The organism is Streptomyces sp. NPDC051662, from assembly GCF_040681655.1.
Taxonomy (GTDB): Bacteria; Actinomycetota; Actinomycetes; order Streptomycetales; family Streptomycetaceae; genus Streptomyces.
Genome location: NZ_JBFAZD010000040.1, coordinates 1 through 57,671 on the forward strand (window position 1 = coordinate 1; position 57,671 = coordinate 57,671).

The 57,671-nt window shown below is 69.2% G+C and carries 49 protein-coding genes and 1 pseudogene (1 of these 50 running past the window's edge); 21 read left to right on the forward strand and 29 right to left on the reverse strand.

The annotated features are described in order from the left end of the window. Nucleotides 1-307: 307 nt before the first annotated feature. From AB0M67_RS38040 to thyX, 3 genes are all read right to left on the reverse strand, one after another. Entirely contained in the window at nt 308-1,993 is a 1,686-nt protein-coding gene (locus AB0M67_RS38040; protein WP_365752307.1) for a ribonuclease J, read from the reverse strand. Between the two features lie 161 nt (nt 1,994-2,154). Beyond that, entirely contained in the window at nt 2,155-3,054 is a 900-nt protein-coding gene (gene dapA, locus AB0M67_RS38045; RefSeq protein ID WP_365752309.1) for a 4-hydroxy-tetrahydrodipicolinate synthase, read from the reverse strand. A gap of 215 nt (nt 3,055-3,269) precedes the next feature. Beyond that, nucleotides 3,270-4,007 (reverse strand): FAD-dependent thymidylate synthase, encoded by a 738-nt coding sequence (thyX, locus tag AB0M67_RS38050; RefSeq protein ID WP_365752311.1) that lies wholly within the window; start codon nt 4,005-4,007, stop codon nt 3,270-3,272. Nucleotides 4,008-4,222: 215 nt separating this feature from the next. Here thyX and AB0M67_RS38055 point away from each other — a divergent pair, with 215 nt between their 5' ends. Together AB0M67_RS38055 and AB0M67_RS38060 are read left to right on the forward strand one after the other, a co-directional pair. Then, on the forward strand, nt 4,223-4,462 hold the full coding sequence (locus tag AB0M67_RS38055; RefSeq protein ID WP_365752313.1) for a hypothetical protein: 240 nt from the start codon (nt 4,223-4,225) through the stop codon (nt 4,460-4,462). A gap of 94 nt (nt 4,463-4,556) precedes the next feature. Then, complete coding sequence (locus AB0M67_RS38060; protein ID WP_365752315.1) at nt 4,557-5,102, forward strand: hypothetical protein; 546 nt, start codon at nt 4,557-4,559, stop codon at nt 5,100-5,102. Between the two features lie 105 nt (nt 5,103-5,207). Here AB0M67_RS38060 and AB0M67_RS38065 read toward each other — a convergent pair whose 3' ends face one another. From AB0M67_RS38065 to eccD, 6 genes are all read right to left on the reverse strand, one after another. Beyond that, nucleotides 5,208-5,660: a hypothetical protein gene (locus AB0M67_RS38065; protein ID WP_365752317.1), complete on the reverse strand. Its 453-nt coding sequence runs from the start codon at nt 5,658-5,660 to the stop codon at nt 5,208-5,210. 4 nt (nt 5,661-5,664) lie between these two features. Next, a complete protein-coding gene (gene dapB / locus AB0M67_RS38070; protein ID WP_365752319.1) occupies nt 5,665-6,417 on the reverse strand; it encodes a 4-hydroxy-tetrahydrodipicolinate reductase in 753 nt (250 codons plus the stop codon). 39 nt (nt 6,418-6,456) lie between these two features. After that, nucleotides 6,457-7,833, reverse strand: a complete 1,377-nt coding sequence (locus AB0M67_RS38075) for a pitrilysin family protein (RefSeq protein WP_365752321.1) — start codon at nt 7,831-7,833, stop codon at nt 6,457-6,459. Continuing rightward, complete coding sequence (locus tag AB0M67_RS38080) at nt 7,830-10,055, reverse strand: polyribonucleotide nucleotidyltransferase (protein WP_356511551.1); 2,226 nt, start codon at nt 10,053-10,055, stop codon at nt 7,830-7,832. The genes AB0M67_RS38075 and AB0M67_RS38080 overlap by 4 nt, the downstream gene beginning before the upstream one ends. Nucleotides 10,056-10,399: 344 nt before the next feature. After that, nucleotides 10,400-10,690 (reverse strand): 30S ribosomal protein S15, encoded by a 291-nt coding sequence (gene rpsO, locus AB0M67_RS38085; protein ID WP_030351649.1) that lies wholly within the window; start codon nt 10,688-10,690, stop codon nt 10,400-10,402. 154 nt (nt 10,691-10,844) lie between these two features. After that, entirely contained in the window at nt 10,845-12,353 is a 1,509-nt protein-coding gene (gene eccD, locus AB0M67_RS38090) for a type VII secretion integral membrane protein EccD (RefSeq protein ID WP_365752405.1), read from the reverse strand. A 362-nt stretch (nt 12,354-12,715) separates the two neighbouring features. Between eccD and eccCa the strand changes: the two genes are divergently transcribed. The 7 genes and pseudogenes from eccCa to AB0M67_RS38125 all read left to right on the forward strand — a co-directional run bounded on the left by eccCa (nt 12,716) and on the right by AB0M67_RS38125 (nt 21,669). Next, the gene (eccCa, locus tag AB0M67_RS38095) at nt 12,716-16,696 is read left to right on the forward strand and encodes a type VII secretion protein EccCa (protein WP_365752323.1); all 3,981 of its coding nucleotides are present in this window, start codon (nt 12,716-12,718) and stop codon (nt 16,694-16,696) included. Next, nucleotides 16,693-16,926, forward strand: coding sequence for a hypothetical protein (locus AB0M67_RS38100; protein WP_365752325.1), 234 nt, complete (start codon nt 16,693-16,695; stop codon nt 16,924-16,926). The genes eccCa and AB0M67_RS38100 overlap by 4 nt, the downstream gene beginning before the upstream one ends. A gap of 221 nt (nt 16,927-17,147) precedes the next feature. Beyond that, nucleotides 17,148-17,642: a hypothetical protein gene (locus AB0M67_RS38105; RefSeq protein ID WP_365752327.1), complete on the forward strand. Its 495-nt coding sequence runs from the start codon at nt 17,148-17,150 to the stop codon at nt 17,640-17,642. Nucleotides 17,643-17,706: 64 nt separating this feature from the next. Beyond that, nucleotides 17,707-19,427: pseudogene (locus AB0M67_RS38110) on the forward strand (hypothetical protein). A 13-nt stretch (nt 19,428-19,440) separates the two neighbouring features. Beyond that, nucleotides 19,441-20,064, forward strand: coding sequence for a hypothetical protein (locus tag AB0M67_RS38115; RefSeq protein WP_365752329.1), 624 nt, complete (start codon nt 19,441-19,443; stop codon nt 20,062-20,064). Between the two features lie 240 nt (nt 20,065-20,304). After that, nucleotides 20,305-20,943 (forward strand): hypothetical protein, encoded by a 639-nt coding sequence (locus tag AB0M67_RS38120; RefSeq protein ID WP_365752331.1) that lies wholly within the window; start codon nt 20,305-20,307, stop codon nt 20,941-20,943. Nucleotides 20,944-21,033: 90 nt separating this feature from the next. Continuing rightward, on the forward strand, nt 21,034-21,669 hold the full coding sequence (locus AB0M67_RS38125) for a hypothetical protein (RefSeq protein ID WP_365752333.1): 636 nt from the start codon (nt 21,034-21,036) through the stop codon (nt 21,667-21,669). 113 nt (nt 21,670-21,782) lie between these two features. Here the strand turns inward: AB0M67_RS38125 and AB0M67_RS38130 are convergent, their stop codons facing one another. The 7 genes from AB0M67_RS38130 to eccB form a co-directional block, all read right to left on the reverse strand. Beyond that, nucleotides 21,783-22,082, reverse strand: coding sequence for a WXG100 family type VII secretion target (locus AB0M67_RS38130; RefSeq protein ID WP_365752335.1), 300 nt, complete (start codon nt 22,080-22,082; stop codon nt 21,783-21,785). Between the two features lie 64 nt (nt 22,083-22,146). Next, entirely contained in the window at nt 22,147-22,506 is a 360-nt protein-coding gene (locus AB0M67_RS38135) for a WXG100 family type VII secretion target (protein WP_365752338.1), read from the reverse strand. Between the two features lie 124 nt (nt 22,507-22,630). Further along, nucleotides 22,631-23,941 (reverse strand): S8 family serine peptidase, encoded by a 1,311-nt coding sequence (locus AB0M67_RS38140; protein WP_365752340.1) that lies wholly within the window; start codon nt 23,939-23,941, stop codon nt 22,631-22,633. Between the two features lie 25 nt (nt 23,942-23,966). After that, entirely contained in the window at nt 23,967-25,679 is a 1,713-nt protein-coding gene (locus AB0M67_RS38145; RefSeq protein ID WP_365752341.1) for a hypothetical protein, read from the reverse strand. A gap of 7 nt (nt 25,680-25,686) precedes the next feature. Next, on the reverse strand, nt 25,687-26,178 hold the full coding sequence (locus AB0M67_RS38150; RefSeq protein WP_365752343.1) for a hypothetical protein: 492 nt from the start codon (nt 26,176-26,178) through the stop codon (nt 25,687-25,689). A 216-nt stretch (nt 26,179-26,394) separates the two neighbouring features. Next, nucleotides 26,395-27,657: a type VII secretion-associated serine protease mycosin gene (mycP, locus tag AB0M67_RS38155; RefSeq protein WP_365752344.1), complete on the reverse strand. Its 1,263-nt coding sequence runs from the start codon at nt 27,655-27,657 to the stop codon at nt 26,395-26,397. A gap of 8 nt (nt 27,658-27,665) precedes the next feature. Then, on the reverse strand, nt 27,666-29,198 hold the full coding sequence (eccB, locus tag AB0M67_RS38160; protein WP_365752345.1) for a type VII secretion protein EccB: 1,533 nt from the start codon (nt 29,196-29,198) through the stop codon (nt 27,666-27,668). A gap of 183 nt (nt 29,199-29,381) precedes the next feature. Between eccB and eccE the strand changes: the two genes are divergently transcribed. From eccE to AB0M67_RS38205, 9 genes are all read left to right on the forward strand, one after another. Then, complete coding sequence (gene eccE / locus AB0M67_RS38165; protein WP_365752347.1) at nt 29,382-30,728, forward strand: type VII secretion protein EccE; 1,347 nt, start codon at nt 29,382-29,384, stop codon at nt 30,726-30,728. Continuing rightward, complete coding sequence (locus tag AB0M67_RS38170) at nt 30,725-31,444, forward strand: hypothetical protein (protein WP_365752348.1); 720 nt, start codon at nt 30,725-30,727, stop codon at nt 31,442-31,444. The genes eccE and AB0M67_RS38170 overlap by 4 nt, the downstream gene beginning before the upstream one ends. Nucleotides 31,445-31,593: 149 nt before the next feature. Next, entirely contained in the window at nt 31,594-31,827 is a 234-nt protein-coding gene (locus tag AB0M67_RS38175) for a DUF397 domain-containing protein (RefSeq protein WP_365752349.1), read from the forward strand. Between the two features lie 606 nt (nt 31,828-32,433). Then, a complete protein-coding gene (locus AB0M67_RS38180) occupies nt 32,434-35,640 on the forward strand; it encodes an SCO5717 family growth-regulating ATPase (RefSeq protein ID WP_365752351.1) in 3,207 nt (1,068 codons plus the stop codon). 197 nt (nt 35,641-35,837) lie between these two features. Continuing rightward, on the forward strand, nt 35,838-37,730 hold the full coding sequence (locus AB0M67_RS38185) for an ABC transporter substrate-binding protein (RefSeq protein WP_365752352.1): 1,893 nt from the start codon (nt 35,838-35,840) through the stop codon (nt 37,728-37,730). Nucleotides 37,731-37,733: 3 nt separating this feature from the next. Continuing rightward, nucleotides 37,734-38,807, forward strand: coding sequence for an ABC transporter permease (locus AB0M67_RS38190; protein WP_365752353.1), 1,074 nt, complete (start codon nt 37,734-37,736; stop codon nt 38,805-38,807). Beyond that, the gene (locus AB0M67_RS38195) at nt 38,804-39,739 is read left to right on the forward strand and encodes an ABC transporter permease (RefSeq protein ID WP_365752354.1); all 936 of its coding nucleotides are present in this window, start codon (nt 38,804-38,806) and stop codon (nt 39,737-39,739) included. Before AB0M67_RS38190 ends, AB0M67_RS38195 begins: the two co-directional genes overlap by 4 nt. Further along, a complete protein-coding gene (locus AB0M67_RS38200; protein WP_365752356.1) occupies nt 39,736-40,728 on the forward strand; it encodes an ABC transporter ATP-binding protein in 993 nt (330 codons plus the stop codon). Before AB0M67_RS38195 ends, AB0M67_RS38200 begins: the two co-directional genes overlap by 4 nt. After that, nucleotides 40,725-41,741: an ABC transporter ATP-binding protein gene (locus tag AB0M67_RS38205; RefSeq protein ID WP_365752358.1), complete on the forward strand. Its 1,017-nt coding sequence runs from the start codon at nt 40,725-40,727 to the stop codon at nt 41,739-41,741. The genes AB0M67_RS38200 and AB0M67_RS38205 overlap by 4 nt, the downstream gene beginning before the upstream one ends. Nucleotides 41,742-41,840: 99 nt before the next feature. Here AB0M67_RS38205 and AB0M67_RS38210 read toward each other — a convergent pair whose 3' ends face one another. From AB0M67_RS38210 to rimP, 8 genes are all read right to left on the reverse strand, one after another. Continuing rightward, a complete protein-coding gene (locus tag AB0M67_RS38210; protein ID WP_365752360.1) occupies nt 41,841-42,782 on the reverse strand; it encodes a bifunctional riboflavin kinase/FAD synthetase in 942 nt (313 codons plus the stop codon). Nucleotides 42,783-42,983: 201 nt separating this feature from the next. Continuing rightward, entirely contained in the window at nt 42,984-43,883 is a 900-nt protein-coding gene (gene truB, locus AB0M67_RS38215) for a tRNA pseudouridine(55) synthase TruB (protein ID WP_365752361.1), read from the reverse strand. Continuing rightward, nucleotides 43,880-44,338, reverse strand: coding sequence for a 30S ribosome-binding factor RbfA (gene rbfA, locus AB0M67_RS38220; protein WP_365752363.1), 459 nt, complete (start codon nt 44,336-44,338; stop codon nt 43,880-43,882). Before rbfA ends, truB begins: the two co-directional genes overlap by 4 nt. Before the next feature lie 40 nt (nt 44,339-44,378). Next, nucleotides 44,379-44,672 carry a DUF503 domain-containing protein gene (locus AB0M67_RS38225; protein ID WP_365752366.1) on the reverse strand — a complete coding sequence of 98 codons (294 nt, stop codon included), beginning with the start codon at nt 44,670-44,672 and terminating at the stop codon, nt 44,379-44,381. A gap of 139 nt (nt 44,673-44,811) precedes the next feature. Beyond that, complete coding sequence (gene infB, locus AB0M67_RS38230; protein ID WP_365752368.1) at nt 44,812-47,937, reverse strand: translation initiation factor IF-2; 3,126 nt, start codon at nt 47,935-47,937, stop codon at nt 44,812-44,814. Nucleotides 47,938-48,086: 149 nt separating this feature from the next. Further along, nucleotides 48,087-48,377, reverse strand: a complete 291-nt coding sequence (locus AB0M67_RS38235; RefSeq protein ID WP_365752407.1) for a YlxR family protein — start codon at nt 48,375-48,377, stop codon at nt 48,087-48,089. Between the two features lie 170 nt (nt 48,378-48,547). Continuing rightward, nucleotides 48,548-49,591 carry a transcription termination factor NusA gene (nusA, locus tag AB0M67_RS38240; RefSeq protein WP_351393902.1) on the reverse strand — a complete coding sequence of 348 codons (1,044 nt, stop codon included), beginning with the start codon at nt 49,589-49,591 and terminating at the stop codon, nt 48,548-48,550. Between the two features lie 2 nt (nt 49,592-49,593). Beyond that, nucleotides 49,594-50,091: a ribosome maturation factor RimP gene (gene rimP / locus AB0M67_RS38245; protein ID WP_365752370.1), complete on the reverse strand. Its 498-nt coding sequence runs from the start codon at nt 50,089-50,091 to the stop codon at nt 49,594-49,596. Between the two features lie 121 nt (nt 50,092-50,212). Between rimP and AB0M67_RS38250 the strand changes: the two genes are divergently transcribed. The 3 genes from AB0M67_RS38250 to AB0M67_RS38260 are packed head-to-tail and all read left to right on the forward strand — an operon-like array spanning nt 50,213 to nt 52,226. Continuing rightward, on the forward strand, nt 50,213-50,794 hold the full coding sequence (locus AB0M67_RS38250) for a hypothetical protein (protein ID WP_365752372.1): 582 nt from the start codon (nt 50,213-50,215) through the stop codon (nt 50,792-50,794). Beyond that, nucleotides 50,791-51,267, forward strand: coding sequence for a DUF4439 domain-containing protein (locus tag AB0M67_RS38255; protein WP_365752374.1), 477 nt, complete (start codon nt 50,791-50,793; stop codon nt 51,265-51,267). The genes AB0M67_RS38250 and AB0M67_RS38255 overlap by 4 nt, the downstream gene beginning before the upstream one ends. Before the next feature lie 32 nt (nt 51,268-51,299). After that, nucleotides 51,300-52,226 (forward strand): aminoglycoside phosphotransferase family protein, encoded by a 927-nt coding sequence (locus AB0M67_RS38260; RefSeq protein WP_365752376.1) that lies wholly within the window; start codon nt 51,300-51,302, stop codon nt 52,224-52,226. 71 nt (nt 52,227-52,297) lie between these two features. On the opposite strand, the gene AB0M67_RS38265 is transcribed toward AB0M67_RS38260, so the two are convergent. The 5 genes from AB0M67_RS38265 to AB0M67_RS38285 all read right to left on the reverse strand — a co-directional run. Beyond that, nucleotides 52,298-53,989 carry a proline--tRNA ligase gene (locus AB0M67_RS38265; protein ID WP_365752378.1) on the reverse strand — a complete coding sequence of 564 codons (1,692 nt, stop codon included), beginning with the start codon at nt 53,987-53,989 and terminating at the stop codon, nt 52,298-52,300. Between the two features lie 67 nt (nt 53,990-54,056). Further along, nucleotides 54,057-54,638 (reverse strand): GNAT family N-acetyltransferase, encoded by a 582-nt coding sequence (locus AB0M67_RS38270; protein WP_365752380.1) that lies wholly within the window; start codon nt 54,636-54,638, stop codon nt 54,057-54,059. A 16-nt stretch (nt 54,639-54,654) separates the two neighbouring features. After that, entirely contained in the window at nt 54,655-55,500 is an 846-nt protein-coding gene (locus AB0M67_RS38275; RefSeq protein ID WP_365752382.1) for a GNAT family N-acetyltransferase, read from the reverse strand. 196 nt (nt 55,501-55,696) lie between these two features. Next, a complete protein-coding gene (ispG, locus tag AB0M67_RS38280) occupies nt 55,697-56,851 on the reverse strand; it encodes a flavodoxin-dependent (E)-4-hydroxy-3-methylbut-2-enyl-diphosphate synthase (protein ID WP_365752384.1) in 1,155 nt (384 codons plus the stop codon). Nucleotides 56,852-57,014: 163 nt separating this feature from the next. Beyond that, on the reverse strand, nt 57,015-57,671 hold the 3' portion of the coding sequence (locus AB0M67_RS38285) for a site-2 protease family protein (RefSeq protein WP_365752386.1). 645 nt of this gene lie beyond the right edge of the window; only the last 657 of its 1,302 coding nucleotides appear in the window; its start codon lies beyond the right edge, outside the window — the gene reads right to left on this strand; it ends in the stop codon at nt 57,015-57,017.

Genomic DNA, 57,671 nt, shown 5'->3' on the forward strand with positions numbered 1-57,671 from the left:
TTTCCTCCGGGCTTTTCCCTTCGGTCTTGCGTTTCCGACTCTATCAGACTCTTTCGTGTCCGATTCCCCGTCGGAGCGGGGCCGCCTTCCAGTTCTTCGCTTTCGCGTTTCCCTTTCCAGCGATTCCGACTTTACCAGAGTGATTCGAGTCGGATTCCCACCCGCCTCGGAAGCTCCAGGCATATGATTTACCCGGGTTCCCGTTGAGGTGGAGCCGTAAACGTACTGGAGCGGGGGGCCTCGAAGCAAATCGAGACCCCCCGCTCCAGGTGGCGCATCGGACGGTGCGTCAGATACGCCGGTTACGTCAGACCTCGACCACCACGGGCAGGATCATCGGGCGCCTGCGGTACGTGTCCGAGACCCACTTGCCCACCGTGCGGCGCACGAGCTGCTGGAGTTGGTGCGGTTCGGCGACGCCGTCCGAGGCCGCCTTGCCGATGGCCTCTTCGACCTTGGGCAGTACGGCGGAGAACGCGGTGTCCTCGATACCCGAGCCGCGGGCCTGGAAGTGCGGGCCGCCGACGACCTTGCCCGTGGTGGAGTCGACCACCACGAAGACCGAGATGATGCCCTCGTCGCCGAGGATGCGGCGGTCCTTGAGGGAGGTCTCGGTGACATCGCCGACCGACAGGCCGTCCACGTACACATAGCCGGCCTGGACCTTGCCCACGATCCTGGCCCTGCCGTCGACCAGGTCGACCACCACGCCGTCCTCCGCGATGACGATGTGGTCCTTGGGGACCCCGGTCAGCGCGCCCAGCTCGGCGTTGGCGCGCAGATGGCGCCATTCGCCGTGGACCGGCATCAGGTTCTTGGGCTTGCAGATGTTGTAGAAGTACAGGAGCTCGCCGGCCGAGGCATGGCCCGAGACATGGACCTTGGCATTGCCCTTGTGGATGACGTTCGCGCCCCATCGGGTCAGGCCGTTGATCACGCGGTAGACCGCGTTCTCGTTGCCCGGGATGAGGGACGACGCCAGGATGACCGTGTCGCCCTGGACGATCCGGATCTGGTGATCGCGGTTGGCCATGCGCGAGAGCGCGGCCATCGGCTCGCCCTGGGAGCCCGTGCAGACCAGGACGACCTCGTGGTCGGGAAGGTCGTCAAGTGTCTTGACGTCGACGACCAGACCGGCCGGGACCCTGAGATAGCCCAGGTCGCGGGCGATACCCATGTTGCGGACCATCGAGCGGCCGACGAAGGCGACCCTGCGCCCGTACTCGTCGGCGGCGTCGAGGATTTGCTGGATGCGGTGGACGTGGCTGGCGAAGCTCGCCACGATGATCCGCTTCTGCGCGCTCCCGAAGACCTGTCGCAGGACGTTCGAGATGTCGCGCTCGGGCGGGACGAAGCCCGGGACCTCCGCGTTGGTGGAGTCCGAGAGCAGGAGGTCGATGCCCTCCTCGCCGAGCTTGGCGAAGGTGGGCAGGTCGGTGAGCCTGCGGTCCAGCGGGAGCTGGTCCATCTTGAAGTCGCCGGTGTGCACCGCCATGCCCGCGGGTGTGCGGATGGCGACGGCCAGGGCGTCCGGGATGGAGTGGTTGACCGCGACGAACTCGCAGTCGAACGGGCCGATCCGCTCGCGGTGCCCCTCGGTGACCTCAAGGGTGTACGGGCGGATGCGGTGCTCCTGGAGCTTCGCCTCGATCAGCGCGAGGGTCAGCTTGGAGCCGATCAGCGGGATGTCCGGCTTCAGCCGGAGCAGGAACGGGACACCGCCGATGTGGTCTTCATGGCCGTGCGTGAGCACGACCCCGTCGATGTCGTCGAGACGGTCCCGGATGGTGGTGAAGTCCGGCAGGATCAGGTCGATACCGGGCTGCTCCTCCTCGGGGAAGAGGACGCCGCAGTCGACGATGAGCAGACGGCCGTTGTACTCGAAGACCGTCATGTTGCGGCCGATCTCGCCCAGACCTCCGAGCGGGGTGACACGCAGGCCGTTCTTGGGAAGCTTCGGCGGCGCGCCGAGTTCAGGATGCGGATGACTCAAAAGACTCTCCTCACCACACGCGCCACGTGCCGCGGGGGCACGTGGCGCGCATGACATTCGTGCACTTGCTGTTGTCTGTGTGGACCGATGCCGGTGTGGACCGACATGTCGGTTTGTATCGATCGATCATGTCTTCGCGTATTCAGTTGTGAAGTCTGTGATCAGAGCTGTACCCCGCCGGCGGCCAGATCGATCTTGAGCTGAGCGGTTTCATGGTCCGACAGCTCGACGAGCGGGAGGCGCAGCGGTCCGGCCGGCAGCTTCTGCAGGGTGAGGGCGGCCTTGGTGGTGATGACGCCCTGGGTACGGAACATGCCGGTGAAGACCGGCAGCAGCTTCTGATGGATCTCGGTGGCCTTCTGAACGTCACCGGTGAGGTGGGCGTCGAGGAGTTCGCGCAGCTCCGGCGTGACCACATGGCCGACCACGGAGACGAAGCCGACCGCGCCGACGGAGAGCAGCGGGAGGTTGAGCATGTCGTCGCCCGAGTACCAGGCCAGGCCGGACTGGGCGATGGCCCAGCTGGCGCGGCCGAGGTCACCCTTGGCGTCCTTGTTGGCGACGATGCGCGGGTGCTGGGCGAGCCTGACGATCGTCTCGGTGTCGATGGGGACACCGCTGCGGCCCGGGATGTCGTAGAGCATGACCGGCAGCTCTGTCGCGTCCGCGATGGCGGAGAAGTGCCGGAACAGGCCCTCCTGCGGCGGCTTGTTGTAGTACGGGGTCACCGCGAGCAGTCCGTGCGCTCCGGCTCGTTCGGCCGTGCGGGCCAGCTCCAGGCTGTGCCGGGTGTCGTTCGTGCCGACGCCGGCGACGATGTGGGCCCGATCTCCGACGGCCTCCAGGACGGCCCGTACCAGCTGCTCTTTCTCCGCGTCACTGGTGGTCGGCGACTCACCGGTGGTGCCGTTCAGGACCAGCCCGTCGTTGCCCGCGTCCACGAGATGGAGGGCGAGCCGCTGGGCACCGTCGAGGTCGATTGCGCCGTCCGCCGTGAAGGGCGTGACCATCGCGGTGAGGACCCGCCCGAAGGGGGTCTGCGGAGTGGAGATCGGAGCCATGGGTAACACGCTACTCGCTGCTCAGCTCACCGTGTCCCTTTGGGGGACGGGACAAGAGGAGCCCGGCACTGCCTGCTCGGGGGTTCAAGCAGTGCCGGGTCCGTTTGATCAGCCTAGATGAACTTCTCGAAACGCCGCAATCCGGACACTTCACTCGGCCGACCGTACATCTGTGCTCCGGACACGCCGGACGACGCCACTTCGGACTTACTCGTCTAGGGCGCGACCCGGCCGTTCGCGTTGAAGGCCGCGTGGGTGAGCGGCATGAGCTTCGCCCAGTGCTGCTCCATCCGCTCTCCGACCATCTCGATCTCCCGCTGGGGGAAAGACGGGGTCTTCGCCTGTTCGTGCTGGGTGCGCAGGCCGAGGAAGTGCATCAGCGAGCGTGCGTTGCAGGTGGCGTACATCGACGAGAAGAGCCCGACGGGCAGCACGGCGCGGGCCACCTCGCGGGCCACCCCCGCCGCCAGCATCTCCTGGTACGCCTCGTACGCCCGTACGTAGGAGTCCTCCATGACGCGGCTGGTCAGCTCCCGCTGCTCGTCGGTGCCGTCGACGAACACGTACTTCCCCGGACGGCCCTCCTGGACGAGCTTGCGCGACGCGTCGGGCACGTAGAAGACCGGCTGGAGCTCGCGGTAGCGGCCGGATTCCTCGTTGTACGACCAGCCCACGCGGTGCCGCATGAACTCGCGGAAGACGAAGATCGGGGCGCTGATGAAGAAGGTCATCGAGTTGTGCTCGAAGGGGCTGCCATGGCGGTCCCGCATCAGGAAATTGATGAGTCCCTTCGACCGCTCGGGGTCCTTCGAGAGCTCTTCCAGGGACTGCTCGCCGGCGGTCGAGACGCGCGCGGCCCACAGCACATCGGAGTCTCCGGCGGCGTGCTTGACCAGCTCGACGGTGACATCGCTGCGGAAGCTCGGTTTGGTCTCGGTGGGGGTGTCGCTCACCGGCGGGGGTCCTTCCATTCGCATCGCACGGGCGGCGCCCACTCTACGGCGCGCCACTGACAGCGATGGACGGGCCGACCTTCCACGACGTTCATTGGTCAATTCGGGGAATTCGGGCACCGAATGGCGCGGTTGTTCGTCTCACTGATCAGAGGCTGAGTAGCAGCCGACACACCAGCGTCGTTCCATCACAAGATCGCAAGGAGAGTCCCCCCATGTTCCGCCGGCGAGAGGCCGTCCCGTTCGCATTCGTCGCCGAGGCCGACAGCTTCCGCAGTAACGTCACGCCCCCGCCCAAACAGCGGGCCGCCACCTCCGAGCTCGTCAGCCGTACGCTGATCGGGCTGACCGTCGCCGCCGGATTCACCGGCGCGCTGCTCTTCGGGCTGCCGTCCCTGGAAACGAATCAGTCGTCCGGGCATACGCAGCAGTCCGAGGCGTCACAGGGCCGCTGACTCGTCCGGACCCCCTGGGGTGGTCCGGTCGGGTCGGTGATCGGTAGCCTCACCGGGCATAGCAATCGAGCGTGCTTGTGAGTGAGGATCAGTCGTGCCCCTGCCCTTCTTGACGGCCGACCGGGCTTTTGACGCGACCGATGACGTCGCCCTGCCCTTCGACAATCATGATCATTGGCGGCGTCCATACCGCCCAGGCCCCTGGCGCGTGGTGGCGGCGGCGCTGCTTCTACTGCTCGCCTCGTTCGTCCTTCTCGCGGCGATGATCATCGCGTTCGCGGGCGCGCTGTCCGGCGCGACCGTGTGTTTGGTCGTCGCGGCGGTGGGGATCGCCGTCGCGCTGCGCCTGCTTCGCATGGGCGCGTGGGTCAGTCGGCACGGCGTACGCCGGGTGGGACTGCTGCTGACGAAGACCGTGCCCTGGAACCAGATCACGGCCGTACGCACCGTCCAGCAGCCGGTGCGCTGGCTCGGGCTGCCGCGCACCGTACAGGGGCAGGCGCTCCTCGTCGCACGCCGCCAGGGTGAGCCGATTCAGCTGCTCACCGACCACAACGCGGACTTTCTGTCGCGTGGTGAGGCGTTCGATCGGGCTGCCGACACGGTAGAGGCCTGGGGCGACGAGTACCGCGACGTCTGACGCCGCCGTACGGGCGGAGAGCGGTTCGAGCGGGGTCCGGCCATGACAGGCCGGGCCCCGCTCTGCCGTGTGCGCGCCCGTGGTGGACTGCTGACTCGTCCAGGGTCAGACCCGTACGGGTTTGCCGTCCCGGAGTGCGATGGCCCGCTGCATGGCCTTGCGGGCGCGGGGGGTGTCCCGGGCGTCGTGGTAGGCGATCGCGAGCCGGAACCAGCAGCGCCAGTCGTCGGGCGAGTCCTCGGTCTCGGCGCGGCGCTCGGCGAAGACGGCGTCCGCGGAGTCCCGGTCGATCCGGCCCCCGGCCGTACGGACCAGTGTGTCGACCGGCAGGCCGCCCTCGGCGTCCAGCTCCGCCGCGAGCCGGTTGGCCCGGGCGACGAACTGGGTGTTCTTCCAGAGGAACCAGATACCGATGAGCGGCAGGACCAGCACGGCGACACCGAAGGTGATGGTGAGCGCCGTGCCCTGCTCGATCAGCAGCACTCCCCGGCTGCCGACGAGGACGAAGTAGACGACCAGAACGGCGGCCGTGACGCAGTAGGTGATCTTCGCACGCATGGGATCAGCTCAGGTCGAGGAAGTGTTCGAGGCCGAAGGTGAGGCCGGGGGCGGAGACCACGCGCCGTACACCGAGCAGGATGCCCGGCATGAAGCTGCTGTGGTGCAGGGAGTCGTGCCGGACGGTGAGGGTCTCGCCCTCGCCGCCGAGGATGACCTCCTGGTGGGCGAGGAGGCCGCGGAGCCGTACGGAGTGCACCGGCACCCCGTCGACATCGGCGCCGCGCGCGCCGTCCAGCGCCGTGACCGTGGCGTCGGGCTGGGGGGCGCTGCCCGCCGCCGCGCGGGCCGCGGCGATCAGCTGGGCCGTACGGACGGCGGTGCCGGAGGGCGCGTCGACCTTGTTCGGATGGTGCAGCTCGACGATCTCGACCGACTCGAAGTAGCGGGCCGCCGTCTCGGAGAACTTCATGGTGAGGACCGCGCCGATGGAGAAGTTCGGCGCGATCAGCACGCCGGTCTCCGGGGAGGCGGCCAGCGAGGTGTTCAGCTGCGCGAGCCGCTCGTCGGTCCAGCCCGTGGTGCCGACGACCGCGTGGATTCCATGACGTACACAGAAGTCGAGGTTGCCCATCACCGACGCCGGGGTGGTGAGCTCCACCGCGACCTGGGCGCGGCTCTCCACCAGGGTCTCCAGCTTGTCGCCCCGGCCGAGGGCCCCGACCAGTTCCAGGTCGTCGGCGGCCTCGACGGCCCGTACCGCCTCGGCGCCGATACGGCCCCTGGCTCCGAGAACGGCCACGCGCAGCTTGCTCATTGCTCTGCTTCCTTCAGCGTCGGGGTGCGGCCCGGTCGGTCAGGAGACCACGTCGTCGAGGCGGTCCGCCTGCTTGTCCTTGAGAGGTCCGATGACGGACAGCGAGGGACGGTGTCCCAGTACGTCGCGGGCGACCGCGCGTACGTCGTCGGGGGTGACGGCGGATATCCGCCCCAGCATGTCGTCCACGGACATCTGGGCGCCCCAGCACAGCTCGCTCTTGCCGATCCGGTTCATCAGTGCTCCGGTGTCCTCCAGACCGAGGACGGTGGAGCCGGAGAGCTGGCCGATGGCGCGGCCGATCTCCTCGTCGCTGAGCCCTTCCTCGGCGGCCCGGTCGAGCTCGTCGCGGCAGATCTTCAGGACGTCGTGGACCTGGCTGGGCCGGCAGCCCGCGTAGACCCCGAAGAGCCCGCAGTCGGCGAAGCCCGAGGTGTACGAGTAGACGCTGTAGGCGAGCCCGCGCTTCTCCCGTACCTCCTGGAAGAGCCGTGAGCTCATTCCGCCGCCGAGGGCGGTGTTCAGGACGCCGAGCGCCCAGCGGCGCTCGTCGGTGCGTGCCAGGCCCGGCATGCCGAGGACCACATGGGCCTGCTCGGTCTTGCGGTTCAGCAGGTCGACCCGGCCCGCGGTGCGCACGGAGCGGCTGCCGTCGCGGGGCGCCAGGGGCTCGGCGTCCGTACGGGACAGGGCGCCGGCCTTCTCGAACGCCTTGCGGACCTGTCGTACCACCGTGGCGTGGTCGATGTTGCCCGCGGCGGCAACGATGAGACGTGTCGGGTCGTAGTGCTTCTTGTAGAAGCGCGCGATCCGGTCACGGTCGAGGTCGTTGATGGTGTCGACGGTGCCGAGCACCGGCCGGCCGAGGGGGGAGTCGCCGAACATGGTCTTCGCGAACAGGTCGTGTACGCAGTCGCCCGGGTCGTCCTCGGTCATGGCGATCTCTTCGAGGATCACCCCGCGCTCGGCGTCGACGTCGGTGGCCTCGATGAGCGAGCCGGTGAGCATGTCGCAGACGACATCGATGGCCAGCGGCAGATCGGTGTCGAGGACCCGCGCGTAGTAGCAGGTGTACTCCTTCGCCGTGAAGGCGTTCATCTCGCCGCCGACCGCGTCGATGGCGGAGGAGATGTCGAGGGCGCTGCGCCGGCTCGTGCCCTTGAAGAGGAGGTGCTCCAGATAGTGCGTGGCGCCGTTGAGCGCCGGGGTCTCGTCGCGGGAGCCGACCTGCACCCAGATCCCGAAGGTCGCGGAGCGTACCGACGGGAGGGTTTCGGTGACGACGCGCAAGCCGCCGGGGAGGGTCGTACGGCGGACCGTACCGATCCCGTTCTCGCCCTTGAGCAGAGTTTGGGTACGGGCGACGGCCCGCGCCTCCGAGGAGGTGCGGGCCGTCGTCCTGGTGCTGGCTGTCACTTCGCGGCTTCGTCCTTCGCCTCTTCGGACTCTCCGGCCTCTTCACCCTCGATGACGGGGATCAGGGAGAGCTTGCCGCGCTGGTCGATCTCGGCGATCTCGACCTGGACCTTCTGGCCCACGCCGAGGACGTCCTCGACGTTCTCCACGCGCTTGCCGCCGGCGAGCTTGCGGATCTGCGAGATGTGCAGCAGACCGTCCTTGCCCGGGAGCAGCGACACGAACGCGCCGAAGGTGGTCGTCTTGACGACCGTGCCCAGGTAGCGCTCGCCGACCTCCGGCATGGTCGGGTTGGCGATGCCGTTGATCGTGGCGCGGGCGGCCTCGGCGGCCGGTCCGTCGGCGGCACCGATGTAGATCGTGCCGTCGTCCTCGATCGTGATGTCGGCGCCGGTGTCCTCCTGGATCTGGTTGATCATCTTGCCCTTGGGGCCGATGACCTCGCCGATCTTGTCCACGGGGATCTTGACGGTGATGATCCGCGGGGCGTTCGGGGACATCTCGTCCGGGACGTCGATGGCCTCGTTCATCACATCGAGGATGTGGAGGCGGGCGTCGCGGGCCTGCTTCAGCGCGGCGGCCAGGACCGAGGCGGGGATGCCGTCGAGCTTGGTGTCGAGCTGGAGCGCGGTGACGAACGTCTTCGTACCGGCGACCTTGAAGTCCATGTCGCCGTAGGCGTCCTCCGCACCGAGGATGTCGGTGAGGGCGACGTAGTGCGTCTTGCCGTCGATCTCCTGCGAGATCAGGCCCATGGCGATACCGGCGACGGGAGCCTTGAGCGGCACACCGGCGTTCAGCAGCGACATGGTGGAGGCGCAGACCGAGCCCATGGACGTCGAGCCGTTGGAGCCCAGCGCCTCGGAGACCTGGCGGATCGCGTACGGGAACTCCTCGCGCGTCGGCAGCACCGGCACGATGGCGCGCTCGGCGAGCGCGCCATGGCCGATCTCGCGGCGCTTCGGGGAGCCGACGCGGCCGGTCTCACCGACGGAGTAGGGCGGGAAGTTGTAGTTGTGCATGTAGCGCTTGCGGGTCACCGGCGAGAGGGTGTCCAGCTGCTGCTCCATGCGGAGCATGTTGAGGGTGGTGACGCCCAGGATCTGGGTCTCGCCACGCTCGAAGAGCGCCGAGCCGTGTACGCGCGGGATGGCCTCGACCTCGGCGGCGAGCGTACGGATGTCCGTGACACCGCGGCCGTCGATACGGACCTTGTCCTTGATGACGCGCTCGCGCACCAGGGACTTGGTCAGCGCGCGGTAGGCGCCGGAGATCTCCTTCTCGCGGCCCTCGAACTGCGGAAGCAGCTTCTCGGCGGCGAGCTCCTTGACGCGGTCGAGCTCGGCCTCGCGGTCCTGCTTGCCGGCGATGGTGAGCGCCTGGGACAGCTCGCTCTTGACGGCGGCGGTCAGCGCCTCCAGGACATCGTCCTGGTAGTCGAGGAAGACCGGGAACTCACCGGTGGGCTTGGCGGCCTTGGCGGCGAGGTCGGACTGGGCCTTGCACAGCGCCTTGATGAAGGGCTTCGCGGCTTCCAGACCGGCGGCGACGATCTCCTCGGTGGGAGCCTCGGCGCCGTCCTTGACGAGCTGGATGGTCTTCTCGGTGGCCTCCGCCTCGACCATCATGATCGCGACATCGCCGTCGTCCAGCACACGGCCGGCGACGACCATGTCGAAGACGGCGTCCTCCAGCTCGGTGTGGGTCGGGAAGGCGACCCACTGGCCCTTGATCAGGGCGACACGGGTGCCGCCGATCGGGCCGGAGAAGGGCAGGCCGGCCAGCTGCGTGGAGCAGGAGGCGGCGTTGATGGCGACCACGTCGTACAGGTGGTCGGGGTTGAGCGCCATGATCGTCTCGACGATCTGGATCTCGTTGCGCAGGCCCTTCCTGAAGGAGGGGCGCAGCGGGCGGTCGATCAGGCGGCAGGTGAGGATCGCGTCCTCGGACGGCCGGCCTTCCCGGCGGAAGAAGGAGCCGGGGATCTTGCCGGCCGCGTACATCCGCTCCTCGACGTCCACCGTCAGGGGGAAGAAGTCGAGCTGGTCCTTGGGCTTCTTGGAAGCGGTGGTGGCCGACAGCACCATGGTGTCGTCGTCCAGGTACGCCACGGCGGAGCCGGCGGCCTGCTTGGCCAGCCGTCCCGTCTCGAAGCGGATGGTGCGGGTGCCGAAGGTTCCGTTGTCGATAACGGCCTCGGCGTAGTGGGTCTCGTTCTCCACTAGTGCTTTCTCCTCGTGTTCGTCCGGTGCCCGTGTGGCAGGGGACGTGGCGGAGAAGCGCTCCTTGGTGCGGGCCGGTCTTCGATCGAAGCACCCGGGGCCGCGGCATGGGCCGCGATCCGTCCGGGAGCCACTACCGAGGACCGGCGGCGGCGGAGTTCGCTCCTCCTCTTCAGTTGTGCTCGTGCGACCAGATTACTGAGCTTCGCCGCAGGATGACATTCCGGTTGTCCCGGGCGGGGCGCTCGTGGGCCCGGTACGGGGGCGGTCGCCCCATCCGTACGTACGCACATACGCGAAAGGAGCGGCCCCCTGGAAGTGGGAACCGCTCCCTTCACGGTGTCTTACTTGGCACCGCCGGCCGCACCGCGGCGGATGCCGAGGCGGTCGACCAGCGTACGGAAGCGCTGGATGTCCTTCTTGGCCAGGTACTGCAGCAGCCGACGGCGCTGACCGACCAGGATGAGCAGACCACGACGGGAGTGGTGGTCGTGCTTGTGGGTCTTGAGGTGCTCGGTCAGGTCCGAGATCCGGCGCGACAGCATGGCGACCTGGACCTCGGGGGAGCCGGTGTCACCTTCCTTGGTGCCGAACTCGGTCATGATCTGCTTCTTCGTAGCGGCGTCGAGCGACACGCGTACTCCTCGTGGGTCTTCATGGCCACCGAGTGCCCCAGGTCGAATTCTCTGGGGAGCTTCCGTTACTCGGGAGGCGGGGATCCGTTGGGCGCTGTTCCGGACGGTCCCGGAACGCGTACACAAACGGCCGCTACGTAGCGTACCAGCCCGTTCAGGAGGTCAGCGCCCGGATGGAGTGGTAGACGTCGAAGACCGCCAGACAGAGCGGTACGAGCGTCAGCAGGACGAAGGCCTCCGCGATCTCCAGGAAGCGCCCCCAGAAGGGGGTCACCCCCTTGCTCGGCACGATCAGACCGATGGCGGTGATCAGGGCGGCGACGGCCGCGACCGCGGTGGTGAGCCAGACCGTACGGATGTCGAGCGCCGTGCCGTCACCGCGCAGGGCCTCGTACATCAGATTCGACGGCGGGTTGAGGCAGAGCCCCAGCACCAGCAGCGCCAGGGCGCCGAGGCCCGCGGCCAGGGCGCAGCCGACCTGGGCGGTGTAGCGGAAGAGATGGGCGCGCATCAGCATGGCGATGCCGGTGGCGAGTGCGAGCAGCTGTCCCCACACATTGTCGGAGAAGCCGAGCACCGCGGTGGCGCCCACGGCCACCAGAGCGCAGCCGCCGACCAGTCCGACCAGCAGTTCATGACCACGGCGGGCCTGGGCCGCGATGCGTTCGGCGTCGACCGGGCCCTGGGGTACGGGGTCGGCGCCGTAGTCGCCGACGGACGAACGGGGCGGCTCGAAGCCGATGGGGAGCCGGGCGAAGCGGGTGGAGAGGCCGGGCAGGAACGCCAGGGCCCCCACGGCGAGCGGGGCGCAGACCGCGGCGGTCTCGACGGGGGTCATGTCGGTCATGATCGCGACGAAGGTCACCAGCAGGCCGACGGCGGCGGCGAACACGAACGCGACGAAGGCACCGTCCCCGCTCGGGGTGACGATCATCAGGATCACCGCGGCGACGAGCACGGCCGCGCAGGCGAGCAGGAACTGCAGCCTGCCGGTGCCCTGGCCCTGAGCGAGGGAGAGCAGCCCGGAGCCGGCGACGCCCGCGTTCGCCAGTGATCCGATGCCCAGGGCGATGGACGAGCCCCGGTCGTCGTAGACCCGCGCCCGTACGCCGGCGAGCGCGAGCAGCAGGACGGCCGTGACGGCGGCGAGGATGCCGGGCAGGCCGTGCATGTCGTGCCGGGGGTCGGCGGTCCACAGCACGAAGGAGAGCAGGACCAGCAGGACCGAGCCGCCGAAGAGCCCGGCGCCGCGCATCAGACCGTCGGTCCAGAGCGTGCGGTCGCGGGCCACGGCGGTGGCGACGGCGTCGGAGACATCGTCGAAGACCGCCGGCGGCAGGGATTCGGCGAAGGGCCGCATCGAGAGCAGTTCGCCGTCGAGGATGCGCTGGGCCGCCAGGGAGCGCGCGCTGTCGAGTACGGTGCCGTCCCGGCGCACCAGGTGGTACCCGACCGGGGCGCCCTCCGCGGGGCTCTGTCCCGACAGCCTGAGGATCTCCGGATAGAGATCGGCGACGGGGATGTCCTCGGGCAGTGCCACATCGACGCGTCCGTCCGGCGCGACGACCGTGATCCGGCAGAAGCCGGTCCCGCCGCCGGCCGGGGCCGCGGGACCGGGGTGACCGGTTCCTGCGGCCGCCGCTTGGGCCGTCTGGGCCGTCATACTCACCTGCTGCTCCCCCTTGTGGTTCTGATGGATCGTGTACCCGTGATGGCTCGCGTACCTGGATCACGTCCATGGATCGTGCTCCATGGTCCGCACGCGTGGATCCGGTACGTGAATCCGATGCGCGGATCCTGTGAGTGGATCGTGTGGAACGTGGGCCGCGTGCTGGTACCGGGCCTCGCACTACGACCCGAATCACCCTGTTTTTTGCAGTAGTTCACGGGTGCGCAAACACGTCGCGCCACCCTACCGCCAAGCCTCCGTCCGCCACGCAAGTAGGATCCCTGACCGCGGATGGAACCCGTCGCCACGGGGGCGCCGATAGGAAACATTCCGTCCGGCAAGGGAATTGGTGAGCTGTGAGCCAGATCGTCGTCAAGCGCCCACCACGGGTCCTGCCTGCCGAAGTACCCGGCGAGCAGGTGCAAGTGCAACCTCCGCCCGAGCTGCCGCGAGGACAGCAGGAGGGCGCGCTGATGCAGCTGCTGCCGATGCTGGGCATGGGCGGTTCGGTCGTCTTCTTCTTCATGACCCCGAACCCGATCATGCGGATCATGGGCATGGTGATGATCGCGTCGACGGTCGCCATGGCCATCGCGATGCTGGTCCGTTACCGGCGGGGCACCCAGGGCCAGCTCGCCGACATGCGGCGCGACTATCTCAAGTACCTGACACAGACCCGGCGTGCGGTACTGCGCACCGCGCGCCTCCAGCGTGACGCGCAGTACTACCTCCATCCGTCGCCGGAGCAGCTGTGGGCGCTGGTCGCCGAGGGCAGCCGGGTGTGGGAACGGCGGGTGGGTGACGTCGACTTCGGGCAGGTACGTATCGGCCTGGGCAACCAGCAGCTCGCGACCCCGCTCATCGCGCCCGAGACGGCGCCGGTGGACGATCTGGAGCCGCTCACCGCGGGGGCGATGCAGCAGTTCCTGACGGCGCACAGCACGCTGGGCGGGCTGCCGATGGCCGTCTCGCTGCGTGCCTTCTACCATCTGACGGTCAGCGGTGAGCCGGAGTGCGTACGCTCCACGGCCCGCGCCGTCGTCTGCTCGCTCGCCTCCCTGCACTCCCCCGACGACCTGGTCATCGCCGTCGCCGCCGGGCGTGAGGCGGCACCGCGGTGGGAGTGGGCGAAGTGGCTTCCGCATGTGCAGCTTCCGGGCAGCACGGACGGCGCGGGCAGCAGGCGTCTGATCACCACCGACGCACGGGAGTTGGAAGAGCTGCTCGCGGGCCGTCTGGAGGGCCGTCCGCGCTTCCAGCCCGGCGGTCAGCCGCTGCTCGACCAGCCGCACGTCGTCGTCGTACTCGACGGCCAGTCGGTGCCCGCCATGTCGGCGCTCGCCGCGGCGGAGGGCCTCCAGGGTGTGACGGTCATCGAGGTCGTGCCCGGCGAGGTCACCGGCGCGCGCGGCGGGCTGTCCGTGGTCGTACACCCCGACTCGCTGCAACTGGAGTCCGGGCACGGCCTGGTGTACGACGGGGCACCCGACCAGCTGAGCGCCGAGGCGGCCGAGGCGCTCGCCCGTCAGCTGGCGCCGCTCACGGTGGCCTCGGGCGGGGACGACGACGAACCGCTGCTCGCCAACCTCGACTTCACCGATCTGCTGAATCTGGGCGACGCGGCGTCCGTCGATGTCACCCGCACCTGGCGGCCTCGGTCACAGGCCGAGCGGCTGCGGGTCCCGATCGGTGTCGGCGAGGACGGCACACCCGTGATGCTGGACCTGAAGGAGGCCGCGCAGGAGGGCATGGGTCCGCACGGCCTGTGCGTGGGCGCGACCGGCTCCGGCAAGTCCGAGCTGCTGCGTACGCTCGTACTGGGCCTGGCCGTCACGCACTCCTCCGAGACCCTCAACTTCGTCCTCGCGGACTTCAAGGGCGGCGCGACCTTCGCCGGGATGTCGCAGATGCCGCATGTCGCCGCGGTGATCACCAACCTCGCGGACGACCTGACGCTGGTCGACCGGATGGGCGACTCCATCCGCGGTGAGCTCAACCGCCGCCAGGAGATGCTGCGCGACGCGGGCAACTACGCCAACATCCACGACTACGAGAAGGCACGGGCCGCGGGCGCGCCGCTCCAGCCCATCCCCTCCCTCGTGCTGGTCATCGACGAGTTCAGCGAACTCCTCACCGCCATGCCGGACTTCATCGAGATGTTCGTGCAGATCGGACGCATCGGGCGGTCGCTGGGCGTTCATCTGCTGCTGGCCTCGCAGCGGTTGGAGGAGGGGCGGCTGCGCGGTCTGGAGACGTATCTGTCGTACCGGATCGGTCTGCGGACGTTCTCCGCGGCCGAGTCCCGTGCGGCGCTGGGTGTGCCCGACGCCTACCAGCTGCCCAATGTGCCCGGCTCCGGTTATCTGAAGTTCGGTACGGACGAGATGGTGCGGTTCAAGGCCGCCTATGTCTCCGGGGTGTACCGCACGAACCAGCAGCGGGCGGTGGCCCCCGGTGGGCCGCTCCCGGTGGACCGCAGGCCCGTGGCGTTCACGGCGGCTCCGGTGCCCGTACGGTACGTCGAGCCGAGCACCGCCCGGCCCGATGTGCCCGAGGCGCGTTCGGGTGAGGACGACGCGCTGGCCGACTCCGTACTCGATGTGATCGTGCGGCGGCTGGAAGGCCGGGGCGCGGAGGCCCACCAGGTGTGGCTGCCGCCGCTGGACAACCCGCCGGCGCTGGACGAACTGCTGCCGGGACTCGCCGGGGTGGAGGGACGCGGGCTGACACAGCCCGGGTTCGAGGGCGCGGGCCGTCTCGTCGTACCGCTCGGTGTGGTCGACAAGCCGTACGAGCAGCGCCGCGACACGCTCTACCGGGACTTCTCCGGGGCCGCGGGCCATATGCAGATCGTCGGTGGTCCCCAGTCGGGCAAGTCGACGCTGCTGCGGACGATCATCTCGGCGTTCGCGCTGACCCATACGCCGCAGGAGGTCCAGTTCTACGGACTCGACTTCGGTGGTGGCGGTATGTCCTCGATCGCGGGCCTGCCGCATGTCGGCGGGGTCGCGTCGCGCCTCGACCCGGAGCGGGTACGGCGTGCGGTCGCCGAGGTGTACGGGATCCTGTCGCGGCGCGAGGAGTACTTCCGCGGCGCGGGCATCGACTCCATCGCCACGTACCGCAGGCTACGGGCGCGTGGCGACATCTCGCCGACGGACCAGCCGTGGGGTGATGTGTTCCTGGTCATCGACGGCTGGGGCAACTTCCGTTCGGACTACGAGGGCCTGGAGCAGGCCGTCCTCGACATCGCGGCGCGCGGGCTCGGCTATGGCATCCATGTGATCCTCACGGCCTCGCGCTCGATGGAGGTCCGGGCGAATCTCAAGGACCATCTGATGAACCGCCTGGAGCTGCGGCTCGGTGACACGATGGACTCCGAGCTGGACCGCAAGTCCGCGGTCAATGTCCCCACCGGGGTGCCGGGGCGTGGTCTGACACCGGAGAAGCTGCACTTCATGGCGGCGGTCCCGAGGATCGACGGGATCAACTCCGACAGCGATCTGTCCGAGGCCACGGCCGCGATGACCCAGGAGGTCTCCCGGCACTGGACCGCACCGGGCGCCCCGGCCGTACGCCTGCTGCCGCGCGAACTGCCGATGGCGGACCTTCCGGCGGGCTTCGCCCACCCGGAGCGCGGGGTGGCCTTCGCCATCGACGAGAACAACCTGGAACCGGTCTTCGTCAACTTCGAACAGGACCCGTTCTTCCTGGTGTTCGGCGAGAGCGAGGCCGGCAAGACGAACATCCTGCGGCTGCTCATCAAGCAGCTGACCGAGCGGTACGACGGCGACTCGTGCAAGCTCTTCGTGATCGACAACCGCCGTGCGCTGCTGGACGCCACCCCGGCCACACACCTGGCGGAGTACGTCCCCATGTCCAACAACATGGAGCACCATGTGGACGCGCTGGTCGATCTGATGCGGCGCCGTACACCGTCGGCTGATGTCACCGCACAGCAGCTGCGGGACCGCAGCTGGTGGCGCGGCCCGGACGTGTACGTGGTCGTCGACGACTACGACCTGGTCTCCACGTCGAGCGGCAACCCCCTGGCGAAACTGACGGAACTGCTCCCCTTCGCGCGCGACGTGGGCGTCCGCTTCATCATCGCCCGCAACGCGGCGGGCGCGAGCAGGGCCGCGTACGAGCCGTTCATGCAGCGGATGACGGAACTGGGCGCGCAGGGCGTGCTGCTCTCCGGCGACCCGCAGGAAGGTGACGTGCTCGGCAACGTCAGGATGCGCCCGATGCCGGTTGGCCGGGGAATCTTCGTCTCGCGGCGCCGCGGAAACCCGCTGGTGCAGACCGGGCTGATGCCCTCGCAGGAGGAGCGGTGATCGGGGCGGGGGTCTTCGCGGCCTTCTTCGCGGTGCTGTTCCTGGGTCTGGCGTTCATGGACCAGCGCAAGGTGTGGTGGCGGTTCCAGGCGAGACGCTTCGAGAACCCGGAGGCGCACGAGCCGTCGGACGGGCTGATCCGGGGGCGGAAGCTGGCGCTGATCGGGGTGGCGCTGTTCCTCGGGTGGCAGGCGGTGGAGATGTTCCGGCTGGCGGGGATGGCGTCGTGAGCTCTCGTGGCGCGTGCGTGGGGCGGGCGTGAGGCGTGCGTGAGGCGTGCGCGGAGCTTTCGTGCGGACATCCGTGCGGCCGGTACTCACGGGTGAACGCGGGCGCGTTGATGGGTTGAGTGGCTTGATGGCTTGAAAGCTTGATCGACCGGCGGGGTGATCCGGGCATGGCGCGAACCGAGCATGCGGCGATTCAGCAGTGAACACGGGGAGATGTACGGATGGCATGGGACGAGTGGGAACAGCTCAAGTCCTCGGCGGCAGCCAACCAGCCGACGAAGATGCGGCTCAACGGGATCCCGGAGGAGGACCGGCCCAACGCCGGCAAGGCGACCGGCGATCTTGAGGTGACGCAGAAGGACTTGGCGGCGATCGGTGACGAGTCGTTCAAGCTGTACAACCGGCTGTGGGAGGAAGCGCGGGTCACCAGCACCGATACCGCCGCGGCTGATCTGAAAGGCCAGGGGTTCGAGCTCGGCGGTGCTCTGAGTCATATATCGGTGCGCTGGGACCGGCAGCTCAACTCGCTCATGGACGCTTGCGCGCTCATTTCGAACCACATGGACTTCACGGACAAGGCGCATCAGGGCGACGAGATCTTTATCGAGCGCCATGTGAGCAGCATCGCCACCCTCGACGCCGGCTTCGACGAGCCGTGGGCGGATCCGGGCAAGAAGAACGAGGTCTACGGCGAGAACAAGAAGAAGGACGAGTAGGGCTGGGCGGACTCAGCGGGACTGGAAAGACCAGAGGGACTAGAGGGACAACGGGGAGAAACACATGGATTTCGAAGCCCTTCATTCTGCCAACTTCAAACTGCTCGACGACGTGGTCGACGACTGGACGAAGATGCTCGGCAAGCTGGCCGACCTCAAGAAGGACGCGAAGGACGGTCTGCACGGCAAAGCCAACAAGGCCAACTGGGCCGGCTACAACGCCACGGTCTCCCGCGAATTCATCGGCAAGACCGCCGGAGAGTTCGGCGACGCCCACCCCAGGCCGAGTCCATCCGCAACATCCTCCGCGACACCCAGGGTGAGTTGAAGACCCAGCAGCGGCTGCTCAAGGAAGCCATCGAGCGCGGTCGGGGCAACCACATGTCCGTCAAGCCGACGGGCAGCGGCTTCACCGTCACCCCGAATCCCGACCCGGCACCCGCGAACGGCCAGAAGGACGTCGACGCCCTGCGGGACGAGCTTGAGGGAATCCTCAGAACAGCGACGGAGATAGACAGCACGGCGTCCACGTCGCTCAAGGCGCTCGTCGATCTCACCGACTACGGATTCTCGGGTCAGAAGTACGCCGATCGCGATGCGGCCGCCAACGCGATCAAGGAAGCGGAGAACCTGGCCCGTATCGCGAAGAAGAATCCGGAAGACCTGACGGTCAAGGAGTTCGACGCGCTCAACGCGGGCCTGAAGAAGTACTCGGGCGACGAACTCTTCGCCGAGCGTTTCGCCGAGCAGCTCGGCCCCAAGGGGACACTTGAGTTCTGGGCGGGCATCGCTGATCCCCACAAGAACAGGGACGTGTACTTCGCTCGGCGTGAAGAGCTCGACGATCTACAGAAGAACCTCAGTCTGACGCTCGCCACCGCGACTCAGGCGGACACGCCTGAAATGCAGCGGTGGAAGTGGGAGATGACGGATCTCGGAAGCCAGCCCATTAACAAGAACAGCACCGTCCAGGGCTTCCAGGTCATGAGCAACCTGATGCGCTGGGCAACTTCGACGACCAGTTCCTCAAGAGCTACGGCACCGAACTCATGGAGACCGAGAAGGCGGCCACGAGCAACGGCCGCCACGGGGCTTCGATCTGGAACCCAGAACTAGTGGGTCCGATCCTGAACCGCACCGGCGAGGACTCCGGCTCGGACCCCATGGTCGGCTTTCTGAAGGCGCTGTCGAACAGCCCCGACGCCGCGACGGACTTCTTCAATGACCCGTTCCTGTCGAAGGAGGAGGACCACGACTTCGAGCAGGACAAAGACGACGACGGAAAAATGGCCAAGCGGAGTCTCAGTAACTTCGACTACCTCTTCGAGGAGCGGGACTGGCCGCCGGACCGGGACAAGGACGGCGAGGACAGCATCTCGGGCCGGAACAACCTGGCGCTGGCCCTGGAAGCGGCCACGACGGGGCACCCGGCGGGCGAGCTGCCGACTCTGGACACTCCCGCTCACTGGCGGCATCGTGGCAGGCGGACTGGCAGGCACCGCGACGGATGAAATTCTTGGCGCCCTCACCGAGGGATCGATGAAGGACAGTTCCGACGAAGTCATCTACCGTAACGGCCAGGAACTGAGCGCCACACGGGATTCCACCTACACACTTATCGAATCGGCTGCCGAGAAGGCAGGAGAGAACGCAAAGAATCCGTCACCGGCCATTGTTTCCGCTGCCGCTGCTGCCGCAGAGGAAGGTTTCAACAACGCCAAGACAAACATCGGCGATGCGTTCGAAGGTGAAGGAAAACCCCGGGAACTGGAGAAAGAGAAATAATCGCATGTTTGTCATGTCGAAGAAGTTCCTCATCCCGGTCGCGGCGCTGGTCGTAATCGGCTTGGCAACCGGCATGTTCTACCTGCTCGGGCTGCCTCCGTTCGAGAAACGCGGCGAAATAAAAGCAAGCGACATCTGCGAGTCCCTCGGCAACCCGGCGAAAGCGGTGTCAGCGCTCGAAGCGACATTGCCGAGCGAATCAGAGTATTCCTTCGAGGACACTGTGACCGGCAAGAACGTGGCACAGGAAGGCTCCAGTTTCACAGCCGCCTGCTTCGCCTACGGAGATGAGAAAACGCTCCTGAGCGCAAAAACAGAAATGTTGCTCACCGAGCCTGCCGAAAGTTGGGCGGACTACGCTCTGGACGAGAAGAGCGGATCGGATCGCGAGAGCTTCGAAGCAGGTTCCGCGGGCTTCATCACGGCGAACAACAAGGCTGCGGTTCAGGTGCCTTGCGCCAAAGCGGGAACCATTCCGGGCGGCGAGTACAGCCTCAGCGTCGTCGTTGATCTGAAGCAGAAAGAGGCTTCCAGCGAGGCGGAAGTACGTCAAGGCCTCAAGGGCCTCACTATCGAGGCAGCGCGCTACTCCCATGAGAAGGCGAAGTGCAACCTCCCTTCCGGGCTCCCTGAATAGCGGTCCAGCCGCAGGTCACGGGCTTTCGCTCTGGGCTGACCTGCGGCTTTGCCGTGACGTCAAATAGAAGAATAATCGCGTGGCTGTCATGTCGAAGAAGTCTACGCGACGGTACGGGTCGACGGCGCCCCTCACTCGGCGTCCGTCTACCTGTGCGGCTCGACTGATTGCCGACCAGGCTGTCCCACGCGGCTCGACCCCCTCGATCCAAGCCATTCACATCAACCGGAAGGCACCCCTATGTCAAAACTGACCGACAGTCGAGGCAGCCGTGCCGCCACCGCTTGTGTTGCCCTGGTCCTCCTCGCGGGCTGCGGCGGGAACTCGGATTCGGAGGCGGGAGGGAGCGACGGCAAACCCCTCAACGCGCAGGAGACTCAGGCGATACTGCCGGACGCGGAGGCTATGCCCGGATGGCGAGTTTCGCTTGCTCCCGCGGCGTATCCCCTTAAGGAAGCCCTGTCAAAGGGTGTGACGCGATGTGTCGGAGAGGAAGGGAAGTCCTGCGACAACGTCCAATTCTCCGGTGCTTCGGCCTTCCTGGCCGACAGGAAACCCGTTGTGTCGTTCCTCGCCTACGCGTACAAGGACACCGCGTCCGCTGAATCGGCGTACGAATCGGTATGGGAGGCATGGAAGGAGAGGGCTCCCGAGGCGAGGAAGCTGAACCTCGGTGCGATCGGCGAACGCCGCGACGCGGTGCAGGGACTGAACGCGGCGATGGACGAAGGGTCGAAGGGGATCATCGCTCAAGTGCGCGTCGGCACCGTCATCTTGCTGGTCACGGGACAAGCCGCTCCCAAGATGGAGATGGCTGACACCTTGATCACGGAGTTCGCCACCACCTTCTCGGAACGCGCTCAGGAGACACAGAAGTAGGGCGGCGGCGCCGAATTCCACGGAGCAATCTCTGTCAGATCAACACGAACGAGGGTCACTTTGAAGCGTGTCGGAGAACGAGGCCGATTCATGTCCTGGCCGTTCGCCGTGGCGGGCACCAGCGCGGTGCTGGCGCTGATAGCGGGGTGCGGCGGGGGCGGCGGAGGCGGAGGGGATGCCTCGGCACTCAGCGAGCAGCAGATAGAGCTGGCCGTCCCCGACGCGAAGGCGGTACCGGGCTGGGAGACCGTCAGTCCGCGGGCCTCGGGGTCCATGAAGGAGCAGACTCTGCGAGGGTCCCTGTGCCCCAAGAAGGGGCAGGAGGCCTGTAAAGGCGCCCGTTTCATGGGCACCGCCCGGTTCAAGGGGGCGGAGGAGATGCAGGTCGGCTTCTGGGCCATTGCCTATCAGGACGAGAAGTCCGCCGAATCCGCTTACGACCTCCACTGGGACTGGTCGAAGAAGGGCCTGGGCGAGGCCAAGATTCTCGACCTCGGCAGCCTCGGCGAACAGCGCGACGCCGAGCAGGGGATCAGCGGCTACCAAGGGGACAGACGCGCGATCGCGCAGGTGAGAGTCGGCACCGTAGTGCTGTGGGCGAGTCTCGACGCCTCCCGGGAGACGGGAATCGACGCCGGGCTCGTCAAGGACCTCGCGTCCGTGTTCGCCGTACGCGCGCAGGAAGCGCAGGACGGCAAGACGCCGGCGGCCAAGCTCGGCGCCTGAGCTTCGGCATGGGACGGCTGTACGCGTACAGGCCAGGGTGGGCACCTCCCGTGCGTGCCCACCCTGGCCTGTGATGACCGCTGGTAACCGGCTACCGCCTACCGGCTGCCTGGCTACTGGAAGTTCGCGGCGGACCTCTTGTCACCGCTCTGGTAGGCGGGGGCCGCCTCGCGGACCGCCGACGAGATCTTCAGAAGGCTGGTGTGGATCTCGGTGGCCCTACGGTCCCAGTCGGCCTGGGCGACGTTGTACGCCTCCCGGGCCTCGCCTTCCCACAGCTCGGACACCGACTTGATCTTCGCCTGGATGGCCTTGAGGCTCTGGTCGAGCTTGTCCGCCTGCTTCTTGATGTCGCCGGCGGCGGCCTCAAGTGAAGCGTAAGTGACGATCATCGTGCCGTCGTCATGTGCCATGGTGTCCTCCAACTACTGCCTGGGTGTGGTGCGATGGCCGAATTCGCGGAACGGCCATCAGGAATCAGAACTTGCTGAGGTTCGAGGTCCGCGCCTCGGCGCCGGCGTCGCCCGAGTAACCATCGGCCACGTCGATGCCCTTCAGGGCCGCCTCGACCTCGTCTTCGGTGTTGCCGGCGATCGTACGAGCCGCCTCGATCGCTTCCTGGAACTTGAGCAGCAGCTTGCCGATGCCGACCATGTTGTTGTTGATCTGCGTCTGCTTGGCGTTGAACGCGCCGGCGCCGATACCGCGCCAGGCGCCTTCGAGGCTGTCGATCGTCGCCTGCAGCGCGTGCAGCTGCCCCTTGACGTCGTCAAAGCTGTTGGTGAGCTCGCCTTGAAGCGACTTGAGGGCAACGCCATTGACCTTCTGGACTGCCATTGGTCTTCCTTTCTCGAAGATCCCGGTGGGTGTGTGTCTCCCCGGGCCGTGCGTGGGCCTCGACGGCGGGTGGTGCCGGGGCGGTGGAGGTATGTGCGGGTCGTACGGTGTACGGCTTGTACGGTCAGACGGTGCGGCGCTTGCGGAGGAAGAAGAAGGCTCCGCCCGCGAGGACCACGACGACCGCGGCCCCGCCGAGGATCAGGCCCAACTGGCTGTCGTCCTCTGTGCTCTTGCTTGCGCCCGCGGCGACGGCCTTGTCACCTTCGGGGGCCTCCGAAGCCCCTGCGGCCGGCTCCGAGGCCGACTCGGAAGGCGCGGAGGAGCCAGCGGAGGCGGAGGACTCGGACGAGCCGGGCGCGCCGGGAGAGCCGGGCGTCCGCTCATTGGTCAGAGGGCTGAGGTTCGGGTCGCCGGGCTTGCCCACGCCACGGTTGATGTGCGCGCCGGGACGCACGATGCCGTGACCGACGTAGTTGCTGACCGTGCCCGGCTTCGAGTCCTCGCTCCGGCCGGCGGACTCGAACATGACGCGGAGGACCTGGTTCGCGGTCCAATCAGGATTGGCGGACCAGATCAGGGCGGCGGAGGCGGAGGCGATCGCGGTGGCAGCACTGGTTCCATTGCTACCAAAACAGTAGCTCTTGAAGTTTGCGTCGCACCAACGGGGGAGGTTACTACCCGGGGCAGCTATGTCGACAAATTCTCCGTGCTGGGAGTAGTCGGCAACTTTCCCATCAGTGTCTGTCGCGGCAACACCCACGACCTGCGAATAGCTGGCCGGATACTGCTTCTTGTTGCCCTCCTTCGCACTGTTCCCCACTCCAGCAAAGAACAGCTTGCCTTTGCTTTGCGCGTACTTCACCGCGTCACTCTCGCCCATATTGGCGTATTCACTACCGAACGACATATTAATGATTTGCGCATCACTGTCTGCTGCGGCCCGGATAGCGTCTTCGGAGTCTTGGGCATTCACCTTCTTCTTGTTCTGAAGATCGGTGTTCGTGATCCGCATGGGAATGATCTTCGCGTCAGGTGCCAGGCCGCGCAAGCCGCCGCCTTCTCCCGTACCGGCGATCAGTTCGGCCATGGTTGTCCCATGACCGTTGTAGTCGTCTGTGGCTTCACCCTCGGTTTCTGAGGCATCGAACCCCTCAAGAACCTGTCCTCTCAGCGAGGGCGTGGACGGGTTGACACCCGTGTCGATAACAGCGACTTTGATGCCCTTCCCAGTGGCGGACTTCCAGATATCCTCAGCGTTCATCGCGTCCAAGTACCACTGCTTCGACCGCACATCATCTGCGGCAATGGCGGCCGGAGCCATACCGACGATGCCCAAGGTGCACGCGCCGACCACAGCCAGCGCGCGGAACAGCCCGCGCCGCACCACATTCGGGGCTCCGCGCTTCCGGGCCTGGCTCATTCCTGCCGTCATCCTGACTTCCGCACCTTCCCTGTGCTTATTCGATGACCGGCGGGACGGCACCACGCCGCCGAGCCGCCCACGTCTCTTCGTCTTCCGTCAGATAGTCAGGACGCTCTGATCCAGTGCGCTCCTGCTCCTCGTCCCTGGGCTGGTTCCGGCCCGGACCACGTACGAGTCCGGAGCCGCCCTGGGTGAAACCGCGCGCGCCGGGCCGTGCACCGGAAGAACCTCCGCGCGGGGTACCCACCACACCGTTCGAACTGGCCGTGCCTCGGCCTCCCGGCCGGGACGCTCCGTTCGGATTCGCACCGATGGCTCCCGGCTGACCGACTCGCCCGGCGGGAGGGCGTCCCGCCGACGTCCCACCGTTACCGATGACGGTTCCACGCGGAACGCGTGAGCCCGAGGAACCTGAGGTGGGGCGCTGCTGAGGCGTACCGCCCACGATGCCGCTCGTACGGCCTGCTCGTGGGCCCGTCCCCCCGCCCGTACCCGCTCGGCCCGCGGCGGGCTGGCCGGGCGTGCCCGGTCTACCGGCAGTGGTCTGGCCAGGGCCGCCGGAGCGCCCGGCCGGGGGACCACCGCCCGTCACTCCGGGACGCCCGGTCGTCGGTGCGGGGCGTCCGGCAGACGCAGAGCGATCTCCAGTGGCGCCTGGCTGTCCCGCCCTCCCCACAGGCGGTCCGCCTGCTCTGGACGTTCCGGTCGGACCCGGCACTCGTGACGTACCGCTCCGGGAGGTGTTGACCAATCCGGGAGCCATGGGAGGGAGGGGACCACCGCTGGGGCTTGGCGTCCCGGTGGGAGGGGTAACAGGCGTGGCGCTGGGGCTCGTGGTGGGGGGCGGAGGCGCCATGACGCTGTCGATCTGCATCGACGTCTCCGGAACCGGAACAGGGGCGACGGCACCGATGGTTTCGGCCCGAGGAACGCTGCTCTTACTCTCCAGATCCGCGCGACTCGACAACTGCTGTTGCACCGTATTTCCCTGCGGCTCGGCACTCCTCCCAGTGGTGGCTGAGTCCGAATCCTCAAACGGGTTACTGGGCCGCGGCACATTCGCCTTCAGCATCCCGGGGAACCTCGGCGGCTCGTGCCCAGCCAAAGACTCCTCGGAGACCGCGTAGAACGAGGCCAGGCGGTTCATCTGGTTGATGGCCTCCTGGCGGTCCTTCTCCACCTGCACGGCCTTGGCGTACTGCGGGTTGTCATCCGTGCGCTCCGGCAGGGAGAAGTCCTCGGCCTTCTTCGGGAACGGCCGTTCGTCACGCGGGGGCGTGGAGTTGCGCACCGAGGCCAGGCCGGTGCTCGCGACCTTCATCTGCGTACCGGCCGCGTTGGCGAACGTAGCCAGGGCCGAGGCGTGGTTCGCGAGCTCTCCCCCGAATCGTCGGAACTCGTTGCCGGACTCGCCTTTCCATTCGACCGACTCAACGTACCCACGCAGTTCTTCCGCGGCCTTGTTGAGGGCGGCCTTGGCCTCCACCAGAGCGTCGCCCGCGTCTTCCAGAGCGTCCGGGTTCGAAGACTCGACCAGGTCGATCATCGCGTTGAGCTGGGCGCCCTCGAAGCTCGTCTTCCCGAAGAACCCGCCGGGGCCGCTGCCCCCGAAGCCGAAGCCGATGCCCTCCATCGCCGCCGCGACGCGCTCGAAGGTGTCGGTCGCGGTGAACTGGCCCTGGATCAGGGCGGAGTCCTGCGCCTGCTGCTGCTCAGGGGTCAGCTCTGGCTGCTTCTCGCCACTCATCAGTTCATCACCCCAGGTCCTTCGTGCCGGTCTTGACGTCGTTACGCGGCTGCCCGGGCTCAGCGTTCTCGTCCCCGTGCGTCCTCGCCCGCTTCTCCTGAGCCTCTTGTTCCTCGAAGAGACGGCTCTGGATCGTGTGGAAGCGCTGCCGCAGCTCGTCCTCCACGTTGTTGAAGCCGACCTCCGCCGCGTGCACCCCGATGCTCAGCATCTCGATCTGATCGCCGAGAGACTTGGAGAGCTTGACGATCTCCGCATGGACACGGTTGTACTGAGTGAAGAACCCGTCCGCCTCCGCGAACGGCAGATTGCCACCGCTGAAGGAACTCCTCGAAATCCGGTGTGCGGCAACCTTCTTGTTGCCGGCGGCCCCGCTCTCAAGCTCCGTCAGCAGATCGTTCACCCTCGTCTGGAAACGCTTCAGGGCGCCGACGCCCTTCTCCAGGTCGCTCCTCGCGCCCGTTCCGCCCGAGCCACCGCTACCTGCATCATTTGACACGATGCCGTACCTCCCCGTTTGCTCACCCCCCGCACATCGTGATCGCGGTGATGTGAACAGCACTGATCACATGAAAGCCACTCTATCGACTGGGTCTGACAGCCCCAAGTGTCTTATCCATGACGTGACTTCCTCCTACGACGATCCTCACAACCCACACGGTCGCGATCCGCGCTTCGGCCCTTTCAGCGATACGCGCACCGAGTTGACGACCCGCTAGCCGCCCGCCCCGCCCAGCCGGCGCGTTCGCCGCCGCGCGTCGCGCAGTGCCACCGCGCCGCCCGCGATCGCCGCGACCAGGACACCGCCGCCCACGACCACATAGGTCGCCAGGCGGGCGTTGCGCTCCTCGGCCGTTTCTCCCAGGTGGAGTTGGGCCGGAGTAGGTGCTTCCGCCTTGTCGAGGCCCTCGTGGGCGACCGGCTTCTCGATGGGCTTGTCGTCCTCCGTCAGGGCTCGCACCGGGTCGACGACTCCCCAGCCCACCAGTCTGTCGGGGCCGGCGATCGACCGTTCGGCGGTCTGCTGGATCTGCGCGACGATCTGCTCCCCCGTCCAGCCCTCGTGCTTGCTCTTGATGAGAGCGGCGACGCCCGCGACGTACGGGGCGGAGAAGCTGGTGCCGTTGTCGGCGCAGTGGCCGCCGCCCGGGACCGTGGAGACCATGTCGACGCCGGGCGCCGCTATGCCGACGAACTCCCCGGACTGGGAGAAGGCGGCGCGTTCGTTGTTACGGTCGGAGGAGGCCACGGCCAGCACGCCGGCGTACGACGCCGGGTAGGTCTCTTTGACGTTGCCGCCCAGGCCGTCGTTGCCCGCCGAGGCGACGACCACCACCTCCTTGTCGAGCGCGTTCTTCACCGCCTGCTCCAGCAGGGGTGTGGGCTTCACCGCGTCCGCCGTGTCCTGGGAGATGTTGATGACGTCGGCTTCCGCCTGGTTGACGGCGTAGTCGATGGCCGCGGCGAGGGTCTTGGTGGTGCCGTTTCCCTCGGCGTCGTTCTGCTGGATGGGGATGATCGTCGCCTCGGGCGCGAGACCGACGAAACCCGTGCCCGCCGCGGGCCGGGCCGCGATGATGCCCGCGATCTTGGTGCCGTGTCCCACCGTGTCCGTGGTGCCGTCCTCTTTGCCGCGTTCGAGCTTGTCGCCGTTGTCGTCCTTGAGGTCGGGGTCCATCAAGTTCTTGCCGCTCTTGGTGTCCACCGCGTCCTTCAGCTGCGGGTTCTTGACGTCGACACCGGTGTCGATGACCGCGACGCGTACCCCCTTGCCGGTGGACTGCGACCAAAGCTCGTCCAGCAGGAGGCGCTGCAGCGACCAGGGGCGCCCCGCGTACTTCTTCGACGGGAACGTGCACTGAGTGGTCGAGTCCGCGGCGGCGGGCGACACCGGCAGGCCGATCAGCGCGACCGCCGTGGCAGCCGAGATCGCGAAGAGGCGCCGACAAGCCCGAGTGTGCGTGTGAGTGTGTGGCATGGTCACCCTCACGAGCCCTGCGGCTGACGGGCGGCCCCCGTCGACAGACGCGGTCCGGTCGGCAGGAACGCCGACCACGCGGCGGGAATCGGCGCCGGATCCACATCCTTGTACCCGAGCCGGTTCTGCGCCTGCTGGGCTTCCTGCTGCGCCGCCTGCTTCTGCTCCGCCGAACCGGACGAGCCGATACCGGAGTCGTCCGTCGCGCTGTCTCCGTTCGACTGCATCGCGTAGCGCAGTCCGGTGTCGGTGACCAGGAAGACGAAGCCCGATTCCGTTGTCGAGCCCTTGAACTGGCGGAAGAGCTGGCCGGATCCCGGGGTGACGTAGCCACTGCTCGACCCGGTCGGCAGCGTCGCGGGGAAGTCGGTGCCCGCCCAAGTGCTGAGTGTGGTGGTGCCGTTGTCCTCGTCCACCTCGTGCAGCACGTTGCACACCGTGTTACGGCTGTCGTCGCCGGTGCTCGCCGAGTTGATGGACTCCGGAGCGTTCTCGGGCCAGTCCCGGTCCTGCCCGAACGCCTCTCCCGGCTGGATCGCGGCCCGGCTGACCGGCCTCGCCTTTCCCGCCTGGCCGACGTCGATCAGGTCCTTGCTGTTGAGCAGCAGCTTCGCGGTGAAGTCCGAGACGGGGGCGACCCGGCCCTCCAGGACCAGGTAGTGCTGGTTCCTGGTGCCGTCGGTGGCGGTGAGGACCGTGCCCACCGTGTTGGCCTCGGCATCCAGTTCACCGGGGGCGTCGGCGTCGTCTCCAGGGGTTCCGTCGATCTCCGGGAAGGTGATCCGGTCCCCCTTGTGCAGGGTGTCCAGCCAGCCGGTGGACACCCGCTGCGGCTTGGTGCCCGTGCCCACCAGTTGGCTGACCAGCAGGTTGTTGTCCTTCTCCACCTCGTACGCCTTGCCCTCGGCGTCCACGACGTAACGGGTCTTCGTCGCCGAATCCTCCACGTACAGCAGCTGACCGCCTCGCAGCTGGTTCGCGCCCTCGGTCTTCTTCCGCTCCCGTTCGGCGAAGACGAAGGACGCCTTCTGGATGGCCCTGCCGCCTTCGCCGGGCCGCTCGCAGACCGCCCAGCGCTTCGTGGCCCCGGCCTCCTTGGCGTCGGGCAGCCGGTCGGGGGCGTAGGGGATGCCGAGCGTGGCGCCGTGCGGGATCTTGCCGTTGTCGAGCACCGACTCGTCGACGTTGATGACCTTGCCCTTGTCCGGGGCGAGGAGGAGCTTGGCGGAGGACATGTTCAGAACGGGGTGGAGCTGGGTCCTGTCGCCGGTCTTCAGCACCACGTAGCGAGTGGTGGACTTGCTGGCGATGATGACGTTCTCCTCGGGTTTCGCCCAGTCCTTGGGCGCCACCGGCTTGAACATCCCCCAGGCGCCGAACACCGCGAGCACCACCACACCGACGATGGCACCGGGCACCACCGCGCGCAGCGGGCGGGGCGCGCCCTCCTCGGAGCCGGTCGGGCTCGGCTGTACGAACTGCGCGATCAGCCTTCGCTTCGCGAAGGTGTAGGCGTTGAGTTCGTCCCGTCGTGATGCCATCTGTCCGCTGTCCCTCTCCCCCACCGGGCGACCAGGCTCCCACACTCGCCGAGCGGGCCTGCTGTCGTACCAGCCCCCTACTATGCATGCTGGCGCTTCCGTCGCACTGCTCAGGTAGGGTGATCGGCCGGTCAACGCCCGTAGGAAATTTGGTAATTACGGACACGAGGGGGCAACGCGGCGATGGGTACGGCGACGCGCGAGCGCAATGGGCGGACCACCGGACAGCCCCCTGACCAGTCGCGGAGTAATTCCCGACGGCAACGCAGCAATGTGCGGCCGGTGACGCCTCCGTCGGCGGCCCCCGCGGCCACCACACCGCGGGCCCTGTCGCGCACCAGCCGCGTCGGCCCCCTCCAGCTGCGTCAACTGGTGCTGATCGAGGCGGCGGTGGCGCTGGCCCTGATCGGCGGTGCGCTCGGCGGGCTCTGGCTGGTGCCCACCCTCGTCGTCGCCGCCGCGCTGGTGCTGTTCGCGGTGATCCGGCGCCGCGGTCACGCCGTGCAGGACTGGGTGTCCACGGCCCTCGCCCTCCGCTCCCGCAGGCGGGCCGCGGAGCCCTGCGCCTGGGAGGTCGACCCGTCGCTGGTCCCGGTCGCGGAGAGCGTGCCGGGATTCCGTCCGTTCACCTATGTCGACCGGGACCGCCGTACGGTCGGCATGCTCGGTGACGGCACGTTCCTGACGGCGGTGGTACGGGTCGAGGCGAGCAGCGACGCGCTGCGCCCGGTCTTCGGCGCGCGCTCGCTCCCGCTCTCCCTCCTGGGCGATGCCCTTGAGGTCGACGACATCGTGCTGGAGTCCGTGCAGTTGGTGCAGCAGGTACGGGCCGCGCCGGCGCCGCATCTTCCCGAGCAGTCGGTGGCCCGGCTCTCGTACGCCCCGCTCCAGGACCGGACCGGAGCGCCCGCGCTGCGGCTCAGCTGGGTGGCGGTGAAGCTGGATCCGGAGTTGTGCCGGGAGGCCGTGGAGGCGCGTGGCGGCGGGGTCGAGGGCGCCCAGCGCTGCCTGGTGCGGGTGGCGGATCATGTGGCGAGCCGGATCACGGGAGCGGGTTTCCGCGCGGTGGTACTGGACCAGGACGAGCTGAACTCCACCATGGCGACCTCGGCGTGCGCGAGTCCCGCGCTGTCCGCCCGCGCGGGCCGGCCGGAGGCCGCGCCCCGTCGGCGTACGGCCGAGACGCCGCGCGTGTGGCGGTGCGACAACCGCTGGCACACCACGTATGCGGTGGCCCGCTGGCCCGAGTTGGGGCGGGCCGCGACCCCGCTCCCCAAGCTGGCGGCGCTGCTGACCGCGGCGCCTGCGTACGCGACGACCTTCAGCCTCACCCTGCGGCCCGGTTCGCACCGCGGCTCGATGACCATGTCCGGTCATGTGCGGATCACCGGCGGCACGGACACCGGACTGGTGCGGGTACGGCGCTCGTTGGAGCAGGCGGCGCGGGCGGCGAAGGTCGGTCTCGTACGGCTGGACCGCGAACAGCTGCCCGGCGTGCTCGCGACACTGCCCCTGGGAGGTGCGCGATGAGTGCCGGAAGTGGAACGGCGCGTGGACTGCGGGGGCTGCACGGCCCCCGCCACGCGGGACACACACTGCCCATCGAGGATCTGGGCGCGCTGTCGCTGCCCGTCGGGGACGACGGTGTGGTGATGGGTGACGACGCCGAGGGCCGCCCTCAGTTGGTGGGGTTCCACCGTTCGACGCCGTACGACGTGCTGCTGATCGGCGGGCTGTGGACGGCGCAGGTGCTGGCGCTGCGCGCGGCGGGCACCGGCGCGCGGGTGGCGGTCGAGACCGGGCGCGCCCAGGCGTGGACCCGGCTGGCACAGGCCGCGGGCGCGGGACTGGACTGCATCACACTCCATGAGGTCGGTCGGGTCCCGCCGATGGGAGCGACGGTGGGCAGCCCGGTCGTGGTGATCCGGGACTGCGGGATGCGTCCGCCGCGAGGGCGTGTGGTGTCATCGCCGTGGCAGTCGGTGCTGACGCTCCTGCCGTATCTGAGCCCGGTCGCGCCCCGGTTGATGCGGGCGGCCACGTTGGTGGGTGTCCAGCGGGTGTCGCCGCAGGAGGCGGAGCAGATCGGCAGGATCCTGGGGCTGTCCCGTGTCGAGTGCGATGCCCTGCCCACACTGGCGGACGGTGTGACGCTCTGGTGTGCCGGGCGTGAGCGCCACTGGGTGATGACGGGCGCCACGGACGCCGAGACCGGACTGCTCGGTGTCGCACGCCGGATGGACTGATTCCGGGACCGGATCCGACACCGGATCTTCACGTGGTGTGCGCACTGCGCGAACAGGCGTCGAACTTACCGGAGCGCCCCGTCGGGTTGAGCGCGCTGTCCTAAGATGTCCGAAGTGACGTCGGCCGTTACCGAAGGGAAGCTTGACTGATGGGGAGCGCACAGGAGAAGGAAGAGCTGTACGCCCTCGACATCTCGGGTGTCGAGTGGATCGGCGCCCCCGGCACGAGCGCGGACGAGGAACGGGTCGAGATCGCTTATCTGCCCGAGGGAGCCGTCGCGATGCGGTCGTCCATCGACCCGGAGACCGTGCTGCGCTACACCGAGGCGGAGTGGCGGGCGTTCGTACTCGGCGCGCGTGACGGCGAGTTCGATCTGCGCTGAGGCCGGTGAGACCACTGAGGCGGCCACGGCTGGGGCAGCTACGGCTGAGGCCGCGGTAGCCACAGGGGCCGCGGGGGCACAAGACGTATCCCTAGGGGGCGCGCTTCGGATGGAGCGCGCCCCCTGCATATACCGGACGCGCGTTCCACGTTCTTCTCCCGGATTCCTGTTCCGGATTCCTGTTCCCGCTTCGTGTGTCGCCGGGCGCGGGGCATCGACACCGAGACCGGATTGTTGGGCAGCGCACACCGGGACGGCCGGGACCGGGCCGTGGGCAGCAGCTGGGCCCGGCGGGTGCGGATTTCGCCGGATTCTCGTACGGAGATATACGGATTTGACCGTGCGTCCCGTTCACTCTCCGCCCTGGGCTGTTCACTTGTGGGCAACTGAGGGGCGGTACGTGTTGTACGGGAAGGCCGTTGGCCGACCGGTCCGGCCTGACGTGTCGGCGCCGTTGACGATTAGGGTGGGTGTGGGCGCGGCAGCGTTGGACTTGTGGACAGGCCGACCGCGTCGTAAGGGGAAGAGCCGGGTGGACCGGACGTACAGATTCGGTCGCCCCAACCCACCACGGCACAAGGGTGCTCGACCACACCAGGAGGCAAAGTGAAGGGCGATCGGGACGAGATCCGCGGAGGCTGGAACCGGCCTGCCGCGGACGATCAGTCCGACGTGGAGCCCGAGATGACGGGTGAGTTCACCATCGACTACACCCCGCCGGCCTGGTATACGCAGAACGCGCCGGGGGACACGTCCGGTGGTGGCGCGGCGAGTACACCGCCACCCGCGTCGTTCACGACCCCTCCTCCGCCGCCCGACGGCGCGCCCGTCGCCGTACCGGGGCTGCCCTCGGGCAGTGGCTTCGAGCCCAACTGGGCTCCGGCGCAACCGCCGGTGCCCCCGACGCAGACGCCCGTACAGCTGCCGCCGCCGGAGCCCGCGCCAGGGCCTGGTCCGGCCCAGGGCGCGGCTGCCTTCCCGGCACCGGCCCCGGCACCGGCCCCGGCACCGGCCGCTGCCCCGCCTTCGGCTTCGACTTCGGCTTCAGCTTCGACTTCGGGTTCGGAGCCCGCTCCCGCCGCGCCGGAGCCGTTCGGCGGCGGTGATATCGAGAGCGGGTCGACCATGCGGTTCTCCCCGGCGTCCCTCAAGCGGGAGATCGCCGAGCGGGAAGCGGCGAAGGACAGGGCAGAGCAGAGCCCCGAATCCGGTGCCTCCGAGGGACCGGACAGCGCCGAGGCCGAGGGCGCGACCGAACCCGAGGCCAAACCCGACGCCGAGCCCGCGCCCGCGCCCGCGGTGATTGCCGACGGTACGGAGGGAGCCGAAGCGCCGGACGTACCGACGTCCTCGGCCGACCCGGTCGCGGAACCTCGTACTTCGGCGGAGCCCGAGGCTCCGGAAGAGGTCGAGGACCCCCGTCGGCGCCCGGACGACGAGCGCGACGGCGGCGAGACCGCTGACGCCGACGCCGACGCACCGGCCGCTTCCGCGCCCGTGGACGAGATCGCGGACGCCGCTCCCCAGGCAGCCGCACCAACCGACGAGCCCCAGGACGCTCCCCCGGCCCCCGCGCCGGCCCAGCCCTGGGCCCCGCAGCCGGCCGCCGCGCCGAGCCACGGACTGCCTCCGCTGCCGCCCGCGTACCAGCCGGCCGCGCCGACGGCCGCGCCGCAGTGGCCCGTACAGGCCCCGGCGCAGGCACAGCCGCAAGCACAACCGCAGCCCGAGCCCCTGCAGCCCCTGCCACAGCCCGAGCCGCAGCCGCAGCCGCAGAACCCCGCGCAGGCTCCGAACGCCTGGCCAGGACCGCCGCCGCAGAGCGGATACGGCTTCCCCCACCAGGCACACCCCGGCCAGCAGCCGCAGCCCACACAGCAGGGACACCCCGGTCAGCAGGCACACCCCGGTCAGCCGGTCCACCCCGGCCAGCCCGGACACCCCGCCGGATCGCCGCCCGCCGTGCCCGGTCCCGACGCCCCTGTCCCACCGGCCGGTTACGGCTTCCCGCACCAGCAGGGGCAGCCAGGCCCGTACCAGCCCGCCCCGCAAGGCGGGTACGGCTTCCCGCACCAGGGCCAGCAGGGAGCGCCGGGCGGTTACGGCTTCCCCCAACAAGGCCGGCCGGGACAGCCAGGACAGCCGGGCCAACCCGGATTCCCCGGTCAGCAGGCACATCCCGGTCAGCCGGGCGCCGGCGCCGCCGCGCCGCTCCCTCCGCAGGCGTCCCAGCTGCCCGTACCGGCCAACCCGAACCTCCCTGCCCAGCAGGCACAGCAGCCACAGCAGGCCCCGCACACCCCTCAGCCCCATCAGGCCCAGCCGCAACCACACCAGCAGCCCGCGCCCGGGACCCCGCCGGTGGATCCCCGTACCGGCGCCGCCTGGCCCTCCGCCGTCTCGCACGACCACCGCGAGCGGTCCGTGCCCGGCGCTCCGCTCGGCTACACGGCCGCCGTGGAGCTCTCCTCCGACCGGCTGCTGCGCAACACCAAGCCGAAGGCGAAGAGCAGCCGCAACCCGTCCGGTGGTTCGCGGTTCAAGATCGGCGGGAAAGCCGCGGAGGCGGAGCGGCTGCGCAAGCTCGAACTGATCCGTACGCCGGTGCTCTCCTGCTACCGGATCGCGGTCATCAGCCTCAAGGGCGGTGTCGGCAAGACCACGACGACCACCGCGCTGGGCTCCACCCTGGCCACCGAGCGGCAGGACAAGATCCTGGCGATCGACGCCAACCCGGACGCCGGTACGCTCGGCCGCCGTGTACGGCGGGAGACGGGCGCGACCATCCGTGACCTGGTCCAGGCGATCCCGCATCTGCACAGCTATATGGACATCCGCAGGTTCACCTCGCAGGCGTCCTCCGGTCTGGAGATCATCGCCAACGACGTCGACCCGGCCGTCTCCACGGCGTTCAACGACGAGGACTACCGGCGCGCGATCGAGGTCCTGGGCAAGCAGTACCCGATCATCCTCACGGACTCGGGCACCGGTCTGCTCTACAGCGCGATGCGCGGGGTGCTGGATCTGGCCGACCAGCTGATCATCATCTCGACCCCGTCCGTCGACGGCGCGAGCAGCGCGTCGACCACGCTCGACTGGCTGTCCGCGCACGGCTACGCGGAACTGGTGCAGCGCTCCCTCACGGTGATCTCCGGGGTCCGCGAGACCGGCAAGATGATCAAGGTCGATGACATCGTGCAGCACTTCGAGACCCGCTGCCGCGGGGTGATCGTGGTGCCCTTCGACGAACATCTGGCGGCCGGTGCCGAGGTGGACCTCGACATGATGCGCCCCAAGACGCGTGAGGCGTACTTCAATCTCTCCGCGATGGTCGCGGAGGACTTCGTACGGGCCCAGCAGGCGCAGGGGCTGTGGACCGCGGACGGGCAGCCGCCGCCGCACCTCGCCCCGCCGATGCCGGGTCCCGGACAGCAGCCGACGCAGGGTCAACCCCCGTACGGCCAGCCGATGCAGGGCCAGCCGTACGCGCCCCAGCAGCACCCACAGCAGCCGCAGCACCCACAGCACTACCCGTATCAGCAGCCGCAGCCGCAGCATCCGCATCAGCAGCCGCCGTACCCGTACCCGCCCCAGCAGCACCCGGGACCCGGCGTTCAGCAGGGCTGGCAACAGCAGCAGCCCTCCCCCGCCGCGCCGCCGCAGGGGCACCCCGACCAGCCCGCCCTGCCCGGCCAGCCCCATCAGCCCGGTCACCCCGACCAGCCCGGCCGGCCGGACTTGCAGGGGCCCGTCCCGCCCGGTGGCCGGCCGCAGCAGCAGCCCCCACCAGCACCGCCAGCGCCTCAGCAGTAAGGCAACAGAGGTAGAGACCAATGAGGGGCCGCACCGTCTTCACGGTGCGGCCCCTCGCCGTATTCCCGCAGACCACACGGGGTGTGAGCGGCCGTTGACTCAGCCGGACAGCCGCTGATAAACCTTCGCTTCACCAGCTGGCGAATCAGCGTCAACCCGGCTTCTCCGTGCGAGTGATAACACGAGGTCACCGTCCCATGGTCGAAAGAGTCTTCCCGCGCACGCCACGGCGGCCCGCCCGGCGGACTGCCCGGCAGCCCGTCCGGCAACGCCCCCGTCTCCGTCTGCTCCTGGCCTCCGGTGCCGCCTCCGCCGCGCTCGTGGCCGGGACCGTGATCCCCCTCAACCCGCTGCTCCCGGCGCCCCAGCAGGCCCAGGCCGCCGACGGCAAGAAGGTCCTCACGGTCGCGGTCAGCCAGAGTATCGACTCCCTCAGCCCGTTCCTGGCGCAGTCACTGGTCAGTACCAGCGTCCACCGGCTGGCCTATGAGTATCTGACCAACTACGACCCCAAGGACGCGCACACGGTCCCCGGCTTCGCCACCGCCTGGAAAACCTCCGCGGACAAGCTGACGTGGACGTTCACCATCCGCAAGGACTCGAAGTGGTCCGACGGCGCCCGGGCGACCGCCGAGGACGCCGCCTGGACGTTCAACAAGATGATGACGGACGAGAACGCGGCCACCGCCAATGGCAGCTTCACCTCCAACTTCAAGAAGGTCACCGCTCCCGACCCGGAGACGCTCGTCGTCGAGCTGAACAAGCCTCAGGCCACCATGACGGCGCTCGATGTGCCGATCGTGCCCAAGCACATCTGGGAGAAGGTCGGCGACTTCTCCACGTTCAACAACGACAAGCGGTTCCCCATCGTCGGCAACGGGCCTTTCGTCATCACGGACTTCAAGGTCGACCAGTACATCAAGCTCAAGCCGAACAAGGACTTCTGGCGTGGTGCGCCCAAGTTCGACGAGCTGGTCCTCAAGTACTACAAGGACGGGGACGCTGCCGTCGCGGCGCTCCAGAAGGGAGAGGTGTCCTTCACCGCCGGTCTCACCCCCGCGCAGGCCGCGGCGCTGAAGAGCGCCGACAACATCAAGGTCAATGACGCGCCGGGGCGCCGTTTCTACGCGCTCGCCACCAACCCCGGTGCGCGCTCGAAGGACGGCGCGAAGTTCGGCAACGGGCATGCCGCGCTGCTCGACCCGGCGGTCCGCAAGGCGCTGTTCCAGGCGGTCGACCGCAAGACCGTCATCGACAAGGTCTTCCAGGGGCACGCCATAGAGGGCAAGGGCTATATCCCGCCGCGCTTCAGCGCGTACTTCTGGGAGCCCTCGGCCGACCAGACGATCGCGTACGACCCCGCCGCCGCGGCCAGGACCCTCGACGCGGCCGGCTACCGGAAGAACGGCGCGGGCAAGCGCGTGGGCAAGGACGGCAAGCCCCTCGACTTCCGGATCCTCTGCCATGCCACGGACCCGAACGACAAGGCCATCGGCAAGTATCTCCAGGAGTGGTGGGGACAGCTCGGTATCGGGCTGAAGGTCGACTGTCTCGACAATGTCTCCGACCCCTGGCTCGCGGGCGACTACGACCTGGCGTTCGACGGCTGGTCGGTCAACCCCGATCCCGACTTCGTCCTCTCCATTCACACGTGCGGGGCGCTCCCCGCCACGCCCAAGGACAGCGGCGCGACGGACAACTTCATCTGCGACAAGCGGTACGACGACCTGTACGCGCGGCAGTCGGCGGAGTACGACCCCGCCAAGCGGGCGGAACTCGTCAAGCAGATGGAATCGTGGCTGTACGACACCGGGTATATGAATGTCATGGCCTATCCGAACGCGGTCGAGGCGTACCGTACCGACCAGATCAAGTCGATCACGACGATGCCGGAGGCCGCCGGCAATATCTGGGGCCAGGACGGCTACTGGAGTTGGTGGTCCGCGGTGCCGGCCGATGACGGCGGCGGTTCCGGCGGCTCTTCCTCGACCGGTGTGGTGATCGGGATCGGGGCGGCCGTGGTGGTCGTCGTCGCTCTCGGTCTCGTCGTCGCGATGCGACGCCGTTCCACCGCGGAAGACCGTGAATGACCGATGAGCACCGCAAGCACCCCGGGTGTGGTGCGGGACGCCGTCGACGGCCCGGTGAAGACCGGGCCGTCCGGCTCCGCCCCCACCGCCTCAGGCACCAGGACCGCGTATCCGCTCTATGTGGCGGGCAAGCTGGGCGGCGCCGTCGTCTCGTTGCTCGCCGTCCTCGTCACCAGCTTCTTCCTCTTCCGGATCATCCCCGGTGACCCGGTCAAGGCCATGACCCATGGCGTACCGACCTCCGCCGAGCAACTGGCCACCCTGCGCAAGCAGTTCGGGCTCGATCTGCCGCTGTGGCAGCAGTTCACCGACTACTGCGGCCGGGCGCTGACCGGCGATCTCGGCACCTCGTACCAGTTCCACGCACCGGTCGGTGAGCTGATCGCCGAGAAGCTGCCCGCGACACTGCTGCTCACGGGTGTCGCCGTGGTGATCTACTCGGCGCTCGGGCTCTGGCTCGGCACCCGCTCCGCCTGGCGCAACGGCAGTCTGAGCGACCGCCTCAACACCGGTGTGGCGCTGACGCTCTGGTCCGTTCCGTCCTTCTGGCTCGGGCTGCTGCTGATCATCGTCTTCTCGGTGGGCATCGGCCCGCTCCCCGGCATGTTCCCGACCGGCGGCATGCAGTCGGGTGACTCGTCCGGCTTCGGTTACGTCCTCGACGTGGCCCACCACATGGTGCTGCCGGTGGCCACCCTGGTCGCGGTCGGCTACGCGCAGACGCTGCTCGTCATGCGGTCCTCCCTGCTGGACGAGATGGGCGGCGACTATCTGACGACGGCGCGGGCGAAGGGGCTGCGGGACGATCTCGTACGACGCCGGCACGCGGTGCCGAACGCCCTGCTGCCCACCGTCACCATGGTCTTCATCAATCTGGGCCATGTGGCGGCGGGTTCGATCCTGGTCGAGACGGTCTTCTCCTGGCCCGGTCTCGGCGGACTCTTCTACCAGGCGCTGCGCGTGCCCGATCTGCCCCTCGTCCAGGGGCTGTTCGTCGTCTTCGCCGGGGCGATGATCCTGATGAACCTCCTCGCCGATCTGCTCTATCCGCTCCTCGATCCCCGGGTGGGCCGATGACCCTGGAGAAGACCCCGCCGGCCGCCGCGGGACCCTCGTCGCCGTCGGCCTCCTCGCTCGCCCGGGCCCGCCGACGCGGCTCGGTGACCCGCTTCTGGAAGGAGTACCGGACACACCGCGCCGGACTTCTCGGGCTCGCCGGGCTCGCGTTCATCGCGTTGATCGCCCTCTTCGCACCGCTGCTCGTCGGCGGCGATGTGCGGAGTGTGACCAACGCGCCCGGTACGGCCCTGGAGAAGCCGAGCGGTGAATTCCCGCTCGGCACGGACCAGTTCGGGCGCTCGCTGCTCGGTCTGCTCATCTGGGGCACCCGGATCTCGCTGACCGTGGGGCTGCTGGCCGCCGCGCTGTCGGTGGCCATCGGCACACTCGTCGGGGTCATCGCCGGGCACTACGGCGGCTGGTTCGCGACGGTGGTCATGCGGATCACCGACTGGTTCCTGGTGATGCCGGCGCTCGTGCTGGCGATCGTCCTCGCGACGGTCATGTCACGGTCCATCTGGACGGTGATCCTCGCGATCGGTGTCACCAGCTGGCCGACGACGGCACGGCTGGTACGGGCCCAGACCATCGCCGTCGAGTCCCGTCCGTACATCGAGCGCGCCCGTGCGCTCGGCGGCGGGCACGGCCACATCATGACGCGCCATGTGCTGCCCAACGTCATGCCCCTGGTACTCGCCCAGACCACCCTCGGCATCTCCAGCGCCATCCTGACCGAGGCGACGCTCGCCTTCCTGGGCCTCGGCGATCCCCTCATCATCTCCTGGGGCGGCATGCTCCAGGACGCGCGCGAGGCGGGCGCGGTCTCCTCGGGGCACTGGTGGTATCTGGCGCCGCCAGGTATCGCCATCGCGTTCGTCGCGCTCGCCTTCACACTCTGCGGCCGGGCGATCGAGACCGTACTCAACCCGAAGCTGGGGGTGTCCCGTTGACCGGCACGACGCTGCTTGAGATCAAGGACCTCCAGGTGACCTACGGCTCCGGTCCCACCGCTGTGCCCGCGGTACGGGGTGTCGACCTCACCGTCGAGTCCGGCCGCAAGCTGGGCATCGCCGGGGAGTCGGGGTGCGGCAAGTCCACCCTCGCACTCGCGCTGCTCCGGCTGCTGCCCGCCACCGCGCGGCTGTCCGGGGAGATCCTGCTCGACGGCGAGGACGTCCTCACCATGAGGTGGGGGCGGCTGCGCGCGGTTCGGTGGGCGGGGGCGTCGATCGTCTTCCAGGGCGCGATGCACTCGCTCAACGCGGTGCACCGGATCGGGGACCAGATCGCGGAGCCGGTACTGCTGCACCGGCGCACGACCCCCGCCGCGGCCCGCTCGCGCACCGGCGAACTGCTGGAACAGGTCGGGCTGCCGGCCGCCCGCGCGGACGCCTACCCGCATGAACTCTCCGGCGGCCAGCGCCAGCGCGTGATGATCGCGATGGCGCTCGCCTGCGATCCGCGGCTCATCGTCGCGGACGAGCCGACCACCGCGCTCGATGTGATGATCCAGGCGCAGATCCTGCGGCTGATCGAACAACTCGTCGCGGACCAGGGCATCAGCCTGCTGATGATCAGCCATGACCTGGCGGTCCTCTCGGACACCTGCGACCGGCTCGCCGTGATGTACGCGGGCAGGATCGTCGAGGAGGGCCCGGCGCGTACGGTGTACGACGCGGCCGAGCACCCGTACGGCCGCGCGCTCTCCGCCGCCTTCCCCCGCATCGGCGACCTCGCGTCCCGGCGCGCCCCGCGCGGGCTGCCCGGCGACCCGCCGGACCCGTCGGCGCTGCCGGCCGGCTGTACGTTCCATCCGCGCTGCCCGGTCGCGCTGGACTCCTGCGCGAGCGACGACCAAGAGCTACGGGACGCCGGTCCCGGTCGGCGCGCGGCCTGCGTACGGGTGGGCTCGACAGCACCCGCGGAGGTACGTCCATGACGGCGCCCGCGACCACCCCTCAGGAGCCACCCTTGACCAGCGCGCCCCTGCTCTCGGCCACCGGACTGAACGTCACCTTCCCGGGCCGGCGCGGCGCACCGCCCGCCCGCGCCGTCGACGGTGTCGACCTTGACATCGGCCCCGGGGAGATCGTCGCCCTGGTCGGCGAGTCCGGCTGCGGCAAGACCACGCTGGCCCGCGCACTCCTCGATCTGGTACCGCCCACCGGCGGCGGGGTCAGCTTCGCCGGGGAACCGCTGGGGTACGGCGCCCGCACCCTCAAGGCGTACCGCAAGCGGGTCCAACTGGTACTCCAGGATCCGAGCGGCTCCCTCAATCCGCGCCATACGGTGTACGACGCGGTGGCGGAGGGGCTCCGGATCCACGGCTACCGCGGCGATGAACGCGAAGCCGTCGCCGAGGCGCTGTCCCGCGCCGGTCTGCGCCCGCCCGAGCGCTTCTTCCTGCGCTACCCGCACGAGCTGTCCGGGGGCCAGCGCCAGCGCGTCGTCATCGCGGGCGCGCTGGTTCTGAAGCCCGAACTGATCGTCGCGGACGAGCCGGTGGCGTCCTTGGACGCGTCCGTACGGGGCGAGATCCTGGCGCTCCTGCTGTCCCTGCGCGACGAACTCGGCCTCTCCGCACTGGTCGTGACGCATGACCTGGGTCTCGCGTGGAACATCGCGGACCGGGTGGCGGTGATGTACCTGGGCCGGATCGTGGAGACGGGACCGGTCGAGGACGTACTGACGGACCCTCAGCACCCTTACACGCGGGCGCTGTTGTCGGTCCTCCCGGAGTCGGACGGCCCCCCGGTCATCCTCACGGGCGAGCCCCCGGACCCGTCCCGTATCCCGGCGGGCTGCCGCTTCCACGCGCGGTGCCAGGTGCTGGCGTCGGGGGAGGCGGAGAGAGCGGGGGTGGCGGAGAGATGCCGGACGGCGGAGCTGCCGGTGCTGAGAGGCGGGGCGGCTACGCAGGTGGCGTGCCACTGGGTGGGAGCGGGTCGGTAGGGCCGCGGGTTCTCGGTCGCTGTCTCGTACGGCCGGCCCGGGGCCCGGGGGCCCCGGCACCCGCGCCCGACCACCGGGCCCGGCCGAGACGCACCCCGGCTACATGTCCAGCAGCGCGCGCGACTTCTTCACGTCATCCCTGATCGCTTCCAGCAGCGCCTCGATCGACTCGAACTTCCGCTGCCCCCGCACATACGAGAAGAAGTCCACGGTCACATGCAGCCCATACAGATCCAGCCCCACACGGTCGATCGCATACGCCTCGACCGTCCGCTCCGTGCCCTCGAACTGCGGGTTCGTGCCCACCGAGATCGCCGCCGGCATCCGTTCCCCGTCCGCCGTCAGCCAGCCCGCGTAGACCCCGTCCGCCGGGATCGCGGTATGCGGCAGGGTCTCCACGTTCGCCGTCGGGAAGCCGAGTTCGCGTCCGCGCTGCGCACCGCGTACGACCACGCCCTCCACCCGGTGCGGACGGCCCAGGATCTCCGCCGCGCCCGCGACGTCGCCCTCGGCGACCAGCTTGCGGGTGAGGGTCGACGAGAAGGGCTCGCCGCCGCCCGCCTCGCCGGTGACGTAGAGATCGACGACCTCGACCTCGTAGTCGTAGGTCACCCCCAGATCGGCGAGGACGGCGACATTTCCGGCGGCCTTGTGACCGAAGCGGAAGTTCGGGCCTTCGATGACCGCCCGGGCGTGCAACTTGTCGACCAGGACCTTCACGATGAAGTCGGCGGGCGACAGCTTGGAGAACTCGACGGTGAAGGGGAGGATCAGCAGCGCGTCCACCCCCAGGTCGCCCATCAGCTCGGCGCGCCGGTGGTGGGGCGCGAGCAGGGGCGGGTGGCTGCCGGGGCGTACGACCTCGCTGGGGTGCGGGTCGAAGGTCACGACGACCGACGGCACCCCCAGCTCGCGCGCCCGTTCCACGGCCCGTCCGATGATCAGCTGGTGACCGCGGTGCACCCCGTCGTAGGAGCCGATGGTGACGACGCTGCGCCCCCAGTCCTGGGGAATGTCCTCCAAGCCACGCCAGCGCTGCACTGTGACCGCTCCTCGCCCGAAACTGTGTACGTCATTACCGATTACGCAGCTCTAAGACTGCCATGCCGAACACGCCCCTCGTACACCGGTGGTGCACTCCGAGCGCCCTGCCGGTGGGGTGAGTGGCGGGCGTGGGGTGGACAGACACCGGTGGGAGGGGGACCGTGGGGCGGGCGTGCCTGTCCGCCCCACGGTGGGGGGTCAGCCGAAGACCGCGAGGCTCTTGGCCTTGCCGTTCTGCTCCTCGACCAGCGCCACGAAGCGCCCCTGGGGGTCGAACACGGCCACCGGGCCCGTCGCGTACGAGGGCATGTCCAGCCGTACGCCGTTGAGCAACAGCTTGGCCCGCTTCTCGTCCACGTCCCAGCGCGCGAACGCCGCGGCGGCGGCCTCCGCGACCGGCATGACGGTCAGCTCCTCCTGGAGCTGGTCGAGCGTCTTCGCCGCGTCCAGTGCGTAGGGACCCACCCGGGTCCTGCGCAGCGCGGTGAGATGGCCGCCGACCCCGAGGCCGGCGCCGAGGTCGCGGGCGAGTGCCCGGATATACGTACCGGAGGAGCAGACGACGGAGACGACCAGGTCGAGGACCGGAGTGCCGTCCTCCGCGACCGCCTCGCGGACGTCGTAGAGACGGAACGAGGAGACGGTCACCGGGCGGGCCGGGATCTCGAACTCCTCGCCGCCGCGTACGCGCGCGTACGACCGCTTGCCGTCGATCTTGATGGCGCTGACCTTGGACGGCACCTGCATGAGGGCGCCGGTCAGCGCCGCGATCCCGGCGTCGATGGCGTCGCGCTTCACCGCGGAGGCGTCGGTGGAGGAGGTGATCTCCCCTTCCGCGTCGTCGGTGACGGTGTTCTGCCCCAGCCGGATCGTGCCGAGGTACTCCTTCTCGGTCAGCGCGAGATGTCCGAGGAGCTTCGTGGCCCGCTCCACGCCGAGGACGAGGACGCCCGTCGCCATGGGGTCGAGGGTGCCGGCGTGGCCGACGCGGCGGGTTCTGGCGATCCCGCGCATCTTGGCGACGACGTCATGCGAAGTGAAGCCCGACGGCTTGTCCACGATGACAAGCCCGTCGGGCGTCGTGTTCTGCTGAGTCATTCCGCGGCGGCGCCGTCCGTGTCGTCGGTGTCGTCCTCGTCGTCCTTGCGGTACGGGTCGGCCCCGGCGGCATAGGTCTTGCCGGTCGACACCTCCCGTACCTCCGCGTCCTTGGCGCGCGCCTTGTCGAGCAGGTCCTCGATGGTGCGGGCGTTGTCCGGCAGGGCGTCGGGCACGAACGCCAGCGTCGGCGTGAAGCGCACACCCGTCTGACGGCCCACCTCGGAGCGGAGGACGCCCTTGGCGCTCTCCAGGGCCGCCGCGGAGGCCGCGCGCTCCTCGTCGTCGCCGTAGACCGTGTAGAAGACCGTGGCCTCCCGCAGGTCGCCGGTGACACGGGCGTCCGTGATGGTCACGAAGCCCAGTCGCGGGTCCTTGATACGGCGGTCCAGGGTCTCCGCGACCACGACCTGGATGCGATCGGCCAGCTTGCGGGCCCGCGCGTTGTCGGTCACCGGTCCGTCACTCTTCCTTCTGGGTTTTCTGGTGTACTGGTCAGTCTTCATCGCCGTGCAGCCGCCGTCGTACCGACAGCAGCTCCACCTCGGGGTGGCCGGCGACCATGCGCTCGCACCGGTCCAGCACGTCCGTGAGGTGCGCCCAGTCCCCGGACACCACCGCGAGACCGATCTCGGCCCTGCGATGGAGGTCCTGGTCGCCGGTCTCCGCCACGCTCACCGCGAATTTCCGCTGGAGCTCGGCGACGATGGGCCGGACGACGGAGCGTTTCTCCTTCAACGACCGTACGTCGCCGAGGAGCAGATCGAAGGACAGTGTCCCCACATACATGCGTTTCCGGATCCCCGCCGGTACGGGTTCAGATGCCCTGCCAGCGCTTGGCAGGGGCACAAGAACCGTACACGGAACGGCCGGGGCCGATCGACGGAATATGCGTCCCGTCGACCGGCCCCGGACCGGTTGTCGCGCGTCAGCCGCGCGGCTTCTCGCGCATCTCGTACGTCGCGATGACGTCGTCGATCTTGATGTCGTTGAAGTTTCCGAGGTTGATACCGCCCTCGAAGCCTTCGCGGATCTCGGTGACGTCGTCCTTGAAGCGGCGCAGACCCTGGATGTTGAGGTCCTCCGCGATGACCTTGCCATCGCGGACGAGCCGGGCCTTGGTGTTCCGCTTGACCTCGCCGGAGCGGATGAGAACACCCGCGATGTTGCCCAGCTTGGACGAGCGGAAGACCTCGCGGATCTCCGCCGTACCGAGCTCGACCTCTTCGTACTCCGGCTTGAGCATGCCCTTGAGGGCGGACTCGATCTCCTCGATCGCCTGGTAGATGACCGAGTAGTACCGGACGTCCACGCCTTCGCGCTCGGCCATCTGCGCGGCACGCCCGGCGGCGCGCACGTTGAAGCCGATCACGATGGCGTCGGAGCCCATGGCCAGGTCGATGTCCGACTCGGTGACCGCACCCACACCGCGGTGCAGAACCCGGATGTCGACCTCGTCGCCGACGTCGAGCTGGAGCAGCGAGGACTCCAGGGCCTCGACCGAACCGGACGCGTCGCCCTTGATGATGAGGTTGAGTTCCTGCACCAGACCGGCCTTGAGGGCCTCGTCCAGGTTCTCCAGGGAGAACCGGACGCCCCTGCGGGCGAAGGCCGCGTTCCGCTCACGAGCGGCGCGCTTCTCGGCGATCTGCCGGGCGGTGCGGTCCTCGTCGACCACGAGGAAGTTGTCGCCGGCGCCGGGGACGTTGGTGAGACCCAGGACCAGGACCGGCGTCGACGGCGCCGCTTCCTCGACGTTGTTGCCGTTGTCGTCGAGCATCGCCCGGACTCGGCCGTACGCGTCACCGGCGACCATCGTGTCACCGACGCGCAGCGTGCCGCGCTGGACGAGCACGGTGGCGACGGCGCCGCGACCGCGGTCGAGGTGGGCCTCGATGGCGATACCCTGCGCGTCCTGTTCCGGGTTGGCCCGGAGGTCGAGCGAGGCATCCGCGGTGAGGACCACGGCCTCCAGCAGGCTGTCGATGTGCAGGCCCTGCTTGGCGGAGATGTCGACGAACATCGTGTCGCCGCCGTACTCCTCGGCCACCAGACCGAACTCGGTGAGCTGACCGCGCACCTTGGTCGGGTCGGCGCCCTCGACGTCGATCTTGTTGACCGCGACCACGATCGGCACATCGGCCGCCTTGGCGTGGTTCAGCGCCTCGATCGTCTGGGGCATCACACCGTCGTTGGCCGCGACCACCAGGATCGCGATGTCGGTGGACTTGGCACCACGGGCACGCATGGCGGTGAACGCCTCGTGACCCGGGGTGTCGATGAAGGTGATCTTGCGCTCTTCACCGTTGACGTCCGTGGCGACCTGGTACGCGCCGATGTGCTGCGTGATACCGCCGGCCTCGCCCGCGACGACGTTCGTCTTGCGGATCGCGTCCAGCAGCCTGGTCTTACCGTGGTCGACGTGACCCATGACGGTCACGACCGGCGGACGGGACACGAGGGCTTCCTCGCCGCCCTCGTCCTCGCCGAACTCGATGTCGAAGGACTCAAGCAGCTCGCGGTCCTCCTCCTCGGGGCTGACGATCTCGACGACGTAGTTCATCTCGCCGGCGAGGACCTGAAGGGTCTCGTCGGAGACGGACTGCGTGGCGGTGACCATCTCGCCGAGGTTCATCATCACGGCGACGAGCGACGCCGGGTTGGCGTTGATCTTCTCCGCGAAGTCGGTGAGCGACGCACCGCGCGACAGCCGGACCGTCTGGCCCTGGCCGCGCGGCAGCATCACGCCGCCTACCGACGGGGCCTGCATGGCCTCGTACTCCTGGCGCCTCTGCCGCTTCGACTTACGGCCACGACGGGCGGGCCCGCCGGGACGGCCGAACGCGCCCTGTGTGCCACCACGGCCGCCGGGACCACCCGGACGTCCGCCGAAGCCGGGACGGCCACCGCCGCCACCACCGAAGCCGCCGCCACCACCGGGACGACCCGGAGCGCCGCCACCGCCGCCGCCACCCGGGCGACCGGCGAAACCGCCACCGCCGCCACCACCGGGACGACCGGCGAAGCCGCCGCCGCCACCGGGACGACCGCCGCCGCCACCGGCACCGCCGGGACGACCGCCGCCACCGGGACCACGGCCGCCGCCGGGGCCACCACCGGGACGCGGACCGGCAGCGGGACGCTGCGGCATCATGCCCGGGTTGGGACGGTTACCACCGGGGCCACCGCCGGGACCCGCGGCGCGGGGCGCCTGCGGACGCGGCATACCGCCGGGGGTGGGACGTCCACTGCCGCCACCGGGACCGGCCTGCGGACGGGGACCGCCCTGACCGGAGCCCTGCGGGCGCGGAGCGCCACCGGGGGCACCGGGGCCGCCGGGACGCGGGGCGCCGCCGGGACGGGGCGCCTGCGGGCGCGCCATTCCGGTGGAGCCACCCGAGGTGAAGGGGTTGTTGCCCGGACGCGGGCCCGCGGGGCGGGCACCGGGACGCGGGGCCTGGCCGGGGCGCGCGCCGCCGGAGCGACCGCCCTGACGCTGGTCACCCTGACGCTGATCGCTCTGCCGCTCTCCCTGGCGCTGGTCGCCCTGGCCGCCCGTCGGGCGGTTGGACGGACGCGGGCCGGGGGTGGCACCGGGCCGGGGACCGGCGGCCGGGGCCGACGGGGGCGCGGTGAACTCCGGGGCCGCCGGTGCGGCGGGCGCCGGCTTCGGCGCGGCAGCCGCGGGGCGCGGGGCCGGACGCGGGCCGGGCGTCGGCGCGGGAGAAGAAGGGGTGCTCCTGGGGGCCTCGGCGACGGCCGGCTTGGGGGCCGGGACACCGGGCTTGGGGGCAGCGGGACGTGCCGCCTGCGCCGGAGAGGGCGCTGCGGGCCTTGCGGGGGTCGCCTTGCGGGGCGCCCCGGGCTTGGCAGCGGTCTTGCCGGCGTTGCCGCCGGGACCCTGCAAAGCGTCAGTAAGTTTGCGTACGACCGGCGCCTCGATCGTCGACGACGCCGAACGGACGAATTCACCGAGTTCTTGGAGCTTGGCCATGACGACCTTGCTCTCCACGCCGAACTCCTTGGCGAGTTCGTATACCCGGACCTTAGCCACTTCGCTCCTTTTAGGTCCGGGTTACCGCCGGACCGTCGCTACTTCATGGGCGTACTCATCGCGTACTCATCGAGTGCTCATCGCAATCTCGACCTACTTCCAACTCGCGAGGTACCTGAACCGCACGGGGTCCCGTGCCGTACTTCTTCCTACAGTGCTGCCTGCACTGTGATCGCCTCGACAACCCGGCGCAGCTCCGCGCTGTCGAGCGGTCCCTGGACCCGGAAGGCCCGGGGGAACGCCCGGCGGCGGACCGCCAGATCGAGACAGATCAAGGCGGGGTGCAGATACGCACCCCGGCCGGGCAGCGTACCGCGTTGATCGGGAACACATTGTTCTCCGGCCACCACGATGCGCAACAGATCGTTCTTGGCCGCTCGCTCCCGGCAGCCCACGCAGGTTCGCTCAGGGCATGCCCGGTCGATCGTCCGGCCAGACACGTTCAAGTCTACCTCCCCGCGCCGACCCCACCCCTTTGGGGCAAGGTTCGAACGCCTGCCGCCCGAAAGATCGCGTCGGTGTCCGGCGTGGCCACGTCGCGGCATACCGCGACGGGCCCGCACCGCCGGTCATTCCTTGATCATTCGAGCCGGATGATCAGCCGCGGTCGCTACCGCGGTCCCCGGTCGTCGCGACCGCGGTCCCGGTCGTCGCCGCGGTCCCGGTCGTCGTCCGTGGGCTCCGTGTCCGGCCGGATATCGATGCGCCAGCCGGTCAGCCGGGCGGCGAGCCGGGCGTTCTGCCCTTCCTTGCCGATCGCCAGCGACAGCTGGTAGTCGGGCACGGTCACCCGCGCGGAGCGGGCGCCCAGATCGACGACCTCGACCTTGCTGACCCGGGCCGGCGACAACGCGTTGGCCACCATCTCGGCCGGGTCGTCCGACCAGTCGACGATGTCGATCTTCTCGCCCAGCAGCTCGGCCATGACATTGCGCACACGCGCGCCCATCGGGCCGATGCAAGCGCCCTTGGCATTGAGACCGGAACGTGTCGACCGTACGGCGATCTTGGTGCGGTGGCCGGCCTCGCGGGCGATCGCGGTGATCTCGACGGAGCCGTCCGCGATCTCCGGGACCTCCAGCGCGAAGAGCTTCTTCACCAGATTGGGGTGGGTACGGGACAGCGTCACCGAAGGCCCGCGCACCCCTCTGGCCACCCTGACCACATACGTACGCAGCCGAAGACCGTGGGTGTACTCCTCGCCCGGCACCTGTTCCTGCACCGGAAGGATGGCCTCAAGCTTGTCGTCCAGCTTGACCAGGACGTTCTTCGGGTCCTTGCCCTGCTGGACCAGACCGGCGACGATATCGCCCTCCCGGCGCGCGTACTCGCCGAAGGTCACATCGTTCTCGGCGTCCCGCAGCCGCTGCTGGATGACCTGGCGGGCGGTGGTCGCGGCGATCCGGCCGAAGTCCGACGGGGTGTCGTCGAACTCCTTGGGCTCCTGCCCCTCCTCCAGATCGGCCGGGTCCTCCTTGGCCCAGACCGTGACATGACCGGTGTCCCGGCTCAGCACGACCCGGGCGCGCCGGTGGCTGCCCTCGGTGCGGTGGTAGGCGATGAGGAGCGCCGATTCGATCGCCTCGACCAGCAGGTCGAAGGGAATCTCCTTCTCTTGTGCCAAGCCCTTCAGGAGCTTCACATCGATGTCCACGGCTACGCCTCCTCTTCCTTCTTGTCCTTGCGGCTGAACTCGATCTCCACGCGCGCCTTCTCGATCCCGGCGAACTCGATCCGGCGGGCGGTGGGCTTGCGCCCCTTCACGCCCGGCACTTCGAGGTCGAGCCCCTCGGCGTCGACGGTGAGGATGCGGGCCACCAGCTCGCCGGCGTCGTGCAGCTGGAACCTGGCCAGCCGGCCCACGGCGCGCACGTAGTGGCGGTGTTCTGTCAGCGGGCGCTCCGCGCCGGGGGAGGTCACTTCGAGCTGGTACTCGTCCTCGCCCATCGCGTCCGTCTCGTCGAGCTTGTCGGAGATGGAGCGGCTCAGCTCGGCACACTCGTCGAGGTCCACGCCCTCGTCGGAATCGACCACGACCCTCAGCACACGACGCCTGCCCGCCCGGGACACCTCGATCTCTTCCAGATCCAGGTCCTTCGCGCTGACGAGTGGTTCCAGCAGTCCGCGCAGCCTTTCGCTCTGGGTGGTGCTCATCCGGGTGACTCCTCGGCCGCGTGTGCTGTTGTGGGATCGTCGCGTGTCAGATCAAAGGGTATCCGGTCCCAAGGGGTGTTGCCGTCCACCTGGGGGTGACCCGCGGGTACGCTCGCCTGCGGTGATCATCGCGAAGCCCGAGGAGAGACGCGTGGGGCGCACGGGGACGACACGGAGGCATGCGCTGATGGCCGCGGGCGCCGCGACGGCCGGTCTGGTGACCGGCTGTTCCGAGGATTCCCCGGCCGCGGACAGCCCGGCGGGAATCGCGCGGGCGGCCGAGACCGAACGCGCGCTGCGGGCGCGCGCGGCCGGCGCCCAGCGGAAGTTGCTGGGGCAGTACGACGCCGTGCTGAAGCGGCACCCCGGGCAGCGTAAGCGGCTGACCCCGCTGCGGGCGGCGGTCGTACGGCAGTTGGCGGCGCTGGACCCGGAGCCGTCCAAGTCCGCGAGCCCGTCCGCGCCGCCCTCCCCCGCTCCGTCCGTTTCCGTCACGGCCGCGGGCCCGGCGCCCGGCTCGCCCGCGATCCCCGCGGAACCGGCTGAGGCGCTCAGGGCACTGGCCGCGACCGAGCGCCGTACCAGCGACACGCACACCGCGGCGCTCATGGAGGCGCCGCCGGAGCTGGCCCGGCTGCTGGCCTCTCTCGCGGCGGCGAGCGCCGCCCACGCCTATCTGCTGATGGAAGGATCCCGCTCATGAGCACGGCCCGGACGGTGCGCACGACGCGGACAGCCGGCACGGCGACCGCGACGGGCGACGGTGCGCTGGAGGCCGCGCAGGCCGCGCTCGCCGCCGAGCACGCGGCGGTGTACGGGTACGGGGTTGTGGGCGGTCGCGTCGGCAGCGCACGCCGGAGCGAGGCCACCAGCGCGCACGCGGCGCACCGGGCCCGGCGTGACGCGCTGGCGCGGACCGTACGGGACCTGGGCGGTACACCCGCCGCCGCTGCCCCCGCGTACGCCCTGCCCTTCCCCGTACCGGACTCCGCCGCGGCCGTACGGCTGGCCGCCGAGCTGGAGGACAAGGTCGCGGGCGTCTACTCCGACCTCGTACGGGCCTCGGAGGGCCCCCTGCGGCGGGAGGCGGCGGGCGCGCTGCGCGAGGCCGCCGTGCGCGCGGTGCGCTGGCGCGGCACCGGCGTAGCCTTTCCTGGGCTCGCCGAGCGCGCGTGAGCCCGTGAGCTCGGAAAGGGAACAACGCACGTATGGGTTTTGAACCGCCGCAGCGGCTGGTGCGCACGCTCGGCGAGAGGTACGGGGAGACCGCCGCGGCCGAATGGCTCGGCCGGCTGCCCGCCATCGCGGGTGAGGCCGTCGCCCGGCGGGGCCTTGAGGTCGAGCGGGTGATCGCGCCCGGCGGCCGGAGCGGTCTGGTGCTGCTCGTACGGCGGTCCGACGGTTCCCCCGCGACACTCAAGATCGTTCCGCCGTTCGCGGCTCCCTCGCTGGAGCGGGCGGCGCTGGCGCGCTGGAAGGGCTGGGGAGCGGTGGAACCGCTCGACGCCGGGGACGACGGTGGCGCGGACGCCCCGGACACCGCCGGTGGCGCACTGCTCCTGGAGCGGCTGCATCCCGAGGTGTCGCTGCGCTCCCTGCCGGAGGCCAAGTCACTGCTCGAAGCGGCGGGTACGGTGCGTCGGCTGTGGGTCGACCCGCCCGGGGGCCATGGCTTCGAGACGGTGGCCGAGCGGACCGCGCGCGAGGCGGTGGCGCTGCGGACGACCGCCGACGACTCACTCGCGCCGCTGGTGTCGGCGGCGCTGGCGGCGCGCGACGAACTCTGCGCCTCCGCGGCGGAGGTACAGCTCCTGCACGGCGCCTTCGGTCAGGGCAAGGTGCTCGCCGGCGACCGCGCGCCCTGGCTCGCGGTCGGCCCGGAACCGCTGGTCGGTGAGCGCGCCTACGATCTGGCCCGGCTGGTGCGCGACCGGGTCGAGGACCTGGTGGCGGCCTCGTCGGGGCCGTCCTCGGCCCGTCGGCGCGTCAACAGACTGGCCGATTCGCTGGATCTGGACCGGGAACGGGTGCGTGGGTGGACGCTGTTCCGGGCGGTGGAGTCGGGGGTGCGCACGCTTCGGGCGGGACACCGGCAGAGCGGGGAGCTGCTGCTGGAGTTCGCGGGCTGGCTTTAGGGCCTGTCCGGCGAACCGGATAAGACGGGGACGGGCTCGGTGTGCGAGCCCGTCCCGCGATGAGCCCCGGCTCAGGCCGTCAGGCGGGCGATCGCCTCCGCGACCGTCACTTCCTCACGCTCGCCCGTACGGCGGTCCTTCAGTTCCACGACGCCTTCGGCCGCGCGGCGGCCCGCCACCAGGATCTTGGGGACACCGATCAGTTCGGCGTCGGTGAACTTCACCCCCGGCGAGACCCCGGGGCGCTCGTCCACCAGCACCCGCAGACCGGCCGCCGACAGCTGCTCGGAGACGTCCAGCGCCAGTTCCGTCTGGAGCGCCTTGCCGGCGGCGACGACGTGGACGTCGGCCGGGGCGATCTCCCTGGGCCAGCACAGTCCCTGTTCGTCGGCGCTCTGCTCGGCCAGGGCCGCCACCGCGCGCGAGACACCGATGCCGTACGAGCCCATGGTCACGCGGACCGGCTTGCCCTGCTGGCCGAGGACATCGAGCTGGAAGGTGTCGGCGTACTTGCGGCCGAGCTGGAAGATATGGCCGATTTCGATCGCGCGGTCGAGCTTGACGCCGGTGCCGCAGACCGGGCAGGGGTCGCCCTCCTCGACCACGACAACGTCCAGATAGTCGTCGACCTCGAAGTCCCGTCCGCAGACCACATCGCGCGCGTGGGTGTCGGGCTTGTTGGCTCCGGTGATCCAGGCGGTGCCCGCCGCGACGCGCGGGTCGGCGATGTAGCGGATCTTGAGGCCCTGCGGGCCGACATAGCCCCGTACCAGCTCGGGACGGTCCTCGAAGTCCTCGGCCGTCACCAGCTCCACCACCGCGGGGGCGAGATGCTCGCCCAGCTTGCCGAGGTCCACCTCGCGGTCGCCGGGGACGCCGACCGCGGTGATCTCGCCGTCGATCTTGACGAGGAGGTTCTTCAGGGTCGCCGAGGCAGGCACCCCGAGGTGCGCGGCGAGCGATTCGATGGTCGGGGTGTCGGGGGTGTCCAGCTCCTCGATCGGGCCGGGCTCGGCCGCCGCGGGCACGGACGCGGTGAAGGTGACAGCCTCGGTGTTGGCCGCGTAGTCGCACGCCGGGCAGTCGACGAAGGTGTCCTCCCCGGCCGCCGCGGGCGCCAGGAACTCCTCGGAGGCGGAGCCGCCCATCGCGCCGGAGACCGCGGAGACGATCCGGAAGTCGAGACCGATGCGCGCGAAGATCTTCTGGTAGGCGGCGCGGTGCAGCGCGTACGACTCGGCCAGGCCCTCGTCGGTGGTGTCGAAGGAGTACGAGTCCTTCATCTGGAACTCGCGCCCGCGCAGCACACCGGAGCGCGGCCTCGCCTCGTCGCGGTACTTCGTCTGGATCTGGTAGAGCATCACCGGCAGGTCCTTGTAGGACGTGCACTGGTCCTTGACCACCTGGGTGAAGATCTCCTCGTGGGTGGGGCCGAGCAGATAGTCGGCGCCCTTGCGGTCCTTGAGGCGGAACAGCAGATCGCCGTACTCCTCCCACCGGCCGCTCGCCTCGTACGGCTCCCTGGGCAGCAGCGCGGGCAGCAGCACCTCCTGCGCACCGATCGCGTCCATCTCCTCGCGGACGACGCGCGAGATGTTGTCGAGGACCTTCTTGCCCAGCGGCAGCCAGCTCCAGATGCCGGCGGACGTACGGCGGACATACCCCGCGCGGACGAGCAGCTTGTGGCTGAGCGTCTCGGCGTCCGCCGGGTCGTCGCGCAATGTCTTGACCATCAAACGGGACATGCGCTGGACCTGGGACATGGGGAGCACTCCTGCGTTCTCTCGGCTGATGCCAGGAGGTTAGCCGGGGCACGCCCGCGGGCGGAAATCAGTTCTCCGCGCCGCCCGCCCTGCGCAGCGGGAGCGGGGCGCCCATCACGGCGTACGGCTTGGGGGCGCTGGGGAAGTGGACCTGGCGGGCCAGGTCCGTGTAGCCGAGCGCGCGGTAGAGGCGGCGGGCCGGGCTCTCGATATCGATCGCGGACAGGATCGACTTGGGTTCACCGGCGCTGTCGGTGATCGTGGTGATCAGCGCGCGGCCGATGCCCCGGGCCTGGAACTCCGGGTGGACATGCAGTTCGGTGATCACGAAGGAGTCGACGAGCCAGTCCTCGGAGCCGGTGGTGCGCAGATACGGCTCGACGACGGTGGACCACCAGTGGGCGCGGTCGTTCGGCAGGCCGTATACGAAGCCGACGAGCCGGCCTGCCGCGGTGGTCGCGCCGAGGGCGCGGGAGCCGCGCAGCAGCAGATGCCGGAGCACGATATGGCGGCGTACCTCGATCTCTTGGTCGCTGAGCCCGAAGGCGAGTGCCTGTACGGCAAGCGCCTCGTCCACACGTGCGGCGAGATCGACCGGCCCTACCTGTACGTCGGGGGTGCGGGGGCCCCGCCCGGGAATGCTCAGCATGGGCCGAACCCTACTTTCAGAACAGCACGCTCATGAAGGCACCCACTTCACGGAAACCCACCCGGCGGTACGCGGCTCTGGCAGGGGTGTTGTAGTCGTTCACGTACAGGCTCACGACGGGGGCGACATCGGCCAGCGCGTACCGCACGACCGCCGCCATGCCCGCCTCGGACAGGCCGCGACCGCGGAATTCGGGGTCGACCCAGACGCCCTGGATCTGGCAGGCCCGGGTGGTGGCCGCGCCGATCTCGGCCTTGAAGATGACCCTGCCGTCGTCGATACGGGCGAACGACCGTCCCGCGCCGACGAGTTCGGCGACGCGCGCCTGGTAGAGCAGTCCGCCGTCCCCGGCGAGCGGCGAGACACCGACCTCCTCGGTGAACATCGCCACGCAGGCGGGCATGATCACGTCGAGTTCGGCCTTGTGGATACGGCGTACGAGCGGATCGGGCGCGACCGTGGCGGGCGCCTGCTCGGTGACCATCAGCGGCTGGTGGGCGCGGATCTCGCGGGCCGGGCCCCAGCTCGGCTCAAGCAGCCGCCACAGCTGGGTGGTGGGCTCGGCGGGGCCGACGATCGAGGAGCAGCGGCGGCCGGCCCTGCGCGCCCGGTCGGCGAAGGCGCGCACGGCCTCGGGGGTGGCACAGATGGGGACGAGATTGGCGCCGGAGTAGCAGAGCGAACGCAGCCGCCCGTCCGCGTACCAGCCCCACATCTCGCCGCCGAGGCGCCAGGGGTCGAGCCCCGCGACCTGTACGCGGGACGTCACAAAGGCGTTTTCGACGGGCTCGCTCTCCAGGATGGCGAGCGCGGCGTCGAGTTCGCTGGGTTCGAGGACCCGGGTGGTGGTCTGCGTCAACACGAGGGGGCCTCACCATACGTCTGCCGATCTCCGCACTGTACCCGGACCCTTCCCGGTATGCCGCTCATCGGAGCGGGGTCCGATATCGCCGCAGGTCAGAGACGCGAAAGAGCCCGCGGCCGATGCCCGGGGGCGGTGGCTGCGGGATCCGTCGCGAACATATGTCCATAGCCGGACAGGCTCTGGGGCAGCGCGGTCAGCTGACGGAGACCTCGGGCTCGCCCGAGGCGACGCCGTCCTTCTCCATCTGCTCGGCGATCTTCATGGCCTCGTCGATCAGGGTCTCCACGATCTTCGATTCCGGGACGGTCTTGATGACCTCGCCCTTCACGAAGATCTGGCCCTTGCCATTGCCGGACGCGACACCGAGGTCGGCCTCGCGGGCCTCGCCGGGACCGTTCACGACACAGCCCATGACGGCGACGCGCAGCGGGACCTCCATGCCCTCCAGACCGGCCGTCACCTCGTCGGCCAGCTTGTAGACATCGACCTGGGCCCGGCCGCAGGAGGGGCAGGAGACGATCTCCAGCCGACGCTGGCGCAGGTTCAGCGACTCCAGGATCTGGATGCCGACCTTGACCTCCTCCGCGGGCGGGGCGGAGAGCGAGACCCGGATCGTGTCGCCGATGCCCTCGCTGAGGAGTGCGCCGAAGGCCACCGCGGACTTGATGGTGCCCTGGAACGCGGGTCCCGCCTCGGTGACGCCGAGGTGCAGCGGATAATCGGACTGCGCCGCGAGCTGGCGGTACGCGTTGACCATGATCACCGGGTCGTTGTGCTTCACCGAGATCTTGATGTCGCGGAAGCCGTGCTCCTCGAACAGCGACGCCTCCCAGAGCGCCGACTCGACAAGCGCCTCCGGCGTGGCCTTGCCGTACTTCGCCAGCAGACGCGCGTCCAGCGAGCCGGCGTTCACGCCGATCCGGATCGGGGTGCCGGTCTCGCCGGCCGCCTTCGCGATCTCCTTGACCTTGTCGTCGAACTGCTTGATGTTCCCCGGGTTCACCCGCACCGCCGCGCAGCCCGCGTCGATCGCCGCGAACACGTACTTCGGCTGGAAATGAATATCCGCGATCACCGGGATCTGCGACTTCCGCGCGATCGTCGCCAGCGCGTCCGCGTCGTCCTGCGTCGGGCACGCGACCCGTACGATCTGGCAGCCGGACGCCGTCAACTCCGCGATCTGCTGCAACGTGGCGCCGATGTCCGACGTACGCGTCGTCGTCATCGACTGCACCGAGACCGGTGCGTCCCCGCCGACCGCCACCGACCCCACCTGGATCTGACGGCTGACCCGTCGGTCGGCGAGCTTCGTCGGAACGGACGGCATTCCGAGAGAAATTGCAGTCATCTGCTGTGCAACCCCAAGGTGTGGATCGAGGTCCCGAGATCGGCGGGCTCCAGCACCCGAGATTACGCCACCGCGTACGGGCCGAGCACATCCTCGCGAAAACTCCACCCAAAGGTAAGCGGCCGGACACGAATGGTGTCCGGCCGCCGTGAAACGGGTTCTATCAGCTGATCTTGACGGGGTTGAAGACATCGGCGACCAGGACGAGCAGGGTGAAGCAGATGAAGATCCCCGCCACGACATAGGCGACGGGCATCAGCTTCGCGACATCGAACGGGCCCGGGTCGGGCCGCTTGAACAGCCGTGCGAGCCTGCGCCGCAGCGATTCCCAGAGCGCGCCCGCGATATGCCCGCCGTCGAGGGGCAGCAGGGGGAGCATGTTGAAGAGGAAGAGCGACAGATTGAAGCCCGCGAGCAGGAACAGCATCATCGCGATCTGGTTCTGCGCGGGGATGTCCAGCGTCATCACCTCGCCGCCGATACGTGCCGCGCCGACCACACCGACCGGTGAGTCGTCCTTGCGGGGGCCGTCGCCGAAGGCCGCGCTCCAGAGATCGGGGATCTTGGAGGGCAGGGCCAGGATCGACTCGACACCGTCCCCGATCATGGTGCCCATCCGGTCCACGGACTGCGGGAAGGAGAGTGGGACGATCTCGGTGGAGGCGGCGAAGCCGAGATAGCCGGCCGGTACGAAGTCGCCCGGGACGACCTCTCCGTCGGAGTCCTTCTTGGCCACCGTGTTCTCGGCGAGCGTGGCGTGCAGGACCTTCTCGGTGCCGTCGCGGTCGACGGTGATGGTGGCGGGGCCGATCGTCTTACG

Excerpts from the sequence above, each read along its gene's own strand:
- dapA (WP_365752309.1), bottom strand. The coding sequence starts at position 3,054 with ATGGCTCCGATCTCCACTCCGCAGACCCCCTTCGGGCGGGTCCTCACC.
- AB0M67_RS38055 (WP_365752313.1), top strand. The coding sequence starts at position 4,223 with ATGTTCCGCCGGCGAGAGGCCGTCCCGTTCGCATTCGTCGCCGAGGCC.
- AB0M67_RS38065 (WP_365752317.1), bottom strand. The coding sequence starts at position 5,660 with ATGCGTGCGAAGATCACCTACTGCGTCACGGCCGCCGTTCTGGTCGTC.
- dapB (WP_365752319.1), bottom strand. The coding sequence starts at position 6,417 with ATGAGCAAGCTGCGCGTGGCCGTTCTCGGAGCCAGGGGCCGTATCGGC.
- eccD (WP_365752405.1), bottom strand. The coding sequence starts at position 12,353 with ATGACGGCCCAGACGGCCCAAGCGGCGGCCGCAGGAACCGGTCACCCC.
- AB0M67_RS38105 (WP_365752327.1), top strand. The coding sequence starts at position 17,148 with ATGGCATGGGACGAGTGGGAACAGCTCAAGTCCTCGGCGGCAGCCAAC.
- AB0M67_RS38115 (WP_365752329.1), top strand. The coding sequence starts at position 19,441 with ATGTCGAAGAAGTTCCTCATCCCGGTCGCGGCGCTGGTCGTAATCGGC.
- AB0M67_RS38120 (WP_365752331.1), top strand. The coding sequence starts at position 20,305 with ATGTCAAAACTGACCGACAGTCGAGGCAGCCGTGCCGCCACCGCTTGT.
- AB0M67_RS38125 (WP_365752333.1), top strand. The coding sequence starts at position 21,034 with ATGTCCTGGCCGTTCGCCGTGGCGGGCACCAGCGCGGTGCTGGCGCTG.
- AB0M67_RS38130 (WP_365752335.1), bottom strand. The coding sequence starts at position 22,082 with ATGGCACATGACGACGGCACGATGATCGTCACTTACGCTTCACTTGAG.
- AB0M67_RS38135 (WP_365752338.1), bottom strand. The coding sequence starts at position 22,506 with ATGGCAGTCCAGAAGGTCAATGGCGTTGCCCTCAAGTCGCTTCAAGGC.
- AB0M67_RS38140 (WP_365752340.1), bottom strand. The coding sequence starts at position 23,941 with ATGACGGCAGGAATGAGCCAGGCCCGGAAGCGCGGAGCCCCGAATGTG.
- AB0M67_RS38145 (WP_365752341.1), bottom strand. The coding sequence starts at position 25,679 with ATGAGTGGCGAGAAGCAGCCAGAGCTGACCCCTGAGCAGCAGCAGGCG.
- mycP (WP_365752344.1), bottom strand. The coding sequence starts at position 27,657 with ATGCCACACACTCACACGCACACTCGGGCTTGTCGGCGCCTCTTCGCG.
- eccB (WP_365752345.1), bottom strand. The coding sequence starts at position 29,198 with ATGGCATCACGACGGGACGAACTCAACGCCTACACCTTCGCGAAGCGA.
- eccE (WP_365752347.1), top strand. The coding sequence starts at position 29,382 with ATGGGTACGGCGACGCGCGAGCGCAATGGGCGGACCACCGGACAGCCC.
- AB0M67_RS38170 (WP_365752348.1), top strand. The coding sequence starts at position 30,725 with ATGAGTGCCGGAAGTGGAACGGCGCGTGGACTGCGGGGGCTGCACGGC.
- AB0M67_RS38175 (WP_365752349.1), top strand. The coding sequence starts at position 31,594 with ATGGGGAGCGCACAGGAGAAGGAAGAGCTGTACGCCCTCGACATCTCG.
- AB0M67_RS38185 (WP_365752352.1), top strand. The coding sequence starts at position 35,838 with ATGGTCGAAAGAGTCTTCCCGCGCACGCCACGGCGGCCCGCCCGGCGG.
- AB0M67_RS38190 (WP_365752353.1), top strand. The coding sequence starts at position 37,734 with ATGAGCACCGCAAGCACCCCGGGTGTGGTGCGGGACGCCGTCGACGGC.
- AB0M67_RS38195 (WP_365752354.1), top strand. The coding sequence starts at position 38,804 with ATGACCCTGGAGAAGACCCCGCCGGCCGCCGCGGGACCCTCGTCGCCG.
- AB0M67_RS38205 (WP_365752358.1), top strand. The coding sequence starts at position 40,725 with ATGACGGCGCCCGCGACCACCCCTCAGGAGCCACCCTTGACCAGCGCG.
- truB (WP_365752361.1), bottom strand. The coding sequence starts at position 43,883 with ATGACTCAGCAGAACACGACGCCCGACGGGCTTGTCATCGTGGACAAG.
- AB0M67_RS38225 (WP_365752366.1), bottom strand. The coding sequence starts at position 44,672 with ATGTATGTGGGGACACTGTCCTTCGATCTGCTCCTCGGCGACGTACGG.
- rimP (WP_365752370.1), bottom strand. The coding sequence starts at position 50,091 with ATGAGCACCACCCAGAGCGAAAGGCTGCGCGGACTGCTGGAACCACTC.
- AB0M67_RS38255 (WP_365752374.1), top strand. The coding sequence starts at position 50,791 with ATGAGCACGGCCCGGACGGTGCGCACGACGCGGACAGCCGGCACGGCG.
- AB0M67_RS38260 (WP_365752376.1), top strand. The coding sequence starts at position 51,300 with ATGGGTTTTGAACCGCCGCAGCGGCTGGTGCGCACGCTCGGCGAGAGG.
- AB0M67_RS38265 (WP_365752378.1), bottom strand. The coding sequence starts at position 53,989 with ATGTCCCAGGTCCAGCGCATGTCCCGTTTGATGGTCAAGACATTGCGC.
- AB0M67_RS38270 (WP_365752380.1), bottom strand. The coding sequence starts at position 54,638 with ATGCTGAGCATTCCCGGGCGGGGCCCCCGCACCCCCGACGTACAGGTA.
- ispG (WP_365752384.1), bottom strand. The coding sequence starts at position 56,851 with ATGACTGCAATTTCTCTCGGAATGCCGTCCGTTCCGACGAAGCTCGCC.